We start from the raw sequence: 57,671 nt of genomic DNA, 5'->3' as shown, positions 1-57,671 counted from the left end.
GATGGCCAGCACCCCTGTGAGCAGTCCACCGAGCTTCGGGTCCACGCCGAGGAGTGCGTTGAGGCCGAGCCCGCCGCCGGCGATGTTGCCGATGTTGAAGGCCAGACCGCCGATGACGATGAGGATTGACAGGAGCATGCCCGTGCCCGGGATCGCACTGGATGCTAGCTGCGCGGCCCGCTTGCCCGAGGACGTGATCATGCGCCAGACATTGAGCTGGATGGCGATGTCGATGAGGATCGAGACAAAGATGGCGAAGGCGAATGCTGCGCCCATCTGAGACGTGAACGTCGCGGTCTGGGTGATGAAGCCGGGGCCGATCGCCGAGGTGGCCATGAGGAAGATCGCGCCGAGGATCGCACTGCGACTGACCTTCACTGGTTGTTTCGTGTCGTGGTCGTGCGGCTGTGACATGAGGTCTCCAAGTTGCCTGGTGTCTGGTCTGCTCGATGGTGCGATACCGGGCCGACCACTGTGGCGGACCTCACCGAAATCCATGAAGCGTTAGACAATCTAGCATGGATTGTTCAACAAGAATAGACGTGCGTCACGTTTCTGCCCAAGAATTGTTCTCATGAATAGGGCCATCTGTTGCTCCGATCACTAGGATGGAATCGTGAACCACGAATCGTCCCTGGTCAATCAGCTCACAGGCCGCCTCATCGCCGGTGAACTGCGTCCCGGCGCGCGCTTGTCCGAAGCCGCCTTGGCGAAGGAGTTCGACGTCTCCCGGAACACTCTGCGTGAGGCGTTCCGAGTGCTGGGGGAGCAGGGGCTGGTCAATCACATCCCGCACCGCGGGGTCTCGGTGGCATCGCCGAACACCTCAGACGTCATCGACATCTATCGGGTGCGGCGCCATATCGAATGCTCGGTGCTGGCGAATGCCCCGATGAACCACCCGGGCGCCGAACAGATGCGCAGGGCCGTCGACACCGCACGCAGTGCCGCTGCAGCCGATGACTGGCTGCAGGTGGGGACGGTGAATATGGCCTTCCACAATGCGCTTGTCTCGCTGTCTGACAGTACCCGCCTGATGCGGTCGTTCGGGAACGTTCTCGCCGAGTTGCGGCTGGCCTTCCTCAAGGTCGAAGTCCTCGATTTCCTCCATGCGCCGTTCGTCGATCGCAACCAAGAGGTCCTCGACACCTACCTCAACGAGAGTCCCAAGGCGGCGGCGGCAAAACTGGACGCCTACCTCGGTGACTCTGAACGTCAGGTCCTCGGCGCCTACGCTCGCGCCGGCCAGGGGTGAGTGCGAGAATCACAGCACAGGGCCCGTTGAGGCCCGACTGTTAGACTGGAAGAGACGTGTTTGTGCAAATTGCATACGCCCATGTCGGCCCAGGGCCTGCATGTCTAACGGCAGATCCGACAGTGGTCGATCTGCAAGGAGTGCGCAATGAAGTATGCACCTTATCTCTGTCCCGACTGCTACGGCCGTCTCATTGACACCGCCGCTGCTGCGGAGCCCGGTGACGGAGCCAACCTCAGTCCCATGCTTGAGTGCGCAGACAGCTGCGGCGTTTCGGAGAGGGCGCTCAAGCCCTACAGGACCCGGATGAATGGCAGGGCCCGAACCGCAAGCAGGGCGCCGGTCCGAACTGCGGCCAAGTCACCAGTTCGACGCCAGCACTAGCCGACTGGCACCTCCCCAGACGCGTGCCATAGGAGACAAACAAGAAACCGCCGTTCGGATCATCCGAACGGCGGTTTCTTTGCTGTGCACCCCCCGGGACTTGAACCCGGAACCCACTGATTAAGAGTCAGTTGCTCTACCAATTGAGCTAGAGGTGCGAGCTGCGCATGTCGCGCAACGAGAATTAATATTACTCAGGTTCCCAGGGTTCATGCAAACCGAGAACGGATTATGTGAGGTTTTGTGAGGTAGCTCGCATACCTGCAGGTCAAGTCCGGGACGTGAACCCTCAACCCACTGATCAAGAGTCCCCTTGATAAGGCCTCAGCCGACCAGCGTCAGAGGTACATCCCGGATCTCGACTGTTCCGCCGGTTCTGAGACCGCGTGGACGTCGCGTTCACGCAGGAGCACAAATGCCTGCCCCTCAAGCTCCACCTCGGCGAGTTCCTCAGGGTCGTAGAGGACGGTATCGCCGAGGTTGGTCTGCCGCACGTGTGGGCCGGCCGCGACGACCTTGCCCCACACGAGACGCTTCCCCATGCTGGCGGTTGCCGGGATGACGATCCCAGCCGAGGATTTTCGCTCCCCGGCCTCTTCACCCGGATCCAGGAGGATCCGGTCGTGCAGCATGCGGATGGGCAGAGGGAGTTCAGCCACGCTTGCTGCGGCCGGAGAAGCCCACGATCAGAGCGGCCACGCCGAGGACGGTGCCGACGCCGAGTGCAATCGCCTCAGGCTTGACCGAACCGCTCTCTTCGTCGATGACCTTGGCCTTCGCTTTGTTGGCGGCTCGAGTTGCGAGGACCTTCGGGTGGACGCGGCCCACAAGTTCATCGATGTTGTCCGCGATGCGCTCTTCGCGCAGGCGAATCGATTCCGCCAGCTGTGTCGGTGACGCTGAGTCGACGGTCACATCTGAGGTGTAGACATTGTCAGTCATCGGGGCATGTCCTCCGGGTCGAGAATACATTCATGCACGTGACGGGGTGCCACAGTGCCTCGTGTCAAGCTTAACCGCTTGGTTCTCTCAGTGTCAGATATTGGCTGCGGAGAGCCGAAAAGTCACGACTTCGACACATGCGTCCTCGGGCATAGTCGGAGAGTGCTGGCGCAGATTGGCGATATAGCCGTTGACGCTCGAACCGGCAATCAGTGGCAGAGTCTGCGGTGTCAGCTGGCTCAGTTGGTGGGGACTGCGCCGAGGTGATGCCGATGGGAAGCGAGCCGTGGTCGGTGTTGTCGAAGTAGGCCGGAGCAGGGCCTGGCTGTCCTTCCCGATGGGTGCGATCACGACCGGGGAGCCTGCACCGGCTGTGGTGATCACCTGGAGTTCTGAGTCGTAGGCGTCCATGCTGAGATCTGAGGACACCAGGGACCGGTGCGCTGGGCTCAGGTCTGCTTGTTGCGTCGCCCGACGAGCCAGATGATGAAGCCGACAGCGGCCATGCCTGAGGCAGCAAGGATGAAGACCGGCCACGAACTCACAATCGTTGACACAATCGACTCACCGAACGAGGGCGATGATGGTTTGTCGCTGCGAGGCTCTGGCGTGTCGCCTCCGGTGATGAGGTCCGTGTCGTCGTCAGGCACTGGTGTGTCCGGGTTCTGCGGGACGGGGTCCGAGTAGTCCGGAGGAGGGGGGTCGTTATTTCCGGGCATCCAATCGTTGCCGACATCTCCGGGAATCTGGTCGCGTGTATCGGATGAGCCGTTTCCGGTCGCAGGATCCGGGGTGGTGTTCTCACCGTCTGGTCCCTCATCTCCCGAGGTTGTTCCGGAGCCGTCCGTGTCTGCCGAGCCTTTGTCGTCTTGCCCGCCGTCCTTGTCCGAGCTGCCGTCGTTACCGGCATCTCCTACGCTGTCGGAGTTGCCGGAATCAGAGTCGGAATTAGAGCCGTCCGAGGATGACGAGGAATTCGAATCAGAATTCTTCTTGGCCGAATTGGCGTCTGACGATGACGAAGCGTCAGCGTCTTTCGAATCGGCCTGTGCTGAGTCTGATGCGTTGGAGTCAGAAGACGCCTTCGATGAGGACTTGCTGTCCGAGGAGCTGCTCGAGTTCGCGTTCTTGCTGTCGGTCGAGGCGGTGGCGTTCTTCGAGCCGGTGTCGTTGCTATCTGCGTTGGAGTCCTCGGATGCACTCGTATCCGCGTTACTGGACGAGTCTTTGTCTTTCCCATCGGCACCGGAAGCGTCGGTATTGTCGTCGGCGTTGGGGTTCTCATCTGCGTTCGCATCAGGGTCACTGTCGGCATCGTCGCCGGGATCTGGGGGGTACGACTCACCCGCGACGGTGATGTTCTTGCCGTTCGAGGTGAAGGTCCACGCGGGCTCGGGTGGACCGTCGAAATCTGTGAAGCGCATCGCTTTGCCGCTTTCGGCGTCAATAACTACACCATTTTGATTGAGCGAGTACTTGGCGGGTGCTTCTGCTGCTGCCTCAGGCACGGGGTTTCCGCTGTCGTCGGTGCTGGTCTGAGTCGGCCAGCGCTTGCCAACTTCCTTCTGGGGAGGACCATCGAACTTTGCGCCCTCCCAGCTCCTAGGCATGCTTCCGGGTTTGCTATCCGGCGTCGCTAGCTTAAGTGTCTGCTCGTCCTCGTCCCAGGTCGCTTTTAGCGGTTTGGCGGTCTTGCATGGAGGATCACCGTCGGTGAATTCTTTTTCGGGGCTACAAGCTTTATCTTTGGTCTCGTCCTCGTCTGCCCCAGCATCGGTGCGTTCGTTGCTACCAGACCCACCCGAATCCGCCGCAGACGCAGCATCCTTACCGTCGGCTGAATCTCCGGCTTCTGAATCAGTGTTCCCAGTCGCGGAAGCACTTGCCTCCGCCTCCGCAGTCGGAGTGGGTGCGGCGGTTGCAGGAACGATTGTGGCCGTGATCGGCAGGAATACCAGGGCAAGAGCAGTGCCGAGGGCGGCCGCTGTGCGGCTGAACTCGTGTCTAATTGGCACTGTGTTCCTTTGCGGTGGGGGCTCCGGCATCAAACATACAAGGGGGCATGACGGACAGGCACGTCGCCGTCCATCATAATGGCTGCGGCAAGGGTGAGAAAGTCATTGTCTACTTCTCGCCGGAGTCGGACGTCTTCTCATAGGCGCGAATCGTGGAATCGTTGCCGTCGACAATGGCGGTTGCGCCGTCGTCGGTCAGTGCTAACAGGTTGGTGTCTGTGCGGTAGGCGTGCTTGCCCGCCAACAGGCAGGAGGCCTCGCCAACGGTGCAGGGGACGATCGTGCCCCGCGGTTCAGACAGGTGGATGTCCTTGCTGGAGGTGTCCATGAGCAGCAGCCCGGATTCCAGGTCGAAGAGGTACGGGCCGATGTAGGCTCGCTTTCCGCCCTGGCCGCGCACCCATGACATCTCGCCGACGATGTCGGTCGTGGTGGTGACGGTCGATAGGATCGAGCCGTCTTCCAGGGAGTGGATGACGAGCTGGATGCGGTGACCGGAATTCGTCGAAGCACCCTGCTCACCCCACAGCGTGACCGCTTTGCCGTGGCCGGTAGAGACCCATTTGATGATTTGGAGCCCGTCGGCGGGAGCTTCGAGCTTGATGGAGCGTTCATCACCGGACTTGATGTTCTTCGCCTTAACCGGACCATTCCAGTCTGAGCTGAAGAGCTCGTCGTTCTCGATTGCCATGGGCGTCGACCCTGATTCGGGAGTCGGTACGTTCACGAGCCCGTCGGCGCCGAACGTGGACAGGCGGTTGCCCGACTTGATGAGGACGCTCGTACCGGCAGATGTGATGCGAGCATTCTCCGGCAGGTGGTAGGTCTTGGGCTTGTCCGCACCGTCGATGAGCGCCTTGGCCGTGTCACCGGCCTGCCACAGCAGCGCGGGTTTGCCGTCGATGATCGTGTCGACCGCGAACGTCGGGGCCTCGCTGGTCTTTCCGGAGTAGCGGGTCTTCCCCGTCTCGGAGTCGAGGACTTCGAGCGTGTCCCCGTCGACGACGAGCACACCGCGATCCGAGGCGGTCACCGAGGCGTCCTTGGAGATCTTCGTCTCCCACTTCGGGGAGTTGTCGAAGCCGGGGACGATGTCTTCGGTCTTGTCGACCGAGAGCTTGGAGGCCGGATTGATCTGCTTTTCCGATTCGATCGTCTGCGGTGAGTCCTGGGAACCGGCGGGGACGATGTTCGGGATGACGAACGCCCCGATCATCAGGATCACGATGCCGATGAGCACGAGGCCCGGTACGGTGATCTTCTTCAGCTGTTGGGGCGGGTTCCGCTGTGAGTGATTGCGTCGACTCGAGTGCTTGCGCACCCGAGTCCGCTTCACCTTCGGAGCCGAAGGAGCTGCGGGTCCGGAGAACGGCGTGCCCAGGGGGTAGTCCTCCCCGTTGCCCGCCTCAGCGTCGTCCTTGGCCCGTGACGTCTCCGCGTCGGCAGGTGCACTGTCCGTCGCCGAGGTGGTCGTGCTCTCCTCTGCCAAGGTGTTCGCGTGCGCGGTTGAAGGTGCGGTCGAAGAAGGGGCGGTCGACGAGGAATCTTCCTTCGACGGGGAGGGGGGAGGAGTGGAGGATGCAGAAGCGGCGGGCGCGATCTTGCCAGTCTCGTCCAGGAGGACGTCAACTTCCTGTTTGCCGTCGTCGATGGTCACGGGCACTTGGGTCGCGGTCTCCCTGGCATAGTCGCCAAGGTAGGTCATGGCCTGCCCGGTGTCGGAATAGCGACTCGTCGCACCATTGAGGGTGAGATAGGTGAACCCGTCCTGAGAGACGGAGATCAGCGCACGAGCCATGTATTGGGTTCCTTGAGCAGTATCGACGGTGGGGCCGGGACAATCCTATTGAATACCAGCGGGTGCGCCTACCGTTTGGTCGAAACCGTTATACATCGCTACTGAATCGTTGCACGTCAGGAGATCTGTGTCTCATTGTGCACCATATGCGCTGTGAGTTTGCCCGGCCGCCTGAGTGAGGTTAGGATGTATCTTGCTGTCTGCACCTGTGTGCAGCGCATGTGGTGGGTATAGCTCAGCTGGTAGAGCGCCGCGTTGTGGTCGCGGATGTCGCGGGTTCAAGTCCCGTTACTCACCCCGAGCTGACAAGCCCCGGACTCCGAGAGAACTCAAGGAGTCCGGGGCTTTTCGCATCCCTGCTCCTCTGCTGGACGAGCATCGGACGGCCGTCTAGCGGACTGCACGCCTGATCGCGCGGACTGCGCAGCTGATCACAGAGCCACTCCTCTGGACTTCCGTCGGTGAAGTGACAATACTCGGTGGCAGGTGCCTTCTTCGTGAAGGACCCGATCTGTGAATCACGATTCGACGAACAGGAGACGTGCTATGAATACCCCAGAGAGCATCGCCTACACCGCAAAGGCCGAAGTCACGGGAGGCCGTGACGGTCATGGAGCCACGGACGACAAGGCACTCGACGTCGATCTGCGCAGCCCCAAGGAAATGGGCGGACCCGGTGGAGGAACCAACCCGGAGCAGCTCTTCGCCGTCGGCTACGGAGCCTGCTTCCAGGGCGCCATGGGCCTGGCCGGCAAGGAGCTCGGGGTCGATACCTCGAAGTCCGTCGTTCACTCCGAAGTCGGAATCGGCAAGGAAGGGGAGAGCTTCGGAATCAGCGTCAAGCTCACCGTGACCATCCCCGGCGCTGATCAGGACACCGCGCAGAAGGTCGTCGACCGCACCCACGAGCTGTGCCCCTACTCGAAGGCCACTCGCGGAAACATTCCGGTCGAGCTCGTCGTCAACGGCTCCTGACCAGCAAGCTCTGACCATCTCGGCACCCGAGAGATCTCTCGGGTGCCGAGATGAGTGGGAGAAGAACTCATGAGTATTGACTTCGACCTCACCGTCGTCGGCAGCATCAACGCCGACATCACCGCCACCACGCACCGCCTGCCCAGCCCCGGCGAGACCGTCGGGGGAGGACAGCTCGTCTACAGCGCGGGCGCCGTCGGAACCGATGCCTCGGGGACAGCGATGCGCGAAGCCCCGACACGAGCAGGGGGCCAGCTCGATGACATTGCCGTCATCGAATCCGAGACTGGCACGGCTCTGATCATGGTCGATGGAAACGGTGCTGACCCAGCTCGAGATCTCGCTCGACCTCATCACCGAACTCGCCAGCCGTGTGAAAGGCCGATTCGTCGTCAACGCGGCTCCCGCTCTCCCTCTGCCCGCCGAGGTGGTCGATCGTGGCGATCTCATCATCGTCGACGAGACCGAGTACGCACTGCTCCCGCAGCTGAGAAACTCCCTCGGTGCCGAAGCCGTGATGGATTTCGCCGCGCAGCCCGAATTCCGCGCACTCGAACACTGCATCGCAGCCGCAGCCACCTCGACCACCAGGACGAACTCAACGTGACCGACCAGACTCCACGTACTCAGCGCTCCCTCTTCACCGGCCTGAGCGCCTTCCCGCTCACGCCGATCCATGACGAGAGGATCGACGAAGCGGAGTATGTCGGCCTGCTCGAGCGCCTCGTCGCAGCCCAAGTCGACTCGATCACCGCGCTGGGATCAACCGGCTCCTACGCCTACCTGAGCACCGATGAGCGAGCGCGCGTCACCGAACTGACCGTCGCCAATTCCGGTCACACGCCCGTGCTCGTGGGCGTCGGTGCCCTGCGCACACGGGACGTGCTCGCCAACGTCGAATCCGCCCAGGCAGCCGGGGCTCAGGGACTGCTCCTCGCACCGGTCAGCTACCAGAGCCTGACTGAGGCGGACGTGTTCGAACTCTTCCGCACCGTCGCTGCCGCCACCGATCTTCCGCTCGTCGTCTACGACAACCCGGGCACCACCCACTTCACGTTCACCACTGAGCTCTACGGACGCCTGGCGGCCCTCGACGGCATCGCATCAATCAAGATTCCCGGCTTCGATGCTGCCCCGGATGCCTGGACGCAGCGTGTGGATGAGATCCGCGCCGCCGTCGGTGACCACGTGAGCATCGGAGTCTCGGGGGACGGGTTCGGCGCCGCCGGACTCAACGCCGGATGCGATGCCTGGTACACGGCCATCGGTGGCACTCTGCCGACGCCGATGGCCGACATCACCCGCGCCGCGCTCGCCGGTGAGACTGAAAAGGCCGCACTGCTGTCGGCCGCACTCCAGCCGCTGTGGGACCTGTTCTCCGACTTCGGCGGCAGCCTGCGCGTGGTCGCCGCAGTCGCCGAGCATCTCGGCCTCGTCCGCCCGCACTCCCTGCCGCTGCCGCTCCTCGGCCTCGACGACGATCAGAAGCGAAGGGTTGCCGAGGTGGTCGACCGCCTCGAACTCAGCTGAGTTCAGGCGAGGTCCGACTTCGCGGGTGCAACGGATCCGACCTTGAGATGCGGCCGGGTGCCCGCCTCGGCGGCGTATTCATTCCCCGTCCACCGGGAGTTGGGGTATGGGCAGGACTGCGTGCCTATGAATGGATGGTTGTGGGCACAACCGTCCCACGCCCGCTTCGACCACCGGAGATCCGATGGCACATCCGCCCTCACCGCTTCCGTCCGCACCGCACACGATCACGGCCGGACTGGCCGCACTGCTGCTGTCCACAGGAATGAGCGTGGGACTCACCGGAGTCAGCGGCGGAGCTGCGCAGGCGGCCGAGGTCCCGGATCCGATCAGCCATTCCGCCCCGGATGCGGCTCTCGAGCTCGACAGCCTGGGCTCCTACGAGACCGGCCAGTTCGATGAATCCGCGGCAGAGATCACGGCTGTCCACGGAGACACCGTCTACACGGTCAACGCGCAGGCCGCGACCGTCGACATCATCGACTTCTCCGACCCTGCCGAGCCGGAGAAGCTCGGGGAGATCACCGGGCCGGGAGTCGCGAACTCCGTCGCTATCCGCGATGACGGACTCGGCGTCATCGCACTTGAAGACGAGGACAAGACGAAGACCGGATCTCTGCTGTTCTTCGACGCCAGCACCCCCTCGGCAAAGGTGCTCGGATCCGTACCTGCGGGATCACTGCCCGACATGGTCACAGTCACCCCCGACGGCGCGCATGCGCTGGTCGCCAATGAGGGCGAACCAGCCGAGGATTTCTCCACCGATCCCGAAGGCTCGGTGACGGTGGTGGATCTGCCCGCCGAGGTGGCCGCCCCGAAGGAATCGGATGTGCACACAGCTGACTTCCACGCTTTCGAGGAGGGCGGGGCTAGGACGTTGCCCGACGATGTTCGGATCTTCGGGCCCGAGCCGCACGACGATCACCCGATCTCGCGCAATCTCGAGCCCGAGTACATCACCATTGCCGGTGACAAGGCCTACGCGACGCTGCAGGAGGCGAACTCGATCGCCGTCGTCGACATCGCCTCGGCGGAGGTCACCGACATCCTGCCCCTGGGATACAAGGATCACGGACAAGCCGGCAACGGTCTCGACGCCTCCGACCGGGATCCCAAAGACGCTCCCGAGACGAACATTGAGACGTATCCCGGTCTCAGGGGCGCGTACATGCCGGACACGATCTCGACGTTCTCCTCCGGTGGCACCGACTACCTGGTCACAGCGAACGAAGGCGACTCGCGTGAGTGGGGAGATTTCGTCGACGCGGCCAGGGTCAAGGACCTCGGCGATGACGGGCTGGCCCCGGTGTGCGCCGACTCGCCATTGGCCGACGAACTCGACGATGAGGATCTGGGCCGGCTCAACATCATCACCGACATGGGCCTGAACGAGAGCGGCGAATGCTATGACGAGCTCTATGCCTTCGGCGCACGGTCATTCTCCGTGTGGACCACCGACGGGAAGCTGATTGCCGATTCCGGTGACACCTTCGAGCAGATGACCGCCGAGGCGATCCCCGACTTCTTCAACTCGAACCATTCCGAGTCGAACTCCGAAGGTCGCAGCGACGACAAGGGTCCAGAGCCCGAAGCGCTGACCGTCGGCGAGGTGGGGGAGACGACTTACGCGTTCCTCGGCTTCGAACGCGTCGGCGGAATCGCCGCTTTCGACCTCAGCAACCCGTCACAGCCGGAGTTCGTGACCTACTTCAACAACAGGGACTTCTCCGTCTCGGTCGAGGACGAGATCGAGGATGCCTCAGACCCGGGCGCACTGCTCTCGAGCGCCGGTGACCTGGGACCTGAAGGACTCACGTTCCTGAACAGGGACGAGTCTCCGAGTGGTGAGGCGGCGCTGGTCGTCGGCAATGAAGTCTCAGGCACCACGAGCCTGTACTCGGTCGCCGATCTCAAGGACGACGACAGCGGGGACTCGGAAGCGGGATCGGACTCGCAGGCTGCAACGGGTGCTGATGGCGCCGCGGCAGACTCCGACTCTGAGGCCGAGGGCTCCGGCTCGGCCGCTGACGGCACGCCGGTGAGCGCAGACGCGGATGCGGACTCCGGCGGGTCCGGTTCCACGAGTGCCGGTTCGAACGGCGCGTCCGGAAGCGGTGCGGAAGCATCAGCTGAGGGAGCAGATTCGGGCAGCACCACCTCGGCGGGTGGAAGTGCCTCGGTCGAAGGGCCTGAGGGCAATGCCTCAGTCGACGACGATGGCAAGGATGACAACGGCGGCTCACTGCCGAAGACCGGTGCCGACCTCGGTCAGTACCTGCTCATCGGCGGTATCGCTTTCGCGCTCATCGCCATCGGAATCATCGCGTTCATTGTGACCAAGCGCCGTTAGATGTCACTTGACTTTGCATCAGGTCCTTCCCCGCTGCTGGGAAAGTGGTGACAGCACGACCTGTGCCTTCTCTATGGTCTCCACATCGCACCGGTGGCCTGACTGCATACTCAGCGGCCACATCAGACAGCCACCTAGAGTTCGGTTGTTCTCAGCCCCGAGGTTGGTGCACCCTGAGCTCGAAACCACCACCGTCCCCATCCCGCACGCGGGAATCAACCGTCGTTTTCACGATTGGCCAGCGTCTCCAGTCAGTGCCGCCGATTCAGCTGGTTCGGCGTCAGTCGATCTTGCCGATGGGTTCGCGCTTCTCGGCCTGGAACTGGTCCTCGGCGCGACCGCGCGCCCAATAGGCGGAGATCGACAGTGATTCGCGTGGCACCTCGTGTTCTTTGAGCACCCGTCGGATCGTCGTGATCGTCTCCCGCTCACCATGGGCGAAGACCTGCGGAGTGCCTTCACGCCAGTCGAGGCCGCGAACAGCTGCAATGAGCTCATCGTCGTTGTCGACCCAGACCACAAAGACGCCAGCAGGAGTCTCGGGAAGCAGCCGGTCGGCTTCGTCTGCGACGGCAGCGATGACGATTCCCCTCGCCTGGGTGTCCATGGCCTCAACCGCCGTGCTCACTGCGGGGATCGCAGTGTGGTCGGCGATGAGCAGGTGCCAGGGAGCGACAGGGTCGGGTTGGTATTTGCCGCCGGCGCCGACCATGACGATGGTGTCGCCTGGCTGGGCCATCGTGGCCCAGGGCCCGGCAACGCCCTCGCCGCCGTGAATGACGAAGTCCAGCGACAGCCATTTCTCGTCTTCGTTGATCTCCCGCACGGTGTAGGTGCGTTTGCGGGGCAGCTTCTCGGGAGAATTCTCCCGCAGTTCAGTCAGATCGTAGGGCGGGGTCAGCCCGTGCTGGGGATCGGCGAACATGAGTTTGACGTACTTGTCTGTCGCCTCATTGTTCGAGATCGCGTCGAAACCGTCTCCGCCGACCTTGATCCGAATGAGATTCGGGGTGATCTTTGCGACCTCTTGCACCGACATGACCGCCTGTGGGCGGGGCGGTCGAGCTGAGCGTTCGGGCGTGCTGGGAGTGGTCGACATTGAGAGCCTTCCTATGGGGTAAGTTAGCCTCACCTTAGCAAATGATCATGTCAGACCCTGTCAGACGGCTCTCTGGGACCAGTCCTCACGCAGCCGCCGCAGTCCCTTGAGCGCCTTGGGGGAGTCGACGTATTCGACATCGGGCAGGGGCGAGTTCGGACTCTTGCACAGGAGCATGTCCTCGGGGTCCATCAGCGCGATCCGTTTGCCGTCCTCTTCCAGGCGGCTCATCGCCTCGGTGAACATTCGTCTGGCCACTCCATTGATCTCGTTGACACGGCGCAGGTCCAGGACGACGACCTCGACGTTGGATTCGGGAGCATCCATGGTCCTAATGACGTTTTCGGCACCGCTCCACTGGATGAGGCCCTGCAGGCTGCAGATGCGGACCATGACTCCCTGAGAGTCCACGAAGCGGCGGTCACGGCGAATGATCGAGCGAGCAGGTTCGGGGGCGTCCATGATGTGCAGACTCAGCTCACGTGAGAGCGTCCGGAAGATATTGGCTCCGCGAACACTCGTCCCGTGTTTGTCCAAACGCGGAGAGAAAGTCGCGATTCCGACCTGCCCGGGCAGGACCCCGAAGACTCCGCCGGAGACACCGGACTTGGCGGGCACGCCGATCTCAGTCATCCAGTCACCGGCAGCGTCGTACATGCCGCAGGTCATCATGACACCGAGGACCTGTCGGTTCACACGGGGAGAGAGCACCTGCTTGCCGGTGATGGGGTTGATCCCGCCAGCGGCCAGAGTGGCGGCCATGATTCCCAGATCCTTGGTGGTGATGAGGATCGAGCATTGGGCGATATAGCCCTGGACCACCTCGTCGGGCTGGTCGGTGTAGACACCGTAGGACCGGAGCATATTGGCGATCGCGACATTGCGGTAGGCCTCACCCCATTCGCCCTCAGCCACCGAATCGTCGACGCGCAGCTGTCGGCCGGCGAACTCGGACAGGCCGGCACGCACGATCTCGATGCGCTCGGCCAGTGAGGTTCCCGGCTCGCCCAGGAGCGAATGTGTGACCATGGCACCGGCATTGATCATCGGGTTGAGCGGTTTGCCGGACATCTTGTCCAGGGAGAGTTCGTTGAAGGCCTCTCCGCTGGGCTCGACGCCCACCATGTCGAGGACCGCGGCCAGCCCTTCCTGCTCGATCGCCATGCCGTAGATGAAGGGCTTCGACATCGACTGGATGGAGAACTCGAAATCCGAATCACCGGAGGTGTATTCGACCCCGTCGAGGGTGGAGAGGCAGATGCCCAGCTTCTCGGGGTCGGCCGCAGCCAGATCCGGAATATAGTCCGCGTTCGCACCGGACCGGTCTGACCTGTGACGATCGAGCGTCTCGTCCAAAAAATCAGGGATAGGGGATCGCATTGCACCTCCTGGAGTGTGATGAAGTTCGGTTGCTTGTGCTGGGGGCGCCAGTTGCCCGACTGCTATTCTCACACACCCATGCAGGTGGGGAGCCGACTGCGGCGGGGCCGCAGGCAGCTGGAGTGTGTGGCAGAACTGGCACCAGATTGTCACCGGCACCGCAACGTCGCATCATACGGTGAGAAGATGCCGAAGCCAATCAAGATCATCATCGCCGGTGCCATCGGATTCGCAGCGATTCTCGTGGTCGTCGTCATCGTGTCCTCGATGATCACTCGGATCCCCGATGTGCTGCCGGACCGGGTCAGACTTCCCCAGCAGGCGCTGACTCCCGAGGAGATCACCGTGACCGCAGCGCCGCAGGCCGATGGAACACTGCAGGTGAGTGAACGCCTGATCTTCGATGCTCCCGAAGGTGCTGACCGCCCGATTCTCTGGTATCTCGGCGGCGAGTCGATCGGCTGGCCGGCAGGAGACGGCGATGTCCCGCGCTACGCCGTCATGCCACGGGCCTCCGAGGTCTCAGCCCGGGAGTTGGACACGGTTGAGGAGTCGACGAAGAACGATCCCGTCGAGGTTGCCCAACTGAACGTGACACGTGATGATTCCGATGTCGATGATCTCTTCTACGATGACGTCGGCTATGAGTTTGCGAATCCGCATCCGCCAGGTGAGAACGTGATGTGGACCAAGGGCCGCCACGTCGTCGACGTCTCCTACATCCTTGATGACGTGTACCTCAACGTCGAAGGACACGAGCTCTTCGTCCTGCCGTTGCAATTTCCCTCTGGCTCGAATGAAGCGCCGAGCATCCGCACCGTCTCTCTGGAAGCAGGCGGTCCGATCCGGTGCCTGCCGGACAATATGGAGTTCGAGCCCGACGCTGACTGCAGTGGATTGGACAAGCATCGCTTCGCCGAGGGTGGGACCAGACTCACCTGGCAGGAGGACATGACCAGCAGCATCGGTGCCATCGGGTTCGCAGCCCCGGACACCTTGCAGACCGAGCCGATTCCCGTCTACGAACATCGAAGGAATTGATCATGGGGCGTAGAATTTCGAGAATCCGACCATCGAAGTGGGCAGTGGGCACGGCAGCACTCTCAGCGACCGTCCTGGCCACCTTCATGGGCGCGGTCACCGCCGATGGTGTCTTAGCCGCACCCAACCCGTACATGGGGGATGCCGCCACGCACACCATCACCATCGACTCCGATGGCAGCTATCAAGTGCACATCGACCAGACCATGGAACTGGCCCGGGACTACGACTTCACCTTCGGCGGCACCGTCCACGACGGCTTTCGCCTGCCCGACACCGAGTCCGTGCTGCCGCCCTACCTTCGTGCACAGTACTCAGACCCCGCGATGACCATGGATGGTGAACCCGCCGAGGTGGACGTTGACCATATGATCCACGCCGTCAGCATCTCCGCCGAGGACGAATTCACCGAAGGAGAGCACGAAGGCACCGTCGACTACCAGGTCACCGGCGCGGCAGTCGGTTCCGCTCAGGCGAAGACGAATGCCGGGGGAGTTGTCGTCTACTTCCGACCCTTGGTGTCCGGGGACGTGGTCGTGAAATCAGGCGAACCGATCTCCGCAGTCGAATGCGAGGACTGGCCGCCGAAGGGCGAGCCCTGCGGAACTAAGTCCGGCGACGAGTGGCTGATCGGGCGTGGCGAACTCGCGGAGACCGACGCCGTGCGGATCAGTCTCGACACTGAGGAAGCAGGCCTCATCGAGCCGACGATCGACACGACGAAGTGAGGGTCGGCAGGCACGAGGTTCGCCTTCGTCCTCGCGATAGTTCACATCGGATCACTGGCCTTCTCCGCTGTCTCAGCACCCGGTGGTGTCACCACCGACCTGACTCACGCGAGCTGTGCTCCGCCTGAGCCCGCAGCCCGGCCTGACGGTGAAACTCCGTCGAGGCGCAGCACGGTCTCGAGCAGCACCTCGATTCCGGGCAGGATGTCAGCGAGTTCGGTGAATTCCTCGGGACAGTGGCTGCGACCATCACGAGAGGGCACGAAGATCATGCCCACCTGCGTCTTGGCGGCGATGATCCCCGCGTCGTGCCCGGCACCGGAGAACATGGTGGCGCGTGTATGGCCAAGGTCAGTGGCCACCTCGGCGATGGTTGAGGTGATCGGTTCGTGCAGGGGCACGGGCGCATCGTCCGTCGTCCACTCCATCTCCACATGCACACCGCGTTTGTCAGCGTTCTGGCTGGCGGCATCGGTGAGCCGCCGCTGTGCCTCCTGCAGCCATGAACCGTCGGGGCCGCGGAATTCGCCTTCGACGCTGGCGTTGGCCGAGACGACGTTGACGGCCTCGGGTGTGAATTGGATCTGACCACTGGTGCCGCGAGTGTTCGTCCCGGACTCTGCGATCGATTCCACGGCGAGCACGGTGCCGGCGGCTGCACACCCGGCGTCGGCTCGGACATCCATCGGGGTCGTGCCGGCGTGGTCCTGGCGACCGGTGAAGAGTGCCTTGAAGTGGTTGATCCCGGTGATCGCCTCAACCACACCGATCTGTTTGCCCATCCGCTCCAGCTCCGGCCCCTGCTCGATGTGGAGTTCGAGGAACGCGGTGACCTTCGAGAAGTCGTAGCGTGCATCGAGGAAGGCTTCGGGGTCGATGCCGGAGTCGGGCAGGGCCTCGGCGAGGCTGCGGCCATCGGTGTCCGTGGCAGTCAGAGTGGTGCGGTCGACGAGTCCGGTCATCGCTCGGGAGCCGACGCAGAAGAAGCCGAAGTCGTTGGGTTCCTCGTTGAAGAAGACCACGACCACGAGGTCATGGTCGAGTCGAACGTCGTTCTCCCGCAGCAGGCGCACAACCTCGATGGCGCCGAGGACACCGGTGATCCCATCGAAGCGTCCACCACCATCAACGGTGTCGGTGTGGGACCCGAGCATGATCTCTCGCCCACCTAGGCGACCGGGCAGCACCCCGATGACATTGCCGGCACCGTCGACCCGAGTCGCCAGGCCCGCATGCTTCATCAGTGTTAGAGCGTAGTCGCGGCCGGCGATGTCGAATTCGCTCAGCGCTCGCCTCGTCCAGCCCGGTCGGTCCGAGTCGACGAGGGTCGCCAGCTCGGCGAGTTCGGATTCGAAGCGTTGTGCTACCGGGTTGATCGTGCTCATCGTTGAGCCTTTCTGATGGTGAAATGTGTCTGCCGTGGTGCGTCAGGCCTGGCCCACACCCAGGGTAGCGTTCTCTGCCTTGCGGTACCGGCGGTTCCTGCCGCCCAAGACCACCGATGCCAGCAGGGCGGCGATGACCGAGGCGCTGAGGATCGCGACCTTCGCATGCTCGTGTTCAGGGGAGCCGGGGGTGAAGCTGAGTTCGGCGACGAGGAGGGAGACCGTGAACCCGATTCCTGCGAGCAGGCCCACCCCGGCCAGATCGGGCCACTTCAGGCTCTGGTCCAGTCCAGCCGACGTGAAGCGGGTGACCAGCCACGTCGAGGTCAGGATCCCCAACGGTTTGCCCACGATCAGGGCCGCCATGATCGCAAAGGTCAGCGGTTGCCTGAACGCCGTGGCCAGACCCTCGAGTCCGCCCACGGCGACACCGGCGGCGAAGAAGGCGAACACGGGGACCGCGAATCCCGCGGACAGTGGGCGCAGGCGGTGTTCGATCACCTCGGCGAGGTTGGGCCTGAGACCCTGATCTCCCTTCCGCCTGCGTGCCAGGGCGGGGATGGTGAACCCGAGCAGCACACCCGCGATCGTCGCATGGACACCGGAGGAGTGCATGAGCGCCCAGGCGATGAGTCCCAGCGGCAGCAGGATGACCCACGCCGCCCAGGCTTTATCGACGAAGAATGTTCTGAACCGGGAGGCGATGAGTCCGTAGACGATGATGACCGCAACAGCTGCCAGGAGGGGGAAGAGGGTGATGGTCTCGGTGTAGAAGACGGCGATGATGCCGATCGCCAGCAGATCATCGACGGCGGCGAGGGTGAGGAGGAAGATACGCAGCGACTTGGGCAGGTGGGAGCCGACGATCGCGAGGATCGCGACGGCGAACGCGATGTCCGTTGCGGTGGGTATCGCCCATCCGCGCAGCAGCTCCGGGTGGGAGACCATGAGCGCCGTGTAGATGAGGGCGGGGACGATGACCCCGCCTGCGGCGGCAGTGATCGGGACGATGGCTGTGCGGAAGCTGCGCAGATCCCCGTGGGTGAATTCGGTCTTCAGCTCCACTCCGACGAGGAAGAAGAAGATCGCCAGCAGACCGTCGGCGGCCCAGGTTCCCAGACTCAGCTGCAGGTGCCAGGCAGCGATGCCGACCTCGACGTCTCTGAGAGCGAAGTATGAGTCCGCGAGCGGAGAGTTCGCCCAGATGAGAGCAGTGAGGGCGGCGAGGACGAGGAGTCCGCCGCCCACGGTGTCCTTGCGCAGGGACGTGAATAGGCGAAATCCGCTGGTGGTCGCGGTCGCTGGAGATGATGAAGTCACGATGGGTCCATTTCGTTGCCGGAAGATGTGTTTCTCCGGCCCGAAACGTGTGCGGGTGCTCTGAGCGAACAGTCAGTGATCGAGCGCCGAGGCGGTCGTGCTCATGACGGTCTGCTCAGAGTATGGGCCGGAGGTGGTCTCCGGCCAGAAGTGGAGCTGTGCCCGACATCATCGGTCCCCACGAGGTGATGTACCCATTTGTGCCTGAGTGCCCAAGAACCCACACCTTCGGTGTGAATACGTCGTCGGGCATCGTGGGAGTCATCACCGTCAGTCTACGCGATCTCGGAATGTTCCGACGGGGCCGCGGGTCAGCTAACGACGTTCACACCTCAGCCCAGCGAGACGCCGGTGCCGTGGAGGCTGATCGCCAGGCCGGCATCGGTGGCCTTGATGTCCGTGAGTTCCAGGCCGGCGGGCAGGAAGTCGAGGTCGATGACGATATCTGAGATCGACGAGGTCAGAAACGAGGGGATCGAGTCGATGTCGACCTCAGCGGATCCGAGTCTGATCGTCGTGGCACTGACCACGACCCGCCGCGACTCTGCCTTCGGGTCGATGCCGATGAGCAGATCCTGTCCGAGCAGTGAGCCCTTGAGGTAGAGCCCGCCGTCGATCGTGGTGAACGACATGCCGCTGGGCAGCGAGGCATGTTCGGTGGCCAGAGCGTCGATCGTCGCCAGCGGAATCACCGCGCTCGCCTCAACCGTGCCGATCGGTCGCGAGGTGTCGGTGGGAACGTCGAAGAGCTTCGCATCGACGTCGGTGAAATCGACGTTCTCATACTGCGCCTGATCAGCAGTGACATGGACGGTGTTGAGCTTTCCGCTGGCCATCTGCGTCAGCACGGGGAAGCCCTCGACGTTGACATCGGCATCGCCGTAGGGCTCGAGGCTCGACGCGATCTTCGACTCGGTGGTGAAGTCGACGACCCGGTCGGCGGCGATGAAGCCGATGAGCAGCGTGACCACGATGATGATCGCGGTCATGATGAGTTTCGTGCGACGCTTCCTTCGCCGAGGTGGTTCGTGCGGGTACTCCAGAGTTCGAGCCGTCGTCATGGGCACCATTGTCGCGTACTGCGATTGCCCGTGTCGCCGTGGGGCCGGCTCACTCTTCGACGATGACCACGTCGAGGGTACGCGGACCGTGGACCCCCTCGACGCGTTTGAGTTCGATATCGCTTGTCGCCGAGGGACCGGAGATGAACGTCAGCGCCGCCTCCGGAGTCAGCCGCGCGATCCCTTCAGGGACGATATCGACGACGTCGGCGACGCGGACGACACACACGTGATGATCGGGCACCAGCGTGATCGCCCTTCTCCCGCACCCCGGAGACCCGTCGAGGACGATGGTTCCGGTCTGCGCGATCGCCACCGCCGAGGCGGTCACCACCGCCGCCTGTGCGTCGAGTTCGGGAATGCTCAGCTCCTGACCGGGAGCATCGACGGAGATCTCACCGGAGAACTCCTGCAGCCAGGACTCGTCGAGTCCGCGGGGCACGACGATGTTCGACCCCGACTCGAGGAGTCCTGCGATGGTCGCGGCAGGGTCACCGCTGACACGGTGGACGTTGGCCTTGTAGTCCTCAAGCCGGTCGATGAGGAGTGCGATGAGGTCCTCACCGGAGTGTGTGCCGGTGCGCAGATAGTCCGCGCTCTGATTGACCATGCCCCCGCCGGCTGCGGGAGTCCTCGAATCGGCGTCATCTGTGTTCTCATCCGTGCCGTGGCCCGCGCCGGTCCTGGACCCCGCGGCAGCTGAGGGTGAAGCGGCGGGTACGGTCCCGGAGGCGGATGAGACGTACTCGCCCCCACCTCGGCGACCGAGGGCCTGATTGATGCGGCCAAGGATCTCTTCGCGTGCGGTGTCCGTCATTTCTCGTCGTCCTCTTCCTCTTCCTCTGCACGGACCTCTTCCTCGGAGCGGGCCTCATCTTCGGCCCACATCGCTCTGAAGCTCTTCTCCGGCAGCCCGGGAATGTCACGGCTCGAGGTCCAGGCTCCCGCGATGCCAGGCAACGAGTTGATCTGATTTCCACCGGTGACCTTGTGGGCGAGGGGCAGACCGGATTCGGCCGCTGCCATCCGCTTGCCGTCGCCCATCATCCACGACGCACCGGTGAGCGCGGTGTCGAGTTGGGAAGAGACGGGGGAGTGGTTGGCTTTGACGTCCTCATTGCGCAGGTGGACGAGGATCTCGGGAATGTTGATCTTGACCGGGCACACGTCGTAGCAGGCTCCGCACAGGCTTGAGGCGTAGGGCAGTGAGCCGTTCTCTTCGACTTCGATACCGGTCATCAGCGGTGAGAGGATCGCGCCGATCGGCCCTGGGTAGGTCGATCCGTAGGCGTGTCCGCCGGTGCGCTCATAGATGGGGCAGACGTTCATGCACGCCGAGCAGCGGATGCAGTTGAGTGCCGTGCGCCCGTGCTCGTCGGCCAGGGCGCGGGTGCGTCCGTTGTCGAGGAGGACGAGGTGGACGTTCTGCGGGCCGTCGCCGGGAGTCTTGCCGGTCCAGAAAGAGGTGTAGGGGTTCATCCGCTCTCCGGTCGATGACCGGGGCAGCAGCTGCAGGAAGACCTCGAGATCGTCGAAGCTGGGCAGCAGCTTCTCGATGCCCATCACCGTGATCAGGGTCTCCGGCAGGGTCAGGCACATGCGGCCGTTGCCCTCCGATTCGACGACGCCGAGTGTCCCGGTGTCGGCGATGCCGAAGTTCGCTCCGGAGATCGCGACCTTCGTGGTCAGGAACTTGTGGCGCAGATGTCGTCGGGCCGCCTCGGCGAGGACGGCGGGCTCGTTCGTCAGCTCACCGGCGTCGGGCATCTTCTCCATGAAGATCTCGCGGATCTCGTCGCGGTTGCGGTGGATGGCGGGAACGAGGATGTGGCTGGGCTTATCGTCGCCGAGCTGGACGATGAGCTCTGCCAGGTCGGTTTCGAAGGCATCGATGTCCTGGGTTTCGAGGTGCTCGTTGAGCCCGATCTCCTGGGTCGCCATCGATTTGACCTTGATCACCTCACGGCGCCCGTTCTCAAGCACAGGAGCGTTGGCTTCGACGAGTTCGGTGACGATGGCGTTGGCCTCGTCGGCATCCCGTGCCCAGTGGATAATTCCTCCGGCAGCGGTGAACTTCTCTTCGAACTGCGCCAGATATTCGGGCAGGTTCTCCATCACCTGGTTCTTGGCACGTGAACCCGCTTCGCGCAGGGCTTCCCAATCATCGAGTTCGGCCACGACCTCGGAGCGTTTGTCGCGGATCGAGGCAGTGGCATGGCCGATGTTGTCGCGCAGCTGTTGGTTCGACAGATGCTGGTGTGAGACCTTCGCGAAGGACTCGTCTTCGACGATATTGCCCTGCCCGCCGGGGATCTCATGGTCGTGGCGCGTGGACCGCAGCAGCGGCATTCCCAGAAAGGTCATCGCAGACTCCCTCCACTCACGGTTGCTCCTTCACTTTGGACACGCAATGGGTCCTCCTTGGTCGAAGCGAGGATCCGAGCCAGGTGGACTGTGGACTGCCCGACTCTCAGGCCCGACTGGACCGGGCTCGGTTCCGTCGGGCGGGTGCTGTGTCCGCTCGACTTCAGATGATCGTCGTCACCGGCGCCGACGACAGCTGTGAGGTGATCGGTATTGTCATCGCTGGGGTCATTTGAGCTCGTGTGCTTCACATGCACGGCCGTGACGTCGGGGGCGCCCTCGAAGCTCCCGGTGCGTTGGAAGCGGGACATTCCGCCGCCCATGTGCAGGAGGCAGGACGCGTCTCCGCCGGTGCACACCTCGGCGCCGGTTGACTGGACGGTCCGGATCTTGTCGGCGAGCATCGCGGAGGAGACCTCCGGGTTCTTCACCGAGAACGTCCCTCCGAAGCCGCAGCAGGAATCAGCCAAGGGCAGTTCGACGAAGTCGATTCCCTCAACGGAGCGCAGCAGGTCACTCTGCCGATCACCAAGACGCAGCAGCCGCATCCCGTGGCACGAGGGATGGTAGGTCACGCGGTGGGGGAAATACGATCCGAGGTCCGCTGCGGCATCCGTGACGCCTTGGACATCGGTGAGGAACTGGGAGAGTTCATAGGTGCGTCCGGCCACCTCGGCGGCTTCCGAGGCCAGGGCATCGTTGCCCATCCGGCTGGCGACCATGGGCTGCTGGTGTCCCAGGGAGGCCACACAGGAGGCGGAAGGGGCGACGGCGACGTCCCATTCGGTATCGGTGAAGGCCCGAACGTGGTTGGCGATGACCGGTTCGGCCTGCGCGAATTTGCCGGAGTTGATGTGCATCTGACCGCAACAGGATTGCCCCTCGGGGAAGATCACCTGATGTCCCAGCCTGCGCAGAATCGTCACGGTCGCCTGGGCGACCTCCGGGTACATGGCATCGACGATGCACGTGGCGAACAGTGCAATCTTCATCTGACCTCCAAGCCGAGTTGCCTGCAGTGCCAAGAATCGGATCCGGGGCATGGCCTCTGGTGGAGGTCGATCGAATGCGACGGAAGTGGTTCTTGTCACAAATGTGGTCAGACCATACCATAGGGGGAAGTTCCCGCAAAGACCTCAGAGCTGATGACGTTGACACCGCGCAGATGCCGGGCCTTCGAGCGGACTCCAGGACGGCGAAAAGGCAATTACGATGAATAAGGCTTATGAAATAGTCCTTGCCGGAATCGAGTGTGCATTCCTCGATGGCTCCCTCACCCTGGGTGACCGTCTGCCGGGGGAGCGGGCCCTGGCTGAGCGCTTCGCCGTGTCCCGATCCAGTGTGCGTGAGGCCATTCGCATCCTCGATGCTGTCGGCCTCATCCGCTCCGGCGTCGGATCGGGGCCAGGCGCCGGATCGGTCATCGTCTCCGAGCCCTCGGTCGGCTTGTCACGGGCATTGAAGCTGCACGTCTCGGCCCGACACATCGCCCCCGCAGATGTGCTGACGACTCGAGTCGTCCTCGAATCCGATGCGGTCGCCACCGCCGCAGAGGCTGTCGCCGCTGCGAAGTCGGCCGGTGTCGAAAAGTCGGCCGACGCCGAGGAATCGACTGACGTCGAAGATCCAGCGGGTGTCGGGATGTCGGCGGCACGCATTCCCGGCCTCGGCGACATCCACCTCAAGAGGGCTGAAGAGCTTCTGGCCAGGATGCGCGAACCCGGCGTCGTCAAGGAGAGCTTCCACGATCTCGATGCCAGATTCCATCGTGAGCTGTGTGCTGCAGCAGGCAACCCGGTCACCGACATCATCCTCGCCTCACTGTCGAGCAGCATTGTTGACTATGTCTCCTCCGCGGCCGCCGCGACTGAAGACTGGACCTGGGTGCAAACCGAGCTCACGAAGCAACACGCCGGTCTTCTCGACAGCATTCTGGCCGGCGATGCTGACCGTGCTCGGCGTGAATGCGCGGCCCATATCCACTGGTTTGCCAGGACCACCGGCATCGACGCGGCGGGAACGTGACCAAGGCAACATGCACCTGACCATAGGATTGGAACCATGAACTCTCAGCGCACACAGAACATCAGGACCGTCTCCTCGCGTCTCAACTCATTCCACTCGGCAATGTACTTCTCCGAGACCGTGGGGCAGGAGTATGCCAAGCACGGAGTCGAACCAGGAGTCGAAGCGACCCTGGCGGCACGATCTGCTCCATTGGGCCGCGTGAATGCCGGGGTGGTCAGCGCCGCCTACTACAACTACTCACATGCCTTCCTCTCAACCCAGTTCCCGAAGCTGTGGGACAAGGTCTCACCGGAGACCATGGTGCAGGCTCGCTTCGATGCGGTGGGGGTCTTCATGGCCGAACTCTTCGAATCCCGAGAGGACATCGCCCTGCTCACGGAGGCGGCCACGGAGTTGGCCACAGCCATGACGCCGGTGCTGGCGAACATGGACTTCTCGGGTCGGGCATTGGCCCAGGCAACCGCGGACGCGCTCACCGCACATACACCGAACACCGCGTTCGAGCAGCTGTGGGCGGTGGCGACCATTGCCCGAGAGTTCCGCGGTGACGGACATGTGGCCGCGCTGGTGACAGCAGGCGTTCCCGGGATCGACGCGCTCATGCTCGACGTCGCCACAGGTGCTTCGTTCAAGCCGCGTGCGGCCCAGAAGACTCGTGGATTCACCGACGAGGAATGGAAGAGCGCACAGTCGCGCCTGGCCGAGGCCGGTCTCATCACGGTCGGTGCGGACGAACGTGGCTTCGACCTGCCAGCCATCACCGACGCGGGCCGCGATCTCAAGGAACAGGTCGAGCAGCTCACCGACGGCACGGTGGCCGCGGCCTGGTCGGCACTGAGCGATGAGGAGATCGAGGCACTCGTGTCTCCGAGCCGCAGCCTGATCAAGGTGCTGGCCCAGTCGGGAGCCTTCCCCGCCACGGTCTTCGCCCAGCCGGCCAAAAAGACCAGCTGAGCGTCAAGACCAACGGAAGGTAAAGACCAGCTGGGCGCTACGACCAGCTGAGCCTCAGCGTCGGCTCAGGGTCGAGCCGATGCCCGCTCCACGTGTGAGCGGGCATGCTCGATCGCGCTGGGCAGATCATCGAAGAGATGCCTCTTGTCCCTGAGCGCACCGAGCACACCGACGTGGCGGAACAGTTCGACGTGGGAGTCCTTGACCCCCTTGATGAGAACCGTGATTCCCCGGCGTTCGAAGGTGCGTACCACCTCGGCGAGGATGCGTGCACCGGAGGCGTCGACGAGCTCGAGCTGGGACATCCGCAGGATCACTACGACGATCCCGTCGAGTTCCATGACTTCGTCGAAGACCCGGTCGGATGAGGCGAAGAACAGCGGCCCATCGAAGCGCACGATCGAGATCGAGTCATCGCCGGGGTGGGCGGAACCCTCGGCAGAGACCTCTTCGATCGTCACTCCGGTCGCCCGGGACAGGTTGCGCAGCGCGAAGGCCGCGGCCACCACCATTCCGATTCCGACCGCGATGATGAGGTCGAAGGAAATCGTGATCAGCGCGGTGACGACGAAGCCGGCGGCATCGGAACGCGTCGAACGCATGATGGCGCGCACGGTGTTCAGATGAACCATTCGCACCGCGGTGACGAAGAGGACCCCGCCCAGAGCCGCGAGGGGAATCTGGCTCACCGGAGCGGCCGCCGCGAGGACGATGGCCAACAGGACCAGGGCGTGGACAATCGATGCCAGCCTGGTGCGACCGCCGGCACGGATGTTGACCGAAGTGCGAGCGATCGCGCCGGTCGCAGGCATGCCGCCGAAGAGTGAGGAGCCGATGGAGGCGATCCCCTGCCCGACCAGCTCCCGATCGGGATGGTAGGCGCCGGCATCCGACATGGAGGAGGCCACCCGGGCCGAGAGCAGCGATTCGATGGCGGCCAGCGCGGCGATCGTCCCCGCAGCCGGCAGCAGCCCACCGATGGCCCCGAGGTCGATGGCAGGAACAGAGGGCAGAGGCAGCGAGCGTGGAATCTCTCCGATGCTCGCGAGGGGATTGGGCACAAGCGCGGCGAGGACCGTGACGATGACGATGCCGACCAGTGAACCCGGGATCGAGGAGTGGATCTTCGGTGCGAAGATCATGCATACGGCGACGATTGCAACCGCAGCAAGCGAATAGGGCAGGTAGGACCAGTCGACCTCGCCGATGAGATGACCGGCCGCGACGAGTGCATTCGTGCTGTGCTCACCAGGCTTCGAGTCTCCCGGTGTGGTGACGAACGGGACCTGCTGCAAGAAGATGATGGCCGCGATTCCCAGAGTGAATCCCTCGATCACGGGCCAGGGGATGAATGAGACTGCACGCCCCAGACGCAGCAGTCCGGCCGCCACGACGATGATCCCGGCGATGAGCGTCACCGCCACCACCGCCTCGGCGCCTTGAGTGGCGACGATGGGCACGAGCACGACCGCCATGGCACCGGTCGGTCCCGAGATCTGCACATGCGAGCCACCGAAGATCGCAGCGAGGACTCCCGCCACGATCGCAGTGATCAGGCCCTGTTCCGCGGTGAGTCCTGAGCTCACACCGAAGCCGAGTGCCAGCGGCAGTGCGACGATGCCGACGGTGACGCCGGCGAGGAGGTCCTTGGGCCACGAACGCCGCGTCTCGCCGTAGTCGGAGACTCCTGGCAGCAGAGCACGTACCCGTCTGAGTGCGCCGATCAGGGCCGCCGAGGTGGTCGTTGGCGAACTCATGATGCGGGCTCGCGCGTGGTCGCGGCGGTGTCCACAGTCGCAGGACCGCCTGGAATCTGCGGCAGCGTCTGGGCCTGGGCCAAGCGGCCGCCGTCGTCTTCGAGCATCGACAGCAGCAGCGACCTGGCCACGGAGAGCAGTTCGGCGGTGCGCCGATCGGCCAGGCGATAGAAGACATGACTGGCCCGACGCTCGGATTCGACCAGGCGGTGTCGGCGCAGCACGGCAAGGTGCTGGGACAGATGGGAGGCTTCGAGCCCGGTCTCGGCCTGCAGATCGGTGACACTGACTTCCGCAGCACCGGCGAGGAGCTCGAGGATCCGAATCCGGTAGGGGTGGGCCAAGCCTTTGAATAGGTTCGCTTTGACCTCATACAGAGGCCGCTGTACGTGATTTAGTGGCATGATGAAATCATCATTTCATATGAATGAAGAAAACCGTGCATTGCACGGTTCTCTTTGTTGCTTGCGGGAGTCTTGCGCTCCTGACTCAGCGGGAGATGTGTGAGCTCACCTCGGCGGCGATGGACTTCGCCTCTTCGGACGTTGGTCCCTCAGCTGAGAAGACGGCCTTGCGGTAGTACTGGAGTTCCACGATCGAGTCGAGGATGTCGCCGAGGGCGCGGTGACCGCCGTGCTTCTCCGGGGACTGGAAATAGGCGCGGGGGAACCACTGCTTGCTCAGTTCCTTGATCGAGGAGACGTCGATGATCCGATAGTGGAGGTGGTCGACAAGCTCGGGCATCTGCTTTGTGAGGAACACCTTGTCGGTGCCCACGGAGTTTCCGCCCAGCGGTGCTTTGCCCGACTCCGGGACATGCTGCTTGATGTATTCGAGCACCTGGGTCTGCGCATCGGCGACCGTCGTTCCCGCATCGAGTTCGGTGATGAGGCCGGAACTCGTATGCATCTGGGTGACGAAGTCATTCATGTTCTCCAGCGCCCCAGCGGAGGGTTTGATGACGATGTCGATGCCCTCGTCGAGGGGGTTGAGGTCGAAGTCGGTGATCACAGCCGCCACTTCGATGAGCTCGTCCCTGACTTCGTCGAGGCCGGTCATTTCACAGTCGATCCACACAATTTTGTCGTTGCTCACCAGCCCAGCTTAAAGCAGAGCGAGGCCTCTGAGCATCTCCTTAGGCTGTGCGCACCGACACACGCTGAGTAGACGCACAAAAGCAATACGCGCGCAGTGACTTAAACTTGGACTGTCCCACGGGCCAACGTGGGACCAGAAGAGACTTTGTTGAGGGAAGGGTTCGTACGTGCGCTACACACTTGCTGTGATTCTCATGGTGGTGGGTGTCGTTGTCGGAGGCCTCGGAATTCTGCAGAAGACCCTGTGGGCGCCGGACGACCAGATCACCGCGACCACAGAGATCGATGCAGACACACCGGCCGTCGTCGTCGACCCCGGAATGCTCAATCTCTACGAAACCCCCGCGACACTCGAGGCCAAGGGCTCTGGCGACCTGACGATCGCCCAAGCCCCGATCGAAAACGTCGACGCCTGGGCCGGGAACTCCCCAGTCGCACGCGTGACCGGACTGGCCGCCGATGGTGGACTGACCGTGAAGTCCGATAACGGCGATTCCAAAATGCCCAGCCCAGCCGGTGCCGACCTCTGGACCTCGGAAGTCACCGGAACAGACTCGGTCAAGCTCGACTGGACAGAGGACGCGAACCGGACAGGTTTCCTCATCGCTGGCAGCGGTGAACCAGGCGACGTCAAGACCGTGACAATCTCTTGGCCCAACCATGCCGAGACCCCCTGGGCCATTCCCCTGATGATCATCGGCGGGGCACTGTTCGTCGGCGGCATCGTCGTTCTCTTCTTCAACCGCAACAGCGCGAAGAAGGAGAAGAACCGACGCACGGCCCGCCAGGAACGCCGCCGCAAGCTGGCAGAATTCGGCACCGCCTTCGCGATCGTGCCAGTACTGGCCCTGAGCGCCTGTGGGCCTGAAGAGCTGCCTAAGCCGGAGCCCTCGGAAGCCCCGAGCTCTGCGGTAGCCGGCGTCAACGACGACCAGGCCAAACGGATCCTCGACTCCGTGGCCGAAGACATCAAGGCCGCCGACAAGAAGACCGACGACTCCGAGCTGGAGAAGCGAGCGACAGGGCCTGCTCTGCAGCAGCGGGAGGCCGCCTACAAGGTGAAGAAGAAGGTCGAGAAGCAGAAGCTGCCGCCGGCAGTGGCCAATGAGAAGGTCGTCGTCAACTACAGCGCGGCCACCGATTCCTGGCCGCGCATGACCAGCCTCATCACCTCGGCGGGCAATGACACCCAGCTCCTCGTCCTGACCCAGGAAGATCCGCGCTCCGATTACAAGCTGTGGTCACAGACCCAGCTGGTCCCGGGCACCAAACTTCCGGATATCCCCGACTCCAGGCAGGGATCGGCACTCCTTGATCCCAAGACCAAGGACTTTGTGACGACCCCGGAGAAGGCAGTCTCCGACTACGCTAAGGCACTGGGCTCGGGACAGGACTCGAAGGAAGCGAAGAAGTTCGAGTCCGATGACTTCTCGAAGTCGATCTGGAAGAACCAGGCGGCGCAGAAGAAGAGCGCCGAAGACGGCAAGGCCGAGGTCAGCTACAAGTACACCCCCGGCAAGGAGATCGTCGCGCAGGGGACTGCCGGAGATGCTGCTGTCGTCACCGGAGTCATCGAGGCTGAGTCCACGATCTCTCCGGAATCCGTAGACGGACGCACCGGAACCCTGACTCTGTCCACACCGCAGAAGGAGCTGACCGGCTCCGACAGCACCCAGAAGCCGGTGACGACGAAGACAACTCAGGTTCTGACGTTCCTGGTTCCCAAAGATGGCAAGGTTCGCCTCATCGGCGGACTGGAGACTCTCAGCGGAGCCGAGCTGAAATAGTCGGCACTGAAGTGATCGGCAGGTCCGCAGTCTGAAATAGTCGCAGGCCCGGCGGTGTTGATACGTTCTATGCTGGATGTCATCAGCACCGTCGGAGTTCCCGACGGCCGTCAGCACTGTAGAGTTCCCGACGGACGCGCACCGTACGAATTCGCATTTCCCGCAACAAAGGAGACCACGTGTCAATGGATCCCTCGCAGGACAACACGCAGCCCAGCCAAGGACTCGACCTGTCCGCGGTGCGCAGCAGAAACCTGCCACATGAGGAACAGAACGGTGGACCGGGACAGGCTGGTGGGGGCGCGGCGGACCCGAATGCGGTCCCAGTTCCGGCCCTGGTCTTCGACGTCGACGAAGCCAGCTTCAACGACGTCGTCGCGATCTCCGACCGCGTGCCCGTTGTCATCGACCTGTGGGCGCAGCGGAGTGAGGAGAGCAAACAGCTCTCACCGATCGTCGCGCGCCTCGTCGAATCCTTCGGCGGCCGACTTGTCCTGGCACGAGTGGACGTCGACGCCAATCCGCGACTGCAGCAGGCTTTCGGCGTCGAGTCGATCCCGAACGTCATCGCTATCGTCAAGGGCCAGCCCGTACCTCTGTTCCAGAGTGCACTGCCCGAACCGCAGGTGAAGGCCTACTTCGATGAGCTGCTCAAGCTCGCTGGTGAGAACGGTGTGACCGGTCATGCCGTGGTTGCCGGAGCCGAGCCGGAACCGGCAGGTCCTGCTCACCCAGACGCCGAGGAGGCGTTGAGCCGAGGAGACTTCGACACCGCCGAATCCCTGTTCAAGGCCGCCCTGGCCGCCGCGCCGGCGGATGAGGAAGCGAAATTCGGTCTGGCCAGAGCCGGACTGGGACGTCGCCTCATCGACGCCGATCCGCAGCAGCTCATTGCCACCGCCGATGCGAACCCGAAGGACGCCGAGGCGGCCAAGGCGGCCGCCGATGCGGAGATCGTCGGAGGCAACCCGGGCAGTGCCTTCAACCGCCTGATCTCACTGATCCGCGTCAGCGCAGGCGATGAGAAGGAAGCGCTGCGACTGCGGGTTCTCGAACTCTTCGAAGTTCTCAGTGCGGATGATCCGGCCGTGACCAAGGCACGCACAGCATTGATGAGGGCCTTGTTCTGATTCAGAGAATCCGTCTCACCACAGCCATTCTGTTCGCACTCGCAGCGGTGATCGTGGCAGTGCTGGTTGTCTCCGCGCTGTCCGTCGTCGGCACCGATGAGTTCACCGAGACCGAAGACTTCACGGTCAAGGATGGGGCCTACGCCGTCGTCCTCGACGAGGCAATCGTTCCCTATTCGGGCACCAGTGTGACCGTTGAAGCCGCGAATGCTGACGGCAAGGAACTGTTCGTCGGCACCGCCAACGGCGTCGACACCGACAGCATCCTCGACGGGGTGGCGCAGGAGCAGATCAGCAACGTCGAGTTCCCCAGCGCGGTCGAGCACCGGTTCATCCCCGGAGACGCCGCTCCCGAAGCGACGCTGACTGACAGGGACTGGTGGATCAGCCAGGACACAGGCGAGAAGGTTGCGAAGACCTTCGACCTCGATGCCGACCCGCAGGTGCTCGTGATCTCCGCCGCGAACGAGGGCGAAAATCTTGACGGAACCACGGTCTCGCTGAAGATGCGTGTGGAGGGAGTCCTGGCATTGAGCTTGTTCGGCATCGCCCTGGGCATCATCTTGGCCGGATTCGCGGCCTTCTTCTTCCTGCGCTGGTTCAACGGCCGTATCCGCCCCGAGAAGAAGACAGCGGTCGCCCGAAACACTGACCGTGGCTCGGGCTCAGGCCCAGGGTCCGGCTCTGGGACTGGAGCGGACGCAGAAGGGGCAAATGTCGATTCCGGTCGAGTGCAGAGCTCGCGCCTCGTGAAGCACCCTGATCCGGCGAAGGCAGCGTCACCTCGGGGGACGAATACGCGTGGCAGACGATCACTGCGCATGGTCACAGCCGCGTCGCTGACGACGGGACTGGCATTGAGCGGATGCACCGCACTGCCCGTGGCACAGCCGCACAGTCCCGACATCACACCCTATGAGCGCACAGCGATGCGCCCGGGTGAGGCCGGGACATTCATGACCGGCTACACCGAGTCACTCGATGGGATCCTCAACGACGGAGGCGCCGGCCTCGAAAAAATTCAGGGCGAGCCCCTGATCGACCGGACCCGCGCACAGATCCTGATCGCGAAGAAGGCGAAGCAGAAGCTGCGGGCACCGAACTTCAGTGAAGTCGTCGCCGGCAGCCCGAGCTTCACCGAATACCCGATGTGGTTCTACGCATTCGGCACCGCAAAAGGGGACGAGAAGCTCACACAGGTCCAGCTGGCGACCCGAGAATCCGCCTCGACCGATCCGATCGTGCGCACTGCCTCCTACATCCCGACCGATCAGATGCCGACGCTGATGGCCGACGGGCACGGGGCTGTTGAGCCCGGCCCGGAGGGATTCAACAAAGAGATGACGACGACCGCGGATCAGGTCTCGAAATTCCTCGTCGACGGCAAGGCCGACAAAGCGGATGCCGATGGGCTGAAAGAGGGCGGGTTCAAAGACTTCAGGGGATACCTGGGCGACCTGCGTGGCAAGGACTCGGGATTCGACAAGGTCGATGTCTCCTGCAAGCCCTATGAGAAGCTCGACTTCACCTCGATGACCCTGAGCACCGAGCACGGCGCCATCGGGATGGGCGAGGTCCGCTGCACCCTGACGATCGAGGTCCCTGACGACTATTCGGTTGACCTGGGCGACACCATCGAAGCAGTGAAGTCCAACGACAAGGACGGAAACACTGTCAAGGTCGACACCGCCCACCCGTATGTGCTGATGAAGACCGGGGATGAGCTGAGCGCCGTGGCCACCGACTGGAACGTGCTGTCCTCACGCTTCGAGTGACGGCAGGCCCCATCGTCGAGGTGGGGCCGCACCGGGGTGGGGCCGCACCGGGGTGGGGCCGGTGCCTCAGCTGGTGCGGATTCTGCGTCCGATGAGGGTGAGCCACCAGAGTCCGACGAGGGGCAGGATGAGCGGGATGAATCCGTAGCCGCTGCCGAAGGATGACCACACAGAGGGCTTCGCGAAGTCCTGCGGATGGGTGAAGCTGAGAATGCCGACGACGATGACGCCCACGAACTCGATGAGGCAGGAGGCGATCGCAATCCGGTGCGAGATGCGGTTGCCGATGACCAGGCAGATCGTGGCCATGATGTAGATGACTGCGGCGATCACGGACAGCGAATACGCGACCGGGGCCACGTCGAACTCGCGGATGACCTGGTAGCCGGCGCGTGCGGTCGCCGAGAGTGCGAAGACCCCGTAGACGGCGGTCAGTGCCCGGCCCGGGCCGGTGTGCATCGCCGAATACGGTGACCGGTTCTTCTTTGCCGAGGCATCCGCTGAGCGGGCGCCTCTACGTTTCTTCACTGCCAAATCTGGTCCAATCTCTCGATCATGACGATCACCGTCAGTCCTGCCGCTGCGAGCACTCCCGGTCCCCATCTGCTCAGTTCCGCGAATGCCCAGAAGCCGGCCAAGCCGATGACGAGGATCGCGGTGATGACGTAGCCGAAGTACAGGAGCGGGTCAACGCCGTGGGTTGAACCGAATGTGACGATCGAGAGAACCAGCTGCACGATGAGCAGCAGCAGAAGCAGAGCAGTCGCGCCGAGCAGCAGTGTGCCGGCGGGTCTGTTGCGGATGGTTTCGACGATCGACCAGATGGCCAGGACGGCGGAGACGGCATAGAGCACGATGGTGAAAACGGTGAACACCCGGCCCAGTTTAGTCGGCGTCGACGTGCGCCCGGAACCTGCGGTGCCGGGCGATGCCACAGTATCGGGTGAGATGTGGCACTGATCCTGGCCGAAGTGCCGTTCACAGCCTAAAATAGGGAGAGTGCCGATTTACCTTGACCACGCAGCCACCTCGCCGATGCCGGCAGAGGTGCTCGACGTCTACACCGCTGAGCTGAGCCGACGGGCCAATCCCTCGGCTCTGCACGCTGTGGGTCAGGCCGCGCGGATGCGCATCGAAACCGCCCGCGAGGACATCGCCGGCAGTGTCGGCGCCGCAACGTCGTCGGAGGTCATCTTCACCTCCGGCGGCACAGAAGCCGACAACTTCGCACTCAAGGGCCTCTACCTCTCCCGCAACAACGCCACTTTCCAGGCACCGGTTCGCCCGCGGGTGCTCACCTCGACGATCGAGCATCATGCGATCCTCGACTCCGTCGAATGGCTCGAGAGCCAGGGCGCAGAGGTCGTCTACCTCGACGTCGACGAAGCAGGACGCCTTGACCTCGATGCGGCCCTGGCCGAACTGCGCCGAGCTCCTGAACGCACCGCGCTCATCTCGATCATGGCCGCGAACAATGAGATCGGCACCCTCCAGCCGATCGCCGACATCGGTGCGGCGGCGAAGGAACTCGGTGTTCCCTTCCACATCGACGCGGTGCAGGCATTGGGCCAGATTCCGCTGAACTTCGCTGACCTCGGTGCGACCGCCATGTCGATCACCGCCCACAAGATCGGCGGACCCGTAGGCATCGGGGCACTGCTGCTCGACCGCGGCGCCGCCCCCTCACCGATCCTCCACGGCGGGGGACAGGAACGCGGGGTGCGTTCGGGTACGCTCGACGTGGCCGGTGCCGTGGCCTTCGCCAAGGCCATCGAACTCGCCACTGCCGACATCGACGCCCGAGCTGCCCGTTTCTCATTCCTGCGCGACCGGCTCATCGCCGGCATCGAGGACACGATACCCAGTGCCACCCTGTCCGGTCGCCGAGGTGGGGGCAGGCTTCCCGCGAATGCGCACTTCACGTTCTCCGGGTGTGAGGGCGATTCCCTTCTCTTCGGCCTCGACGCGAGAGGACTGGCGGCCTCGACAGGTTCGGCCTGCTCGGCCGGGGTCTCACGTCCCTCCCATGTGCTGCTGGCCTGCGGCATGGAGGAAGACGTCGCCAGATCAGCCCAACGATTCAGCCTCGGCCACGACTCGACCGAAGACGAAGTTGATCGTCTTCTCGAGGTTCTGCCCGAGGTCGTCGAACAAGCACACCAAGCCGGAATGGTTTCGGCCACTCCACGCTGGATGCAAGGAGCATCATGAAAATTCTCGTCGCCATGTCCGGCGGAGTCGACTCATCAGTCGCCGCAGCACGCGCCGTCGACGCCGGCCACGAAGTCGTCGGCGTCCACCTCGCCCTGTCCCGCATGCCCGGAACCCTGCGCACGGGGTCACGCGGCTGCTGCACCATCGAAGACTCCCGGGACGCCCACCGTGTTGCCGGGATGCTCGACATCCCGTTCTACGTGTGGGACTTCTCCGAACGGTTCAAAGAGGACATCGTCGATGACTTCATCGCCGAATACGCGGCCGGACGCACACCCAACCCGTGTATGCGCTGCAATGAGCGCATCAAGTTCGCGGCACTCCTCGACCGTGCCCTGGCACTTGGCTTCGATGCCATCGCCACAGGCCATTACGCCGAGGTGCTGCGCGACGAAGACGGATTGCCGGAACTCCACCGCGGCGAGGATCTCGCGAAGGACCAGTCCTACGTCCTCGGCGTGCTCTCCGGCGATCAGCTCGAGCACTGCTACTTCCCGATCGGTGCTACCGCGTCGAAGGCAGAAGTTCGCGCCGAGGCGGCTGAGCGCGGTTTCTCCGTAGCCAACAAGCCCGATTCCTACGACATCTGCTTCATCCCCGATGGCGACACGAAGGCGTGGCTGGCGGACAAGATCCCCATGCGCCCGGGCCTCATCAAGGACGCCGAGGGGGAAACCCTGGGCGAACACGACGGTGCGATGACCTACACCATCGGCCAGCGCAAGGGCCTGGGCATCCAGAAGCCCGCAGCCGATGGTCAGCCGCGCTTCGTCACCGGCCTCGACCCGGCCTCCAATACAGTCACGGTGGGCTCCCGCGGGGATCTCGGGGTCTCCCACCTGACCGGCATTCGAACCACCTGGGCCGGTCCCGCACCGGCCGACATCGGCACCGAACCGGCTACCGCAATCGACTGCGAGGTGCAGATCCGGGCCCACAGCGACCCGGTTCCGGCCAGGGCCTGGCTGGGTGACTACATCAGTGAGGCACCCGAGCACGAGGTGAACCCGGTCGTCGACGAGGTCGAGGTACCGGCAGCCCGGCCTGCCGGACAGCTCATGCACATCGATGTCGACGAGGAACTCTCCGGCGTCGCACCCGGTCAGACCATGGTCATCTACCGCGGAACCCGGGTTCTTGGCCAGGCCACCATCGATGTGACAGCCAAGGACCGCCTCGGCGTCTGAGCTGTGGCCTTCGCCCCTGCGTTAACCTGGGGGTATGAAGGAATTTCCCCAAGATGTCGTCACGGCACCTTTCGGAACCTGGTCGTCTCCGCTGAGCGCTGCGGAGGTGGCTGCGGGCTCCGCACCGATCTTCGCCGCCGCATTCCGCAGCGAGCACATCTACTTCTCGACGAAGGTCCCAGCGGAGAATTCCCGCACCGGCCTCATCCGGACGTCACTGTCGCATCCGGGGCTGAAGGAGCAGGTGCTGCCCGCGGACTTCAACATCAGATCCTCCGTACACGAATACGGGGGAGCCGCATGGGCCCTGGACCCCAGCAGCGAAGTCATCTATTTCGTCAACGCCTCCGACCAGCGGATCTGGCAGATCATTCCGGGCAAAGCTCCCCATGCGCTGACCCCGGACACATCGGGCCGCATCCGCTACGGCGACCTGACGATGACCCGCTGGGGCCTGCTGTGCGTGCGCGAAGACTGTCGGTCCACACGCAGGGAACGAGCCATCGTGCTCATCACCCGGCACGGGACGACGAATGTGCTCTCGCGCCATTCCTACTTCATGGCCTGGCCCAGACTGTCCCCGGACGGCTCCACACTGGCGTTCATCGGCTGGGAGCACCCCAATATGCCCTGGGACTCGACGAACCTGTGGCTCATCGACGTTCGCACCCAGGACACTCCTGTCGCTGCGGTCCTGCGCGGACATGATGTGTCGCTCCTGCAACCCGAATTCACCTCGGACTCCTCGCTCATTGTGAGCTCCGACCACAACGGTCACTGGGCCCTGTATTCATTGGATTTCGAACCGATCGATTGTCTGGTTCGTGACAGACGTGCTGCCGCGACGGACTCCGGGCAGTCGAGCGACGTCGCAGACGAACTCGAAATCTCGGTTCTGAGCCCGGTCCTCGACACCGGCGGCGAAATGGGTGGCCCACTCTGGCAGTTGGGAATCAATTGGCATCTGGGTGATGACGAGGAGATCTGGGCCCATTCTCAGTCCGCGACCGCCTCCTTGATCAGGGCACGGCGAGCACAGACGGTGCATGGTGGTTCCCACGGTTCGCACGGTCTGCTCGACGGCGGCGTCGAGGAGATCACCCCGCCAGGGGAGCGGTTCGGCAGCCTCGAACTCCACGACTTGAGCCACAGCCATGTTCTCCTGACCGCGAAGTCCGCGGACTCAACAGGTGCCCTGTATGCCGTGGACCGGGCCAGCGGCAGCTTCATTGAGATCGCCCAGGAACGCCTCGACGCTCATCAGGACTACTATTCTCGCCCCCGCACCCGGGAGCTCGGTGGAGTCCCCGTCGTCATTCACCCTCCGCACAACCCACGATTCACCGCCGGCGACCGCGAACGTCCGCCCTATGTGATCTCCATCCACGGCGGACCGACAGGACAGGCGACACCCGACATGTCGGCCCGGTCCAGCTACTTCACATCCCGGGGCCTCGGCGTGATGGAGGTCAACTACGGCGGCTCGACCGGATACGGCCGGAAGTGGCGTGACCGCCTGCGCGGACAGTGGGGAATCGTCGACGTCTCCGATACCCTCGCCGCGGTCGACGCTCTGGTGGCCGAGGGGCTGGCCGACCCCCGCCGCATCGCGATCTCCGGGGCCTCCTCCGGCGGGTGGACCGTGCTTTCGGCACTGGCCTCATCGGAAACCTTCGCCTGCGGGACCTCCTATTTCGGGGTCACCGACCTGATGCGCTTCGTCGTGGACACCCACGACTTTGAGAAGCACTACATCGACGGGTTGGTCGGACCGTGGCCGGAGGCACAGGACGCCTACATCACCCGGTCACCGATTCGACGGACGAGTGAGATCACCGTCCCAGTGGCCATCATGCAAGGCGATCGGGACCCGATCGTCCCGCCCAGCCAGGCGCAGGAATTCGTCGATACCCTGGAACTGACCGGAGTGGAGTACATTTACCGTCTGTACAAGGGCGAATCCCACGGATTCGTCCGAGCCGAAACCATCATCGATTCCCTGGAAAGTGAGTTCGGGTTCTATGCCGACGTCTTCGGAATCCCACGCAGGCACAACCATGGCTGATTCGGTCGAGTCTCCAACCACCCTCACACCGGCAGGAACGACCACCGGAATCTGGATCCCCGGCCCCAGCGCCGAGACCCGGCCCGGTGCCGGTGGGACCGGATACATCGCGAACAGTCCCATCCGTGAGGCGGCCGCAGCGGCCTTCACCCACCTCGGCGAGCAGCTGCCACCGGTGCCGCTGGGCGCCCACCGGTCCGAGGACCGGTGGGGCGCGGACGCAATCGGACGTGCAGTCGGCCTTCTCACCGATCTTCACGTGGACCGGTCCTCCTTCGGCTGGCGCCTGACGAGTGCAGCGGGCCGAGACGAACGACTCGAGTCCTCGGCACTGAGTGAGGCCTTCGACGCCATCGCCGAATACGGGGACGGCTACACCGGTCAGGTCCAGGTCTCCCTGCCGGGCCCGTGGACCTTGGTCACCGCGCTGAGTCTGACCTCCGGGGCACCCGTACTCGGCGACCTCGGCGCCCGCCGCGATGTCATCCAGGCCTATGCGTTCGGTCTTGCAGCCTTCGCCGACAAGCTCTCCACACTCGGCCTGCAACCGGTGATCCGCCTCGTCGAGACCCGGCTGCAGCCGGTTCTCACCGGTACCTGGCCCACGGTCTCCGGCTGGGCCACCCTGCCTGCGGTCAACGAAACCCAGGTCTATGCAGCCCTGCGGTCGACGCTGCGCCACCTGCCCCCGGTTCTGCTCAGCCTCCCCGACTTCGACCCCTTGCAGCTGCAGGGCAAGGAGATCACCGCCGCCGAGGTGGTCCGCAATTCCGGTGCCACCGCCGTGTCAGTGCCGTTGGCTAGCCTGAAGGCACACGGTTGGGAGCAGCTGGCCATGATCTCCGAAGCTGGGATCGGGACGTGGATGGGGCTGCCGCCTGCCGCAGGTTCGAGACCGCGGGAGGTCAAGCACTGGCTGAACCGGATCATGACGCCGTGGAACCGCATCGGCATGGGTGCAACCAGCCTGCGTGACTTCGGAGTCCTCGCCGGCGAAGAGCTTCCGATGACCTATCCGCCCCTGCTGTCCTCGGTGGAAGGGGACGGCGCTGAGAACATCAGCACGGGAACGATGATGATCGCCGCAGGTCTGCGGCGTGCCTTTGAGGAGATCGAATGACCGCAACGCACGACAACTCCGACCTTCCCATGAGCGCAGAGGCCACCACGGGCGCAGAGGCCACCACGAACTCAGACCTCTCGGATGCCACCGCCCGTGCCCAGGCGCATGCAGAACTCGTGGCGACGATCGAAGCCCAGCGTGCCGCCTACTACACGGACGACTCACCACTCGTCGCCGATGCCGAATACGACGAACTCGTCCACCGGCTCGAAGACCTGGAGGAGAAGTTCCCAGAACTCGTCACCGATTCCTCGCCGACCCAGACCGTCGGCGGCAACGTCGACACGTCCACCTTCGATCCGGTCGAGCACATCGGTCGGATGTACAGCCTGGACAATGTCTTCGACTTCGAAGAGCTGAGGGGCTGGCACGACCGGGTCCGCGCGGCCACCTCGGCGACATCGAAGTTCCTGTGCGAACTCAAGATCGATGGACTCGCAGTCAACCTTCTCTACCGCAACGGCGAACTCGTTCGCGCCGCCACCCGCGGTGACGGACGCATCGGTGAGGACATCACCGCCAATGTCCGCACCATCTCCGATATCCCCGATCGGCTCGACACCGACTACCCGCCCGCGGAGGTCGAGATCCGCGGCGAAGTCTTCTTCCCGCTGGAGAAGTTCACCGAACTCAATGCCGCCCTCGTTGAGGAGGGCAAGGCCCCGTTCGCCAACCCCCGCAATTCTGCCGCCGGGTCCCTGCGCCAGAAGGACCCCGCTGTCACCGCCGAGCGCCCGCTGCACATGCTTGTCCACGGCATTGCCGTATGGACTTCCGCCGATGATTCGCATCCTGAACCTGCTCACCAGTCCGAGGTCTACGAGGCGTTCCGGACATGGGGGCTGCCCATCAGCGAATACTTCAAGGTGCTTGCCACGGTCGATGAGATCGAGGACTTCATCACCTACTACGGCGAGCATCGCCACGATGTCACCCATGAGATCGACGGCATCGTCATCAAGATCGACGACATCGCCGTTCAGGAGACCCTGGGCTACACCTCACGCGCGCCGAGGTGGGCGACGGCCTTCAAATACCCGCCCGAAGAGGTCACCACGAAGCTCCTCGACATCCAGGTCCAGGTGGGCAGGACCGGTCGAGTCACGCCCTTCGCCGTGATGGAACCGGTCACCGTCGCTGGATCCACGGTGGAGCGAGCGACCCTGCACAACGGCTACGAGGTCACCCGCAAGGGCGTGCTCATCGGCGACACGGTGACCCTGCGCAAGGCCGGCGACGTCATCCCCGAAGTCCTCGGCCCGGTTGTGGCCCTGCGCGACGGCAGTGAATACGAGTTCGTCATGCCCACTCACTGCCCCTCCTGTGGAACCGAGCTGGGGGAGCAGAAGGCCGGCGACAAGGACAAACGCTGCCCGAACTCCCGGTCATGTCCCGCACAGCTGGCCAACCGCATCTTCTACCTGGCCTCCCGCGCCGCCTTCGACATCGAAGCCCTGGGTGAAGAAGCGGCGCTGGCTCTGACCGCGCCGGCCGAGCCCGAGCAGCCGCCGCTGACCTCTGAGGCTTTCCTCTTCGATCTCACGGCCGAAGACTTGGCCGACGTGAAGATCTGGCGGAACAAGAAGGTCAAAGGGGTGGAGACAGGTGAGCGCGAACTCGTGCCCTACTTCTACACTCGCGCAACCGCGAAGAAGCCCAGTGTCCCGAGTGCCAACACGACAAAGCTCTTCGACGAACTCGACAAAGCCAAAGACCAGGACCTGTGGCGAGTACTCGTCGCACTGTCGATCAGACACGTCGGTCCGACTGCCGCACGCACCCTGGCCGCACACTTCCGCACGCTCGAAGCTATCCGGGCCGCCTTGCTGGAGGAGCTCTCAGCCGTCGACGGCATCGGATCGACGATCGCAGCGAGCATCCGCGACTGGTTCTCCGTGGACTGGCACGTCGAGATCATCGAGGCCTGGGCCGCTGCCGGGGTCCGGATAAAGGACGAGGCGCTGGAAGCCGGAGAGCAGACCCTCGAAGGCCTGACGATCGTGGCCACCGGTTCGCTGAGCACATTCACCCGTGATGGGATCAAGGAGGCGATCCTCGGCGCAGGTGGCAAGGCGGTCAGCTCCGTGTCGAAGAAGACCGACTATGTCGTGGCTGGGGAGAACGCCGGATCGAAGTTGGAGAAGGCCGAATCGCTGGGAGTCAAGGTCCTCGACGAGGATACCTTCCGCACGCTCTTGGAGACCGGCAGCCTCGACTGACCTGCACCGACCTGCACTGACCTGACCTGACCTGAACCGACCTGTGCCGACATGATGTGATCTGTCGCACCGCTGCCACTGATTCGTTACTGAATATCAAGGTTCGTCACAGCCGCGATGGAGTCGGGAAACAGCTTGACCTGGAAGAGTGAAGACATGAAAGCAATTCCGCGATTGATCGCTGGCACTGCCGTTGTTCTCGCCGCAGTTCTGACCACAGCGCCGGTGACTGCCGGCATTGCCGACTACATCCTCAATCCGGGACAGCAGCCGACCAAACGCGCCGCTCCCGCACTGACTGGTTCCACCACCGCACCGGCCGCACCGAGCCGAAGCCGCGATGACGACAACACCCGCGGCGACAACCCCCGTAGCGACACCACCGGCGAGGATCATCCTGGCGCCGAGACGATGCCCGTTGGCGGGATCGACTCTGCAGACGCCACAGCCGTCAGCGAGAGCGCAGGACTGGTGGCACACACCCTTGCCGATGCCCAATCACGAGTCACAGAGCTGGCGGCCGATCTGCAGTCCGGAGTCGAAGCCGGAGAGTTCTCCCAAGCAGACGCAGATAGGGTGCTCGGGGAAGTGTCAAGCTACATCAGGGGAGAACGCACCTGGCCAGAACGCACCGTCGCCTGACTCCGCCCGCCTCGGCGAAGCCGAGGAACGGTGCTGTGCGAACCTCACATCGATCCCATCAGAACAGGTCTGGCAAAGAGACTAGACTTGCTGACGAGTAAACAGAGACGATGAAAGGCAGGGAATGACGGAGTCCTCCGCAATCACCCCCGAGCAAGTCGAGCATTTGGCCTCGCTGTCTCGGATCGCCATGGGCGCTGACGAGCTGAAATCGCTCGCCGGTGACCTGAGCACTATTTTGAGCAATGTCGCCAGGGTCAACGAAGTGGCCGGCGACGACGTACCGGCGACCAGCCACCCGATCGCACTGTCGAATGTGCTGCGCCCCGATGTCGTGGGTGAGACCCTGACCAGCGAGCAGGCTCTGGCAGCGGCCCCAGCCTCTGCTGACGACAAATTCATCGTCCCGCAGATCCTTGGGGAGGAATGATGAGCGAACTGATCACTAAGAGCGCCCTCGAACTCGCCGCAGGATTGAAAGCCGGCGAGTTCTCCTCCGTCGAGGTGACCCAGGCCCACCTGGATCGCATCCACGCCACCGAAGCCGACTTCGGCTCATTCATCACTGTCACCGACGATCTCGCGCTGGAGACGGCCACAGCAGTCGACGCCAAGCGCAGCACTGGTGCGAACGTCCACGCGCTGGCCGGAGTGCCCGTGGCGCTCAAGGACCTCGTCGTCACCGAGGGCGTGGCCACGACCGCGGCCTCGAAGATGCTTGAGAACTGGGTTCCACCCTACGAATCCACCGTGCACAACAAGGTCAAAGCCGCAGGACTCCCGGTCCTGGGCAAGACCAACCTTGACGAGTTCGCCATGGGGTCGACGACCGAGCACTCGGCCTTCGGCACCACCCGCAACCCCTGGAACCTCGAGCATGTCCCCGGTGGCTCCTCCGGCGGTGCCGCCGCAGCCCTCGCCGGCTTCCAGGTTCCGCTGTCGGTCGGCACGGACACCGGCGGTTCGGTGCGACAGCCCGCCGCGTTCACCGGCACTGTCGGTGTGAAGCCGACCTATGGTTCGATCTCCCGCTTCGGCATCATCGCCATGGCCTCGAGCCTCGACCAGGTCGGCCCGATGGGTCGCAACGTCGCCGACGCCGCGGCTCTGCATGAACTGCTCGCCGGACACGACCCGCTCGATTCGACCTCGCTGCCGGATCCGGTGGCAGGATTCGTCTCTGCGGCACAGACCTCGGATCTGAGGGGCAAGAAGCTCGGTGTCATCAAGCAGCTGCGTGGTGAGGGCTACCAGGACGGCGTCCGCGATGCGTTCACCGCCGCCCTAGACGTCGCCGCCGCGGCGGGTGCCGAGATCGTCGAGGTCGACTGCCCGTCGATCTCCTACGCACTCGACGCCTACTACCTCATCATGCCTTCTGAGGTATCTTCGAACCTGGCCCGCTACGACGGTATGCGCTACGGGCTGCGGATGGAGCCCGAGTCGGGTCCGGTCACCGCTGAGACGGTCATGGCAGCGACTCGTGCAGCCGGTTTCGGTGATGAGGTCAAACGCCGCATCATCCTCGGCACCTACGCACTCTCCGCAGGTTACTATGACGCGTACTACGGGTCGGCACAGAAGATCCGCACGCTGGTGCAGAACGACTTCGCCAAGGCTTTTGAGTCCTGCGATGTCCTCGTCTCGCCGACCGCGCCGACGACCGCTCTGAAGTTCGGTGCCGAGGCGGCATCGGACCCGATGGCCCTCTACCTCGGTGACGTCGCGACGATCCCGGCCAACCTTGCCGGAATCCCGGGACTGTCTCTGCCCGCAGGTCTGGCCGACGGTCTGCCCGTCGGATTCCAGATCCTCGCACCGGCACGTGAGGATGTGAAGATGTACGAGGTGGCCGGCCCACTCGAAGCCGCCTTGGAAGCCTCCGGGACTCGGGTGCTCGATACTCTCGCGGAAGGACTGACCACCAAGTGAAATACGAAGACGCGATCAAGAAATACGATCCGGTCATCGGCATCGAGGTCCACGTGGAACTGGGCACCGTGACCAAAATGTTCGACGCCGCACCCAACACCTTCGGCGGGGGACCCAACACCAACATCACACCCACCTCCCTGGGACTGCCCGGCTCCCTTCCTGTTGTCAACGAGAAGGGCGTCGAGTACGCGATCAAGATCGGCCTGGCGCTGGGCTGCGAGATCGCGGAGACCTGCCGCTTCGCCCGGAAGAACTACTTCTACCCGGACGTTCCCAAGGACTTCCAGACCAGCCAGTCCGATGAGCCGATCGCCTCCGAGGGCGAGGTCGAGGTCGAGCTCGAAGATGGAACGATGTTCACCATCCCCGTCGAGCGTGCTCACATGGAGGAAGACGCCGGCAAGAACACCCACATCGGCGGCGCCACTGGTCGCATCCACGGAGCCGACCATTCCCTGGTCGACTACAACCGTGCCGGTGTGCCCCTGGTCGAGATCGTGACCCACCCGATCACCGGGACAGGGGATCGGGCCGCCGAGGTGGCTTCCACCTACGTGCGGACCCTGCGCGACATCTTCCGCGCCCTCGACGTCTCCGAAGCACGCATGGAACAGGGCAACGTCCGTGCCGACGTCAACGTGTCCCTGCGCGAGAGCCCCGATGCACCACTGGGCACCCGCACGGAGACGAAGAACGTCAACTCCTTCCGCTCGATCGAACGCGCGGTCCGCTACGAGATCGCCCGCCAGGCGACACGGCTCGAAGCCGGAGAGACAATCGTGCAGGAGACCCGTCACTTCCACGAAGGCACGGGGGAGACCTCATCGGGGCGCCCGAAGTCCGACGCCGACGACTACCGGTACTTCCCGGAGCCGGATCTCGTTCCGCTGGTGCCCAGTCGCGATTGGGTCGAGGAGCTGCGGGCGACTCTGCCCGAGCTGCCGGCCCAGAAGCGCCGCCGGCTCGCAGGTGTCTGGGGCTTTTCCGATCTGGAGATGCGTGACGTCGTCAACGCCGGTCTGCTGGAAGCCATTGATGACACCGTGACCGCGGGCGCTCAGCCTCCCGCGGCACGCAAATGGTGGACCGGTGAGGTGGCCAGGCTGGCCAACCAGAATGATCAGCACCCCACCGAGCTCGTCACACCGGCCCAGGTCGCAGCCCTGATCGGGCTGATCAACGACGGCAAGCTCAATGACAAGCTCGCAAAGGACGTCCTCACGGCCGTTGCCGACGGAGAAGGCGAACCGGCCGAGGTGATGAGTGCCCGTGGTCTCGAGATCGTCGAAGACACCGGTGCACTCGAAGCCGCTGTCGAGGAAGCGATCGCTGCGAACCCCGACGTGGTCGAGAAGATCAAGGGCGGCAAGATGCAGGCCATCGGTGCACTGATGGGACCGATCATGAAGGCCACCCGCGGTCAGGCTGATGCCGGAAAGGCCAAGGACCTGATCCTTGCCAAGATCAACGGCTGAGTAGAACTCAGGATTGATCCAGCCACACCCTCTAGACTTGGATACCAAAGAAGTCCGGAGGGTGTGGCTGTTCGCATTCTCACGGGCCAGACGTCGACTCTGCCGGACATGGAATCGGCGGATTCGGCGTGAGGATGCCATCCGTGTGTGGAGGTGAATGCGGTGTCCCAGTCATGGAAGTCGTTGTGGAAGAGCGAATGCGGGAAATCGATCCCGATCTATCGCATCCTCGTGCCCGAAAGCGTCAATCAAGACATCATGAAGGCCTGGAACGCTCGCGGGTACCGCTACACCGCCGGCGCCCCGAATGCGATCATGCTCACCGGGGGAATGCGTCGAAACTTCTTCCGCTCCAGCATGCTGTTCAAAGGCGGTACCGGAACCGGGGCCGCTGTCACGGCGGGCTTCGCCGCGCCCGGCGGTCTGGCACTGGTGTCCGGCTTCGCCGATGCGGCACTGACATTCGGGGCGCTTGGTGGAGTAACCGCAGTGGGCACCGGCGTGTTCGCCGCAGTCACCGGACCGAAGTACTTCCGTGACCCCAAACGGCTGAGCCGGAAGAACCGAGCACAGGTGGGGCAGGCACAGTGGATCACTCCGGCGTCATTGGGATTCCAGCCTGGCCGCAAGGAAGGCCGCGACACCGACGAACAGCGCCTGTTCCACCTGGCGGTGACCATCGCGCGAAAGATCGTCCGGACACGCGCCTGGACCCACCCGATCCTGCGCGACCACGTCTCACGTGTCGACCTCGACCATGCTGTCGCCTCAATCGGTGTGCGGCTGGCCGAACTGGTCCGGCTGCGTGAGGAGATCGAGAGCATCAGGGATGCCGGAACCGCGAAGTCGGTGGAGACGTACCTGTCGAAACTTGCTGTGGCCTTCACCTCGATGGCCAACCGTGTGCTGTCGATGCATGAGTACTATGAGCGACTCATCGCACTCGACGAGCAGCTCATGCTGCTTCACAACTCGGAACGCTCACGTGAACTCGGCGACCGTGTCCTCGACGTTCTGTCCCGGACAGCTGCCGATGACTCCGCAGACTGGCAGTTCAGAGAACTGCGGATCGACGCTGAGTCACAGTCATCGATCATCTCGAGCCTTGTTGCCGAGCTCGACGAGACCGCAGACGACTTCGACGATTTCGACACACGTCTGGCGGCTGCCCAGGAGTCGATCGACGCGCTGGAACCCACACACTCCGCGGGGGAGGACCGCCGCGCGGAGTGATCTGCGTGCAGTCGTCGAGCTCAGCATCGTCGAGTTCAGTGACCGAACGGATCGGGGTCGACACCCGGCATCCATGAACGACCGGGGACGTTGTATCCGTTGGCGGCTTGCTCCTTCTTCCACTTCTTCGACCAGCGCTTGTCGAGACGGTCGACATAGAGCGTGCCCTGCAGATGATCGTATTCGTGCTGCATGATGCGAGCGAACCATCCTTCGGCGGTCAGTGACACCGACTGGCCGGTCTCATCGACACCGTTGACCGTGACACGGTCCGCGCGCTTGAGTGGAAAGTCGAGGCTGGGCACCGAGAGGCACCCTTCGGTCTCATCATCGGGATCCGGGCGGGTGTCGGGGACCTTCGAGGCGATGAGCAGCGGGTTGATGAAAGTGCCGCGTCTGCGGACCCCGGCATCATCTTCGGCGTTGAAGACGAAGATGCGCTTCGCTACGCCGATCTGCGGAGCTGCCAGGCCGACACCGTTGCTGGCGTCGAGGGTCTCGTGCATATCGGCGACCAAGGTTGCGAGCTCGTCGTCGAAGTCGGTGATCTTCTCCGCACGCTGATGCAGCACGGGCTCGCCGTAGACGACGATGGGATGAATAGGCATGAGGACAATCGTATCGGCTTTCGACACCGCGTTCCGTCCGAGAACAGCCCGTTCGCCTGGGTTCCTTCCCGCCTGCTCTTACCCGCGGCAGTCTGCCGGAGCACCAGTCGATCCACGACCGCCTCGGCGTCTCAGATTCGCACCTCAACAGCAGGGACGAAGCCGTCGCATCGAGCATCGAAGCTGCAGCGTCACGGGAGACGACAGCGCATTCGCACCCATGATTGTTCAGCGGTTCGAGCCTCCTGAGCCATTGGTGCCACGGTCAGGCTCGGGTTCTTTGTTGAATATGACTCGGGATCACAATGTATTTCGCCAGAAGCGAACATGGATTGTTGAGCAACCATCTTGGGAACAACCGGGAATGGCTCATGGTTATGATGGTGTCGGGCCGTCTCGGTCGACGAGATGAGATCGGCAGCTGAAGCCTTTGGCTGGTGGTTGTGTGACTTCTTCGTCGCAGCCCTCAGCACCGAGCGAAAAAATTTGCGTGAAAGGACATGTCTTGACCATCTTCAACAATGTTTCCGAACTGGTCGGCCGCACCCCTCTGATTCGTGTGAACAAGGCCAGCGAACGCTCCGGCGCGGAGATCATCGCCAAGCTTGAGTTCTACAACCCCGCTAGCTCGGTCAAGGATCGCATCGGCGTCGCGATGATCGACGCCGCCGAGGCTTCGGGGGATCTGAAGCCGGGTGGAACGATCGTCGAAGCAACCTCTGGCAACACCGGAATCTCGCTGGCGATGGTGGGCGCCTCCCGCGGCTACAAAGTCGTGCTGACCATGCCGGAATCCATGTCGAAGGAGCGTCGCGCACTCTTGCGCGCCTTCGGTGCCGAGCTCGTCCTCACCGACAAGGCCCTGGGTATGAAGGGTGCTGTTGAGAAGGCGGAAGGATTCGCTGCCGACGGTGCTGTCCTGGTTCGCCAGTTCGAGAACAAGGCGAACGCTGAAATTCACCGTTCCACCACCGGTCCGGAGATTCTTGCCGACACCGACGGTCAAGTTGATATCTTCGTGGCGGGCGTCGGAACTGGTGGAACCATCACTGGCGCCGGAGCTGCTCTGCGTGAGGCAATCCCCGACGTGAAGATCGTCGCTGTCGAGCCTGCAGCTTCGCCGCTGCTCTCCGGCGGAGACGCCGGCCCCCATGCCATCCAGGGTCTCGGCGCGAACTTCGTTCCTGGTGTACTCGACACCAAGATCTACGATGAGGTGGTCGCCGTTGACAATGATGACGCCTTTGCCACCGCTCGAGCGGTCGCGAAGGAAGAGGGGCTGCTTGTCGGAATCTCGTCTGGTGCAGCCTTGCATGCTGCGGAGGAGATCGGTGCACGCCCGGAGAATGCGGGGAAGAGGATTGTCGTTATTTTGGCCTCGTTCGGTGAGCGCTATCTCTCCACGCCGCTGTTTGCCGAATACATGGACTGAGCAGAAGAACTTCGACTGAGCGCTGCCTGAGGCAGATGCCGGTTCCGCGGTGAGGGCGTCAAACACATGTTTGGCGCCCTCACGGCTTTGACCACGAACTGATACGAGCAAACATGAGCACGAAGGACTGTTGAGATGAAGGCACTGTGGGCTGTGGCGACTGCGGCGATCGGCGCGGCCGCCTATGGGCTGAGCCGACCTGGGGTGCGCACGACTCTGCGCGAGGACCTCGATACCGTTCGCAGGCGCGATCCTGCGGCCACCAGCGATTTCGTCTCGCTGATCTCCTATCCGGGTATGCACGCGATCTGGGCGCACCGCGGCCTGCACCGACTGTGGCAGAACGAGACCACCAAGGTGCCAGCCAGGCTGATGTCACAGGCGGTGAGGACCCTGACCGGTGTCGAGATCCATCCCGGTGCGCAGATCGGGCGACGCTTCTTCATCGACCACGCCAACGGAGTCGTCATCGGTGAGACCTCGGAGATCGGTGACGATGTGATGCTCTACCACCAGGTCACCCTGGGTGGGACGTCGATGGAACAGGCGAAGCGCCACCCGACCATCGGCAACCACGTCCTCGTGGGGGCCGGTGCGAAGATCCTCGGACCGGTCAGCGTGGGCGACAATTCCTCAGTCGGGGCGAATGCGGTCGTCGTCAAAGACGTCGCGGCCGACTCGAGCGCAGTCGGAATCCCCGCAAAGGTCAGACCCTACAAGAAGCCCACCGGCGCCGAGGGGGTCGGGTCGGAGGCCGATGACACACGCTCCAAATACTCCGACTTCGAACTGATCGACCCGGCCATCTGGATCTGAGAGTCATTCGGATCTGACCGGGACGCTCGCTCACCAACTCCATCCGTCAACTCGGTCTTCGCCGGGCCTGCCCTGTCGACATCCCTTTGAAGGGCGTCGGCTTGGAAGGGCCGGCGATTGCACTGTCATGGCCTTCGGGAGTGCTGGACGAGAAGGCGCGGGAATACTTTCCGCCCAATGTCCGTTAAACTTTCAACTAATTACTTCAAAACTGAAGTGTTGCAGTTCAAGGAAAGTTCGTGAGCGGCGGGCAGAAGGAGCAGGCATGGAACTGGGAATCTTCACCATTGGAGACATCACCAGCGATCCCACCAACGGGACCACGGTGTCTGAGAATCAGCGGATCAAGAACACGGTCGAGATCGCCAAGAAGGCCGAAGAGGCTGGCCTCGACGTCTTCGCCACCGGTCAACACCACAACCCGCCGTTCGTCGCACCCGCGAACCCACCGGTCCTGCTGTCGAACATAGCAGCACAGACTCAGAAGCTGCGTCTGTCTACTGCCACCACGCTGATCACCACCACCGACCCGGTGCGCATCGCCGAGGACTACTCGTATGCACAGCATCTCTCCGACGGGCGCATCAGCCTGATCATGGGACGGGGCAATACCGGCCCCGTCTATCCCTGGTTCGGCAAGGATATCCGCTCGGGCATCCCGCTGGCGGTGGAGAACTACAACCTGCTCTACCGCCTCTGGCGGGAGAAGAACATCGACTGGGAAGGCAAGTTCCGCACGCCGTTGAATGGTTTCACCGCGACACCGACGCCACTCGACGATGTCCCACCTTTCGTGTGGCACGGATCGATCCGCAGCCCCGAAATCGCTGAGCAGGCCGCGTATTACGGCGACGGATTCTTCCACAACAACATCTTCTGGCCGATGTCGCACACCGCTCGCATGGTGAGGCTCTACCGTCAGCGCTACGAATACTACGGACACGGAGCAGCGAACCAGGCGATCGTCGGGCTCGGAGGTCAGGTCTTCATGCGCAAGAACTCACGTGACGCTGTCAACGAATTCCGTCCGTACTTCGACAACGCACCGGTCTACGGTCACGGTCCCAGCCTCGAGGACTTCTCGGCACAGACCCCGTTGACCGTCGGATCGCCCCAGCAGGTCATCGAACGCACCCTGAGTTTCCGCGACTGGGCCGGGGACTACCAGCGTCAGCTGTTCCTCATCGACCACGCGGGACTGCCGCAGAAGACGGTGCTGGAACAGCTCGATCTCCTCGGCGAAGAGGTTGTCCCGGTCCTGCGGAAGGAATTTAAGAAGGGCCGTCCGGCCGATGTTCCCGACGCACCGACACACGAATCACTCGTCCTGCGTCACCGCGAAGGCCGCGACCCCATCCCCGGCGGGGGTCCCGGATCGCGTGCCCATGCCGACCGTGCGGCCAAGTCCGCAGACCACAACGACGCCCAAGGAGCTGATCGATGATGCGAATCCTGTGCATCACGACCTCGCTGAGCGAGGACTCGACCACACTGAAACTGTCGAACAAGATCATCGCAGCCGCCATCTCGGCGGCGCAAGATGCGGGTCTGAGCGCGGAGACCGACCTCGTCAACGTGCGGAACCTGAGCTCAGACCTCACCGATATGGCACTGACCGGGTTTCGTTCGGAAAATCTCGAAGCGACATTCGCACAGGTCGCCGAGGCGGACGTGATCGTCACCGTGGCCCCCGTGTACAAGGTCGCACCGGTGGGACTGCACATCCTGTTCTGGCAGCTCATCGACGAAAAGGCATTGGCGAACAAACCCGTGCTCGTCGGCTCCACCGGCGGCACGCCGCGGCACTCGCTGGCCGGTGAGACCGTGCTGCGCCCGATGCTGTCCTACCTCAAGGGCATCGTCGTGCCGACGACGGTCTTCGCCGCGACCGATGACTGGGGCAGCGTCGAGGGCGGCCGCAGCCTCAAGGCCCGGATCACCCAGGCCAGCGAGGAGCTGATCGGTTTGGCGGCGAGCCTCAGCGGTGTCGATGTCGGTCCCACAGCCGATCCCAAGGACGGCCCCACAGCCGGCCCCAAGGTCGGCTCCACATCGACGCCCGGTGAGTTCGGCCGTCGTACCAGAGACGGGAATCCGAGCATCGATGATGAGTTCAATCCCGATCTCATCACCCCCTTCGCCCAGCTTCTCGAGGGGTGACGATGGTCGAGATCAAGCTCGGCCGAGGTCGTGACGAGCTCGCGCAGAGGTCGTGGCGGTCGTACTTCGAGACCTCGCAGCGCATCCGGCAGAACCTCGAGGGCAGCCTCAAGGATCGGACGGGTCTGACCGTCAGTGACTACAACACGCTCCTGTTGCTGTGGGAGGAACCCACCCACACGCTGACCATGAGTGCATTGGCCAGGAAACTTGTGTTCTCTCCATCGCGGCTCACCTACCGGATCAGGGTGCTCGAAGACGCCGGACTGGTGACGAAGACGGAATGCCCGGATGACAAACGGGCACACAACGTCGGCCTCACCGAGGTTGGGGCACAGGCCTTCCTCGATGCAGGGCGTCAGCACCGGGAGAACATCGACGAGGTGTTCCTCTCCCATGTCGACGATGAGGAGCTCGAAGTCATCGAGAGAGTGTTCGCAAGGATCGGCAAGGCGCTGCCGGACTAGTCCCTGCCGGAATGTGCTGCTGGATTCCGTCTGCCGGAATGGCCCTGCCTCAGTGAGCTGGTTCGTGGGACAATGTGTCTATGTCGATCAAGACCATTGCCTTTCCAGATTCCGAACTCCGCAACCGCGTCATCGCCCGGATTCCGGCGCACCAGCGTGCCAACGTCGACCTGGTCGTCTACTCGGATGCCGAGAAGTCAGCGAAGCTGAGCCGAGATGACGTCGATGTCGTCGTGCTCCCGTACCTCAATTCGGGACCGACCATCGAACTGCTCGACGAGTTGCCGAACCTGAGCCTGGTCATCACGCAGACCACGGGCTATGACCCTGTCGCGCATCTGCCGGAGCGCGGCATCCAGGTGGCGACCGCCTCGGGCGTGCACACCGGCGGAACGGCCGAGCTCGCACTGACACTGACCCTGGCCAGCCTGCGCGGAATCGACGATGCCGTTCGCGCTCAGAGCGCAAGGATCTGGAACCACAAGCGCAATCGCTCCCTGCAGGACCGCCGCGTCATGATCATCGGCGCCGGTGAGATCGGGTCGGCTATCGCTGATCGATTCGAACCTTTCGAAGTCGACCTCACCCGGGTCGCGACGAGGGCACGTGAAGACGCTCGCGGCCAGATCCACGGCGTCGATGAACTGCCGAACCTGCTTCCCCACACGGAGGTGGTCGTCCTCATCACGCCACTGACCGAATCAACGAACAAGCTCGTCGACAAGGATTTCCTGGCCCGATTGCCCGACAACGCCCTTATCGTCAACGTCGCTCGAGGCAAGATCGTTGACACCGACGCGCTCGTTGCCGAGCTGAGCACCGGCCGCCTCCATGCTGCTCTCGACGTCATGGATCCCGAGCCGCTGCCGGTCGACCATCCGCTGTGGGGGAGCCCGAACACTCTCATCACACCTCATGAGGGAGGTGACACCTCGGCGTTCGAGCCTCGGGTGGTGCAGATTCTGGCCGAGCAGGTCCGTCGGCTCAACGATGGCGAAGCGCCGCTCAACCTCGTCTCGACGGAGTGATCGCAGCAGTTCTCGATGAACTGCTCTGAGGTCAGCGACGAACTGCTCACAACAGGTTCCAACATGCGAGAACTTGGCATATACATGATGGACTCGGGCGTAGAGTGCCTGCATGAGCATTGATACGAACTCCACCACCCCGGACATCAAACCTCGTTCTCGCGACGTCACCGACGGTCTCGAAGCCACTGCCGCACGCGGCATGCTGAGGGCGGTCGGCATGGGCGATGACGACTGGGTCAAGCCGCAGATCGCCATCGCGACCTCGTGGAACGAGATCACCCCGTGCAACATGTCTCTGCAGCGCCTCGGTGCGGCCGCCAAGGAAGGCGTCCACGAATCAGGCGGCTTCCCCCTGGAATTCGGCACCATCTCCGTCTCCGACGGCATCTCCATGGGCCACGAGGGTATGCACTACTCGCTGGTCTCACGCGAGGTCATCACCGACTCCGTCGAGACCGTGATGAGCGCCGAGCGACTCGACGGGTCCGTCCTCATGGCCGGCTGTGACAAGTCGATCCCGGGCATGCTCATGGCATCCGCCCGCCTCGGCCTCTCCAGCGTCTTCCTCTACAACGGCTCGATCATGCCGGGTACTGCGAAGATGGAGGACGGCACCGAGAAGGAAGTCACCCTCATCGACGCCTTCGAAGCAGTCGGCGCCTGCCGTGCAGGCACCATCAGCCAAAAAGACGTCGACTCCATCGAGCGCGCCGTCTGCCCGGGTGAAGGCGCCTGCGGTGGCATGTACACAGCGAATACGATGGCCTCGGCCGCCGAAGCCATGGGCATGTCCCTGCCCGGCTCGGCCGCACCTCCTGCCATCCACCGCGACCGCACGATGTTCGCGCGCAAATCCGGTGATGCTGTCGTCAACCTGCTGCGTCAGGGAATCACGACGAAGGACATCATCACCCGCGAATCGCTGCACAACGCGATCGCCGTGGTCATGGCCTTCGGAGGGTCGACCAACGCGGTTCTCCACCTCCTGGCCATCGCTCATGAAGCCAACGTCGAGCTTTCGCTCGATGACTTCAACCGCATCGGTGACAAGGTCCCGCACCTGGGCAACGTCAAGCCCTTCGGCCAGTATGTGATGAACGATGTGTTCAAGATCGGCGGCGTGCCCGTGATCATGAAGGCCCTGCTCGACGCGGGTCTGCTCAACGGTGACTGCATGACGGTGACAGGTAAGACCGTGGCCGAAAACCTCGAGACGATCAACCCACCGGACCCCGACGGCAAGATCCTGCGCGCGATGAACAACCCGATCCACGCCACCGGCGGACTCACCGTGCTCAAGGGCTCGATGGCGCCCGAGGGTGCGGTCGTGAAGTCCGCCGGCTTCGACGCCGATGTCTTCGAAGGCACTGCACGGGTGTTCAACCAGGAGAAGCCGGCCATGGATGCCGTGCTCAACAATGAGCTGCAGAAGGGCGATGTCGTCGTCATCCGCTATGAGGGGCCCAAGGGCGGCCCGGGCATGCGCGAGATGCTCGCCATCACCGGAGCGATCAAGGGGGCAGGCATCGGCAAGGACGTCCTGCTCATCACCGACGGACGCTTCTCCGGCGGGTCCACCGGCCTGTGCATCGGCCACGTCGCGCCCGAGGCCGTCGATGGCGGACCGATCGCGCTCGTCGAGGACGGGGACAGGATCACTGTCGACATCGCGGCCCGCTCGATCGAACTCCATGTCGACGAGTCGGTGCTCGAAGAGCGTCGCAAGACCTGGACGATTCCCGAGAACCACCGCCTCACCGGTGTGCTCGGGAAGTACGCGAAGCTCGTGCAGTCGGCCTCCACCGGTGCCGTCTGCTTCTGAGCAGGGGACACCCGATGATCTGATCATCGCACAGTCGAGCCCCGGATAGCGGGGAGCGATCCATCGCCGAGGTGGTGCGGACCAATGTCCGCACCACCTCGGCTCTTCTGTGCCCGAAGAGGCAAAAGACCACCCCTTGTTACCCAACTGTAATCACGGCGTGTCGCCCGAGATTCTGCGGCACCACCGGATGGAGAGAAAGAAAATGAGCAAGGTGCTTTGTGTGGCGGATCACATCTGGATACAGTACAACTTACGTTCAGTTGTTTGTGATGGTTCACGGATGAACCGCGCAGAGTCGCTGAGCTGACAACACTTGACGCAAAGGAACTTTGACCGCAGATGACTCGCACACCCCTCGAGATTCGCAAAGAGATCTATTCCCTCATCCCCGGACCGATGCATCAGTCAGAGAATAATCACGAAAGTTCTCGAGTCGCAGCGATTTAGGTCCCGGCATGGGAAAATACGTTCTCCGGCGATTCGTCAACTACTTCATCCTGGCGTTCATCGCCACGGTCACCGCCTACATCACCTCCAGTGCGTTCATGGATCCGGCCGCGCGGTATCGGGGCCAGAATCCGCCGCTGTCAGAAGCCTCGATCAAGTCGATCCTCAACGGACACGGGACCAATCCGGATGTTCCGATCATCGAGCGTACGTGGGCCTGGCTGACGGGGATCTTCCTCCACGGGGACTTCTCTACGACGGTCCACAACAATCCGGTCTTCCAAGAGATCATGACCCGGGCAGGGGTCAGCCTCAAACTTCTGCTCATCGGTTCCATCCTCGGAGCCATCCTGGGCGTCGTCCTCGGCGTGTGGGGCGCGGTTAAGCAATACAAGGCCTCTGACCAGACAGTGACTTATGCGTCCTATCTGATCATCGCCACCCCGACATTTGTCATTGGCGTGGTGCTAATGATCATCGCCACCGCCTTCAACGGTCTCATCGGCACAACCCTGATTCGCTTTTCCGGTGAATACACGGCGGACATACCGCCGGGCTTCTTTCCGTGGTTCACCGATCAGCTCTCACATATGCTGTTGCCGACATTGGCATTGGTGATGATGGGTGCTGCCACCTACTCGCGTTATCAGCGCTCGGTCATGCTCGATGTGCTGGCCTCTGATTTCATCCGCACCGCGAGATCGAAAGGGCGCACCCGCAAGACCGCCTTGGTCAAGCACGGTGTTCGCGTTGCCCTCATCCCGATGTCGACCTACTTCGCCTACGCCTTCGGCACGTTGGTCGCAGGATCGGCGATGCTCGAGGTGGTGTTCTCCTGGCACGGCATGGGGGAGTTCACCATCAACTCGATCCTGCAGTCCGATATCAATGCTGCTGCCGGGTCCGTCCTGTTCATCGCAGTGCTGACTCTGATCTCTTCGACCCTCTCGGAGATCCTCTACGCTGCCCTCGACCCGAGAGTGAGGATCTAACATGGCCACCGATCTTCCGATCTCCACGACTGCCGACACCGAGGTTGTGCCTCGTCGTTCGAAGCCGACCTCCCGTCTGACCCTGGTCTGGGGCCGACTGCGCTCGACCCCGCGCTTCTGGGTCGGCGGCATCATGCTGGGGTTCTTCGTCCTGTTCGCAATATTCGGCAACACGATCAACATCTATACGCCGACTGACCAGGACATCCACGCACTCAACGAGGCACCGAGCCCGCAGCACTGGTTCGGCACGAACACCATCGGCCAGGACATCTACGCCCAAACCGTGGCGGGACTGCAGAAGTCTCTGCTCATCGGCATCATCGCCGGGCCCGCAGCGAGCCTCCTAGCCGCGATCATCGGTTCGACAGCCGGATACTTCGGCGGCCGCATCGAGGTCGTCATCGTGTGGTTCATCAACCTGCTCCTCGTCCTGCCTGCGTTCTTCATCCTCGTGCTTCTGGCCCCGATGCTGCGCCAGCTGTCGTGGATGGCGATCGTCGTCTTCCTCGCCCTGTTCGGGTGGATGATCATGGCCCAAGTTGTGAGAAACCAGACGAAGGCGATCAAGGACCGTGACTTCGTCAAGGCGGCGCGGTACATGGGCGTCTCCACTCCACGGATACTGAGCCGGCACATCATTCCGAACGTCGCGTCGATCCTCATCGTCGATGCCACTTTGGGCGTGGTCTCAGCGATCCTGACCGAAACTTCGCTGAGCTACTTCAACCTCGGAATCCAGAAGCCCGATGTCTCCATCGGCACACTCCTGGCGGAGGGTTCCGGGGCGGCTGTGACCCGTCCGTGGCTCTTCGTCTTTCCCGCAGGCGTCCTCGTCCTCATGCTGTTCGCCATCAGCCTGATGGCCGATGCGCTCCGTGACGCCATCGATCCCACCTCAGGAGTCAACCGTGACTGAGACTCTCATCACCGATCAATCCAATCCACCTGCGCAGGCTCCGATCCTCGAAGTCCGGGGCTTGAGCGTCACGTTCCCGAATCCTCAGGGCGATGTGAAGGCCGTTCGCGGGGTCAGCTACGAGGTGATGCCCGGTGAGTTCCTGGGCATCGTCGGCGAATCGGGTTCCGGCAAGTCAGTCTCGTCCATGGCCGTGATGGGATTGCTTCCCTCCACAGCCCGCATCGGCGGCTCGATCAGATACCGCGGACGCTCCCTGCTGGACATGGACGACCACGCAATGTCGGAGTTGCGCGGTTCCGAGATCGCCATGGTGTTCCAAGACCCGCTATCGGCGCTCACCCCGGTCTACTCGATCGGCGAACAGATCTCAGAGGGTCTGCTCCTCCACGATCCAACGCTGTCGAAGGATGCTGCACACAGCAGAGCGATCGAGCTGCTGCGCGTCGTCGGTATCCCGGGGCCCGAACGTCGGGTCAGGGCATACCCCCACGAGTTCTCCGGAGGTATGCGCCAACGAGCAATGATCGCGATCGCCATCGCCAACGATCCGGACCTCATCATCGCCGATGAGCCGACCACCGCGCTCGACGTCACGATCCAGGCCCAGATCCTCGAGGTCCTGCAGAAGGCGCGTGAGATCACAGGCGCTGCGATCGTGCTCATCACCCACGACCTCGGTGTGGTTGCGGGCAACGCGGACCGCATCGCGGTGATGTATGCCGG

General features: G+C 63.2%; 51 protein-coding genes, 2 tRNA genes and 1 pseudogene (2 of these 54 cut by a window edge). 33 read left to right on the top strand and 21 right to left on the bottom strand.

Translation table 11 applies throughout. From position 1 onward, the window contains the following. On the bottom strand, positions 1-414 hold the 5' portion of the coding sequence (locus tag AAFP32_RS11550) for an NRAMP family divalent metal transporter (protein WP_350269260.1). Its footprint begins 837 nt before the window's first position; 414 of the gene's 1,251 nt are visible here — the first part of the coding sequence; the start codon lies at positions 412-414; its stop codon lies beyond the left edge, outside the window. A 202-nt stretch (positions 415-616) separates the two neighbouring features. Here AAFP32_RS11550 and AAFP32_RS11545 point away from each other — a divergent pair, with 202 nt between their 5' ends. Continuing rightward, complete coding sequence (locus AAFP32_RS11545) at positions 617-1,255, top strand: GntR family transcriptional regulator (RefSeq protein WP_350269259.1); 639 nt, start codon at positions 617-619, stop codon at positions 1,253-1,255. Between the two features lie 469 nt (positions 1,256-1,724). Here AAFP32_RS11545 and AAFP32_RS11540 read toward each other — a convergent pair. From AAFP32_RS11540 to AAFP32_RS11515, 6 genes are all read right to left on the bottom strand, one after another. Continuing rightward, a tRNA-Lys gene (locus AAFP32_RS11540) sits at positions 1,725-1,797 on the bottom strand. A gap of 180 nt (positions 1,798-1,977) precedes the next feature. Further along, the gene (locus AAFP32_RS11535) at positions 1,978-2,298 is read right to left on the bottom strand and encodes a co-chaperone GroES (RefSeq protein WP_350269258.1); all 321 of its coding nucleotides are present in this window, start codon (positions 2,296-2,298) and stop codon (positions 1,978-1,980) included. After that, on the bottom strand, positions 2,291-2,581 hold the full coding sequence (locus AAFP32_RS11530; protein WP_350269257.1) for a DUF3618 domain-containing protein: 291 nt from the start codon (positions 2,579-2,581) through the stop codon (positions 2,291-2,293). The genes AAFP32_RS11535 and AAFP32_RS11530 overlap by 8 nt, the downstream gene beginning before the upstream one ends. 93 nt (positions 2,582-2,674) lie before the next feature. Then, positions 2,675-2,992 (bottom strand): hypothetical protein, encoded by a 318-nt coding sequence (locus AAFP32_RS11525; RefSeq protein ID WP_350269256.1) that lies wholly within the window; start codon positions 2,990-2,992, stop codon positions 2,675-2,677. Positions 2,993-3,030: 38 nt separating this feature from the next. Then, positions 3,031-4,596, bottom strand: coding sequence for a hypothetical protein (locus AAFP32_RS11520; RefSeq protein WP_350269255.1), 1,566 nt, complete (start codon positions 4,594-4,596; stop codon positions 3,031-3,033). Positions 4,597-4,705: 109 nt separating this feature from the next. Next, entirely contained in the window at positions 4,706-6,394 is a 1,689-nt protein-coding gene (locus AAFP32_RS11515) for a hypothetical protein (protein ID WP_350269254.1), read from the bottom strand. Between the two features lie 224 nt (positions 6,395-6,618). On the opposite strand from AAFP32_RS11515, the gene AAFP32_RS11510 reads away from it, so the two are divergent. From AAFP32_RS11510 to AAFP32_RS11490, 5 genes are all read left to right on the top strand, one after another. Next, positions 6,619-6,691: transfer RNA gene (locus AAFP32_RS11510), tRNA-His, on the top strand. 249 nt (positions 6,692-6,940) lie between these two features. Then, positions 6,941-7,369 (top strand): organic hydroperoxide resistance protein, encoded by a 429-nt coding sequence (locus tag AAFP32_RS11505; RefSeq protein WP_101619604.1) that lies wholly within the window; start codon positions 6,941-6,943, stop codon positions 7,367-7,369. A 310-nt stretch (positions 7,370-7,679) separates the two neighbouring features. Then, positions 7,680-7,976 carry a hypothetical protein gene (locus AAFP32_RS11500; RefSeq protein WP_350269253.1) on the top strand — a complete coding sequence of 99 codons (297 nt, stop codon included), beginning with the start codon at positions 7,680-7,682 and terminating at the stop codon, positions 7,974-7,976. After that, complete coding sequence (locus AAFP32_RS11495; protein ID WP_350269252.1) at positions 7,973-8,899, top strand: dihydrodipicolinate synthase family protein; 927 nt, start codon at positions 7,973-7,975, stop codon at positions 8,897-8,899. The genes AAFP32_RS11500 and AAFP32_RS11495 overlap by 4 nt, the downstream gene beginning before the upstream one ends. 184 nt (positions 8,900-9,083) lie before the next feature. Then, a complete protein-coding gene (locus AAFP32_RS11490) occupies positions 9,084-11,249 on the top strand; it encodes a choice-of-anchor I family protein (protein ID WP_350269251.1) in 2,166 nt (721 codons plus the stop codon). Positions 11,250-11,529: 280 nt separating this feature from the next. On the opposite strand, the gene AAFP32_RS11485 is transcribed toward AAFP32_RS11490, so the two are convergent. After that, positions 11,530-12,348 carry a siderophore-interacting protein gene (locus tag AAFP32_RS11485; RefSeq protein ID WP_350269250.1) on the bottom strand — a complete coding sequence of 273 codons (819 nt, stop codon included), beginning with the start codon at positions 12,346-12,348 and terminating at the stop codon, positions 11,530-11,532. Positions 12,349-12,408: 60 nt separating this feature from the next. Beyond that, positions 12,409-13,728: a glutaminase gene (locus AAFP32_RS11480; RefSeq protein WP_101619607.1), complete on the bottom strand. Its 1,320-nt coding sequence runs from the start codon at positions 13,726-13,728 to the stop codon at positions 12,409-12,411. Between the two features lie 186 nt (positions 13,729-13,914). Between AAFP32_RS11480 and AAFP32_RS11475 the strand changes: the two genes are divergently transcribed. Both AAFP32_RS11475 and AAFP32_RS11470 read left to right on the top strand, forming a co-directional pair. Beyond that, complete coding sequence (locus AAFP32_RS11475) at positions 13,915-14,769, top strand: hypothetical protein (protein WP_350269249.1); 855 nt, start codon at positions 13,915-13,917, stop codon at positions 14,767-14,769. A 44-nt stretch (positions 14,770-14,813) separates the two neighbouring features. After that, positions 14,814-15,497 (top strand): hypothetical protein, encoded by a 684-nt coding sequence (locus tag AAFP32_RS11470; protein WP_350269248.1) that lies wholly within the window; start codon positions 14,814-14,816, stop codon positions 15,495-15,497. Between the two features lie 104 nt (positions 15,498-15,601). Here AAFP32_RS11470 and AAFP32_RS11465 read toward each other — a convergent pair whose 3' ends face one another. The 6 genes and pseudogenes from AAFP32_RS11465 to AAFP32_RS11440 all read right to left on the bottom strand — a co-directional run. Beyond that, entirely contained in the window at positions 15,602-16,882 is a 1,281-nt protein-coding gene (locus AAFP32_RS11465; protein WP_350269247.1) for a M20 family metallo-hydrolase, read from the bottom strand. A 42-nt stretch (positions 16,883-16,924) separates the two neighbouring features. After that, positions 16,925-18,202, bottom strand: coding sequence for a Na+/H+ antiporter NhaA (gene nhaA / locus AAFP32_RS11460; RefSeq protein ID WP_350269246.1), 1,278 nt, complete (start codon positions 18,200-18,202; stop codon positions 16,925-16,927). A gap of 332 nt (positions 18,203-18,534) precedes the next feature. Continuing rightward, complete coding sequence (locus tag AAFP32_RS11455) at positions 18,535-19,263, bottom strand: DUF2993 domain-containing protein (protein ID WP_350269245.1); 729 nt, start codon at positions 19,261-19,263, stop codon at positions 18,535-18,537. 49 nt (positions 19,264-19,312) lie between these two features. Next, positions 19,313-20,080, bottom strand: coding sequence for a LutC/YkgG family protein (locus tag AAFP32_RS11450; RefSeq protein WP_350269244.1), 768 nt, complete (start codon positions 20,078-20,080; stop codon positions 19,313-19,315). Further along, positions 20,077-21,627: a lactate utilization protein B gene (locus AAFP32_RS11445; protein ID WP_350269243.1), complete on the bottom strand. Its 1,551-nt coding sequence runs from the start codon at positions 21,625-21,627 to the stop codon at positions 20,077-20,079. Before AAFP32_RS11445 ends, AAFP32_RS11450 begins: the two co-directional genes overlap by 4 nt. A gap of 302 nt (positions 21,628-21,929) precedes the next feature. Further along, a pseudogene (locus AAFP32_RS11440) lies at positions 21,930-22,619 on the bottom strand ((Fe-S)-binding protein); the annotation flags it as partial. A gap of 220 nt (positions 22,620-22,839) precedes the next feature. On the opposite strand from AAFP32_RS11440, the gene AAFP32_RS11435 reads away from it, so the two are divergent. Continuing rightward, positions 22,840-23,652 (top strand): FadR/GntR family transcriptional regulator, encoded by an 813-nt coding sequence (locus AAFP32_RS11435; RefSeq protein ID WP_350269242.1) that lies wholly within the window; start codon positions 22,840-22,842, stop codon positions 23,650-23,652. Between the two features lie 36 nt (positions 23,653-23,688). After that, a complete protein-coding gene (locus tag AAFP32_RS11430) occupies positions 23,689-24,609 on the top strand; it encodes an SCO6745 family protein (RefSeq protein WP_350269241.1) in 921 nt (306 codons plus the stop codon). A gap of 65 nt (positions 24,610-24,674) precedes the next feature. Here the strand turns inward: AAFP32_RS11430 and AAFP32_RS11425 are convergent, their stop codons facing one another. From AAFP32_RS11425 to orn, 3 genes are all read right to left on the bottom strand, one after another. Then, complete coding sequence (locus tag AAFP32_RS11425) at positions 24,675-26,366, bottom strand: SulP family inorganic anion transporter (protein ID WP_350269240.1); 1,692 nt, start codon at positions 26,364-26,366, stop codon at positions 24,675-24,677. Next, on the bottom strand, positions 26,363-26,770 hold the full coding sequence (locus AAFP32_RS11420; RefSeq protein ID WP_101619616.1) for an ArsR/SmtB family transcription factor: 408 nt from the start codon (positions 26,768-26,770) through the stop codon (positions 26,363-26,365). Before AAFP32_RS11420 ends, AAFP32_RS11425 begins: the two co-directional genes overlap by 4 nt. A gap of 85 nt (positions 26,771-26,855) precedes the next feature. Next, positions 26,856-27,425 carry an oligoribonuclease gene (orn, locus tag AAFP32_RS11415; RefSeq protein WP_350271492.1) on the bottom strand — a complete coding sequence of 190 codons (570 nt, stop codon included), beginning with the start codon at positions 27,423-27,425 and terminating at the stop codon, positions 26,856-26,858. A gap of 205 nt (positions 27,426-27,630) precedes the next feature. Here orn and AAFP32_RS11410 point away from each other — a divergent pair, with 205 nt between their 5' ends. The 3 genes from AAFP32_RS11410 (at position 27,631) to AAFP32_RS11400 (ending at position 32,155) form a co-directional block, all read left to right on the top strand. After that, on the top strand, positions 27,631-29,250 hold the full coding sequence (locus AAFP32_RS11410; protein ID WP_350269239.1) for a hypothetical protein: 1,620 nt from the start codon (positions 27,631-27,633) through the stop codon (positions 29,248-29,250). 185 nt (positions 29,251-29,435) lie between these two features. Beyond that, positions 29,436-30,380 (top strand): tetratricopeptide repeat protein, encoded by a 945-nt coding sequence (locus AAFP32_RS11405; protein ID WP_101619619.1) that lies wholly within the window; start codon positions 29,436-29,438, stop codon positions 30,378-30,380. Positions 30,381-30,433: 53 nt separating this feature from the next. Next, positions 30,434-32,155, top strand: a complete 1,722-nt coding sequence (locus AAFP32_RS11400; RefSeq protein ID WP_350269238.1) for a hypothetical protein — start codon at positions 30,434-30,436, stop codon at positions 32,153-32,155. A gap of 66 nt (positions 32,156-32,221) precedes the next feature. On the opposite strand, the gene AAFP32_RS11395 is transcribed toward AAFP32_RS11400, so the two are convergent. Next, a complete protein-coding gene (locus AAFP32_RS11395) occupies positions 32,222-32,614 on the bottom strand; it encodes a hypothetical protein (RefSeq protein WP_167389423.1) in 393 nt (130 codons plus the stop codon). 65 nt (positions 32,615-32,679) lie between these two features. Continuing rightward, positions 32,680-33,030, bottom strand: coding sequence for a hypothetical protein (locus AAFP32_RS11390; protein WP_101619790.1), 351 nt, complete (start codon positions 33,028-33,030; stop codon positions 32,680-32,682). A gap of 124 nt (positions 33,031-33,154) precedes the next feature. Here AAFP32_RS11390 and AAFP32_RS11385 point away from each other — a divergent pair, with 124 nt between their 5' ends. The 10 genes from AAFP32_RS11385 (at position 33,155) to AAFP32_RS11340 (ending at position 46,248) form a co-directional block, all read left to right on the top strand. Continuing rightward, entirely contained in the window at positions 33,155-34,366 is a 1,212-nt protein-coding gene (locus tag AAFP32_RS11385; protein WP_350269237.1) for a cysteine desulfurase family protein, read from the top strand. After that, on the top strand, positions 34,363-35,556 hold the full coding sequence (gene mnmA, locus AAFP32_RS11380; RefSeq protein WP_101641809.1) for a tRNA 2-thiouridine(34) synthase MnmA: 1,194 nt from the start codon (positions 34,363-34,365) through the stop codon (positions 35,554-35,556). Before AAFP32_RS11385 ends, mnmA begins: the two co-directional genes overlap by 4 nt. A gap of 34 nt (positions 35,557-35,590) precedes the next feature. Then, a complete protein-coding gene (locus AAFP32_RS11375) occupies positions 35,591-37,621 on the top strand; it encodes a prolyl oligopeptidase family serine peptidase (RefSeq protein WP_350269236.1) in 2,031 nt (676 codons plus the stop codon). Next, entirely contained in the window at positions 37,614-38,741 is a 1,128-nt protein-coding gene (locus AAFP32_RS11370) for a hypothetical protein (RefSeq protein ID WP_350269235.1), read from the top strand. Before AAFP32_RS11375 ends, AAFP32_RS11370 begins: the two co-directional genes overlap by 8 nt. Beyond that, entirely contained in the window at positions 38,738-40,963 is a 2,226-nt protein-coding gene (gene ligA / locus AAFP32_RS11365; protein WP_350269234.1) for an NAD-dependent DNA ligase LigA, read from the top strand. The genes AAFP32_RS11370 and ligA overlap by 4 nt, the downstream gene beginning before the upstream one ends. Before the next feature lie 156 nt (positions 40,964-41,119). Next, entirely contained in the window at positions 41,120-41,605 is a 486-nt protein-coding gene (locus AAFP32_RS11360) for a hypothetical protein (protein WP_350269233.1), read from the top strand. Between the two features lie 124 nt (positions 41,606-41,729). After that, a complete protein-coding gene (gene gatC / locus AAFP32_RS11355) occupies positions 41,730-42,035 on the top strand; it encodes an Asp-tRNA(Asn)/Glu-tRNA(Gln) amidotransferase subunit GatC (protein ID WP_350269232.1) in 306 nt (101 codons plus the stop codon). Next, the gene (gene gatA / locus AAFP32_RS11350; protein ID WP_350269231.1) at positions 42,035-43,537 is read left to right on the top strand and encodes an Asp-tRNA(Asn)/Glu-tRNA(Gln) amidotransferase subunit GatA; all 1,503 of its coding nucleotides are present in this window, start codon (positions 42,035-42,037) and stop codon (positions 43,535-43,537) included. The genes gatC and gatA overlap by 1 nt, the downstream gene beginning before the upstream one ends. After that, positions 43,534-45,015, top strand: coding sequence for an Asp-tRNA(Asn)/Glu-tRNA(Gln) amidotransferase subunit GatB (gatB, locus tag AAFP32_RS11345; RefSeq protein ID WP_350269230.1), 1,482 nt, complete (start codon positions 43,534-43,536; stop codon positions 45,013-45,015). The genes gatA and gatB overlap by 4 nt, the downstream gene beginning before the upstream one ends. Positions 45,016-45,177: 162 nt before the next feature. Continuing rightward, positions 45,178-46,248: a hypothetical protein gene (locus AAFP32_RS11340; protein ID WP_350269229.1), complete on the top strand. Its 1,071-nt coding sequence runs from the start codon at positions 45,178-45,180 to the stop codon at positions 46,246-46,248. Positions 46,249-46,283: 35 nt separating this feature from the next. Here the strand turns inward: AAFP32_RS11340 and def are convergent, their stop codons facing one another. Then, positions 46,284-46,856: a peptide deformylase gene (gene def, locus AAFP32_RS11335; protein WP_350269228.1), complete on the bottom strand. Its 573-nt coding sequence runs from the start codon at positions 46,854-46,856 to the stop codon at positions 46,284-46,286. Positions 46,857-47,361: 505 nt separating this feature from the next. Between def and cysK the strand changes: the two genes are divergently transcribed. From cysK to AAFP32_RS11285, 10 genes are all read left to right on the top strand, one after another. Beyond that, entirely contained in the window at positions 47,362-48,288 is a 927-nt protein-coding gene (cysK, locus tag AAFP32_RS11330; RefSeq protein WP_350269227.1) for a cysteine synthase A, read from the top strand. Positions 48,289-48,423: 135 nt separating this feature from the next. Beyond that, complete coding sequence (gene cysE, locus AAFP32_RS11325) at positions 48,424-49,104, top strand: serine O-acetyltransferase (protein WP_350269226.1); 681 nt, start codon at positions 48,424-48,426, stop codon at positions 49,102-49,104. Positions 49,105-49,369: 265 nt separating this feature from the next. Beyond that, positions 49,370-50,548, top strand: coding sequence for an LLM class flavin-dependent oxidoreductase (locus tag AAFP32_RS11320; RefSeq protein WP_350269225.1), 1,179 nt, complete (start codon positions 49,370-49,372; stop codon positions 50,546-50,548). Then, positions 50,545-51,264: an NAD(P)H-dependent oxidoreductase gene (locus tag AAFP32_RS11315; RefSeq protein ID WP_350269224.1), complete on the top strand. Its 720-nt coding sequence runs from the start codon at positions 50,545-50,547 to the stop codon at positions 51,262-51,264. The genes AAFP32_RS11320 and AAFP32_RS11315 overlap by 4 nt, the downstream gene beginning before the upstream one ends. A gap of 2 nt (positions 51,265-51,266) precedes the next feature. Further along, the gene (locus AAFP32_RS11310) at positions 51,267-51,731 is read left to right on the top strand and encodes a MarR family winged helix-turn-helix transcriptional regulator (RefSeq protein WP_350269223.1); all 465 of its coding nucleotides are present in this window, start codon (positions 51,267-51,269) and stop codon (positions 51,729-51,731) included. An 80-nt stretch (positions 51,732-51,811) separates the two neighbouring features. After that, positions 51,812-52,759 (top strand): 2-hydroxyacid dehydrogenase, encoded by a 948-nt coding sequence (locus AAFP32_RS11305; protein ID WP_350269222.1) that lies wholly within the window; start codon positions 51,812-51,814, stop codon positions 52,757-52,759. A 112-nt stretch (positions 52,760-52,871) separates the two neighbouring features. Continuing rightward, positions 52,872-54,584 (top strand): dihydroxy-acid dehydratase, encoded by a 1,713-nt coding sequence (ilvD, locus tag AAFP32_RS11300; RefSeq protein ID WP_350269221.1) that lies wholly within the window; start codon positions 52,872-52,874, stop codon positions 54,582-54,584. A 458-nt stretch (positions 54,585-55,042) separates the two neighbouring features. After that, complete coding sequence (locus tag AAFP32_RS11295) at positions 55,043-56,026, top strand: ABC transporter permease (protein WP_009882647.1); 984 nt, start codon at positions 55,043-55,045, stop codon at positions 56,024-56,026. A 1-nt stretch (position 56,027) separates the two neighbouring features. After that, on the top strand, positions 56,028-56,945 hold the full coding sequence (locus AAFP32_RS11290) for an ABC transporter permease (RefSeq protein WP_350269220.1): 918 nt from the start codon (positions 56,028-56,030) through the stop codon (positions 56,943-56,945). Further along, positions 56,938-57,671, top strand: partial view of an ABC transporter ATP-binding protein gene (locus AAFP32_RS11285; protein WP_350269219.1) — the start only. It continues 1,372 nt past the right edge of the window; the window shows 734 of its 2,106 coding nt (coding positions 1-734); its start codon is at positions 56,938-56,940; its stop codon lies off the right edge, out of view. The genes AAFP32_RS11290 and AAFP32_RS11285 overlap by 8 nt, the downstream gene beginning before the upstream one ends.

This window comes from Brevibacterium sp. CBA3109, assembly GCF_040256645.1.
Lineage (GTDB): Bacteria > Actinomycetota > Actinomycetes > Actinomycetales > Brevibacteriaceae > Brevibacterium > Brevibacterium koreense.
Note: the sequence above shows the minus strand (reverse complement) of the source record. Positions and strands in the feature narration are given on the sequence as shown.

Bases quoted from the DNA above. Each gene is read 5' to 3' on its own strand.
- ligA (WP_350269234.1), top strand. From the start codon at position 38,738: ATGACCGCAACGCACGACAACTCCGACCTTCCCATGAGCGCAGAGGCC.
- AAFP32_RS11375 (WP_350269236.1), top strand. From the start codon at position 35,591: ATGAAGGAATTTCCCCAAGATGTCGTCACGGCACCTTTCGGAACCTGG.
- orn (WP_350271492.1), bottom strand. From the start codon at position 27,425: ATGACCGGCCTCGACGAAGTCAGGGACGAGCTCATCGAAGTGGCGGCT.
- AAFP32_RS11425 (WP_350269240.1), bottom strand. From the start codon at position 26,366: ATGAGTTCGCCAACGACCACCTCGGCGGCCCTGATCGGCGCACTCAGA.
- ilvD (WP_350269221.1), top strand. From the start codon at position 52,872: ATGAGCATTGATACGAACTCCACCACCCCGGACATCAAACCTCGTTCT.
- AAFP32_RS11430 (WP_350269241.1), top strand. From the start codon at position 23,689: ATGAACTCTCAGCGCACACAGAACATCAGGACCGTCTCCTCGCGTCTC.
- AAFP32_RS11525 (WP_350269256.1), bottom strand. From the start codon at position 2,992: ATGGACGCCTACGACTCAGAACTCCAGGTGATCACCACAGCCGGTGCA.
- gatA (WP_350269231.1), top strand. From the start codon at position 42,035: ATGAGCGAACTGATCACTAAGAGCGCCCTCGAACTCGCCGCAGGATTG.
- AAFP32_RS11530 (WP_350269257.1), bottom strand. From the start codon at position 2,581: ATGACTGACAATGTCTACACCTCAGATGTGACCGTCGACTCAGCGTCA.
- AAFP32_RS11310 (WP_350269223.1), top strand. From the start codon at position 51,267: ATGGTCGAGATCAAGCTCGGCCGAGGTCGTGACGAGCTCGCGCAGAGG.
- AAFP32_RS11305 (WP_350269222.1), top strand. From the start codon at position 51,812: ATGTCGATCAAGACCATTGCCTTTCCAGATTCCGAACTCCGCAACCGC.
- AAFP32_RS11505 (WP_101619604.1), top strand. From the start codon at position 6,941: ATGAATACCCCAGAGAGCATCGCCTACACCGCAAAGGCCGAAGTCACG.
- AAFP32_RS11515 (WP_350269254.1), bottom strand. From the start codon at position 6,394: ATGGCTCGTGCGCTGATCTCCGTCTCTCAGGACGGGTTCACCTATCTC.
- AAFP32_RS11500 (WP_350269253.1), top strand. From the start codon at position 7,680: ATGGAAACGGTGCTGACCCAGCTCGAGATCTCGCTCGACCTCATCACC.
- AAFP32_RS11370 (WP_350269235.1), top strand. From the start codon at position 37,614: ATGGCTGATTCGGTCGAGTCTCCAACCACCCTCACACCGGCAGGAACG.
- AAFP32_RS11290 (WP_350269220.1), top strand. From the start codon at position 56,028: ATGGCCACCGATCTTCCGATCTCCACGACTGCCGACACCGAGGTTGTG.
- AAFP32_RS11435 (WP_350269242.1), top strand. From the start codon at position 22,840: ATGAATAAGGCTTATGAAATAGTCCTTGCCGGAATCGAGTGTGCATTC.
- AAFP32_RS11315 (WP_350269224.1), top strand. From the start codon at position 50,545: ATGATGCGAATCCTGTGCATCACGACCTCGCTGAGCGAGGACTCGACC.
- AAFP32_RS11360 (WP_350269233.1), top strand. From the start codon at position 41,120: ATGAAAGCAATTCCGCGATTGATCGCTGGCACTGCCGTTGTTCTCGCC.
- AAFP32_RS11465 (WP_350269247.1), bottom strand. From the start codon at position 16,882: ATGAGCACGATCAACCCGGTAGCACAACGCTTCGAATCCGAACTCGCC.
- AAFP32_RS11405 (WP_101619619.1), top strand. From the start codon at position 29,436: ATGGATCCCTCGCAGGACAACACGCAGCCCAGCCAAGGACTCGACCTG.
- AAFP32_RS11295 (WP_009882647.1), top strand. From the start codon at position 55,043: ATGGGAAAATACGTTCTCCGGCGATTCGTCAACTACTTCATCCTGGCG.
- AAFP32_RS11320 (WP_350269225.1), top strand. From the start codon at position 49,370: ATGGAACTGGGAATCTTCACCATTGGAGACATCACCAGCGATCCCACC.
- AAFP32_RS11480 (WP_101619607.1), bottom strand. From the start codon at position 13,728: ATGCGATCCCCTATCCCTGATTTTTTGGACGAGACGCTCGATCGTCAC.
- AAFP32_RS11475 (WP_350269249.1), top strand. From the start codon at position 13,915: ATGCCGAAGCCAATCAAGATCATCATCGCCGGTGCCATCGGATTCGCA.
- AAFP32_RS11395 (WP_167389423.1), bottom strand. From the start codon at position 32,614: ATGCACACCGGCCCGGGCCGGGCACTGACCGCCGTCTACGGGGTCTTC.
- AAFP32_RS11450 (WP_350269244.1), bottom strand. From the start codon at position 20,080: ATGACGGACACCGCACGCGAAGAGATCCTTGGCCGCATCAATCAGGCC.
- gatC (WP_350269232.1), top strand. From the start codon at position 41,730: ATGACGGAGTCCTCCGCAATCACCCCCGAGCAAGTCGAGCATTTGGCC.
- AAFP32_RS11445 (WP_350269243.1), bottom strand. From the start codon at position 21,627: ATGACCTTTCTGGGAATGCCGCTGCTGCGGTCCACGCGCCACGACCAT.
- def (WP_350269228.1), bottom strand. From the start codon at position 46,856: ATGCCTATTCATCCCATCGTCGTCTACGGCGAGCCCGTGCTGCATCAG.
- AAFP32_RS11490 (WP_350269251.1), top strand. From the start codon at position 9,084: ATGGCACATCCGCCCTCACCGCTTCCGTCCGCACCGCACACGATCACG.
- cysE (WP_350269226.1), top strand. From the start codon at position 48,424: ATGAAGGCACTGTGGGCTGTGGCGACTGCGGCGATCGGCGCGGCCGCC.
- AAFP32_RS11455 (WP_350269245.1), bottom strand. From the start codon at position 19,263: ATGACGACGGCTCGAACTCTGGAGTACCCGCACGAACCACCTCGGCGA.
- AAFP32_RS11485 (WP_350269250.1), bottom strand. From the start codon at position 12,348: ATGTCGACCACTCCCAGCACGCCCGAACGCTCAGCTCGACCGCCCCGC.
- AAFP32_RS11420 (WP_101619616.1), bottom strand. From the start codon at position 26,770: ATGCCACTAAATCACGTACAGCGGCCTCTGTATGAGGTCAAAGCGAAC.
- mnmA (WP_101641809.1), top strand. From the start codon at position 34,363: ATGAAAATTCTCGTCGCCATGTCCGGCGGAGTCGACTCATCAGTCGCC.